Source organism: Paenibacillus sp. DP01 (assembly GCF_044784315.1).
In the GTDB taxonomy this organism is placed as follows: Bacteria; Bacillota; Bacilli; order Paenibacillales; family Paenibacillaceae; genus Paenibacillus; species Paenibacillus polymyxa.
This window is the reverse complement of sequence record NZ_CP173059.1, coordinates 3,186,374-3,244,044: the sequence shown is the minus strand read 5'-3', so window position 1 is coordinate 3,244,044 and position 57,671 is coordinate 3,186,374. Positions and strand designations below refer to the sequence as shown.

General features: G+C 45.3%; 51 protein-coding genes and 2 pseudogenes (1 of these 53 cut by a window edge). 40 read left to right on the top strand and 13 right to left on the bottom strand.

Annotation, left to right across the window (positions count from 1 at the left end; genetic code table 11):
* The 3 genes from ACH59B_RS14230 to ACH59B_RS14220 form a co-directional block, all read left to right on the top strand.
* A protein-coding gene (locus ACH59B_RS14230; RefSeq protein ID WP_016822123.1) for a MarR family winged helix-turn-helix transcriptional regulator crosses the window boundary here: on the top strand, window positions 1–220 show its final stretch. 251 nt of this gene lie to the left of the window's left edge; the window shows 220 of its 471 coding nt (coding positions 252–471); its start codon lies off the left edge, out of view; its stop codon occupies window positions 218–220.
* Window positions 221–480: 260 nt separating this feature from the next.
* A complete protein-coding gene (locus ACH59B_RS14225; RefSeq protein WP_404301875.1) occupies window positions 481–966 on the top strand; it encodes a MarR family winged helix-turn-helix transcriptional regulator in 486 nt (161 codons plus the stop codon).
* Window positions 950–2,452 carry a DHA2 family efflux MFS transporter permease subunit gene (locus ACH59B_RS14220; RefSeq protein WP_193191024.1) on the top strand — a complete coding sequence of 501 codons (1,503 nt, stop codon included), beginning with the start codon at window positions 950–952 and terminating at the stop codon, window positions 2,450–2,452. The genes ACH59B_RS14225 and ACH59B_RS14220 overlap by 17 nt, the downstream gene beginning before the upstream one ends.
* A gap of 94 nt (window positions 2,453–2,546) precedes the next feature.
* Here the strand turns inward: ACH59B_RS14220 and ACH59B_RS14215 are convergent, their stop codons facing one another.
* Window positions 2,547–3,293, bottom strand: a complete 747-nt coding sequence (locus ACH59B_RS14215) for an RluA family pseudouridine synthase (protein ID WP_016822120.1) — start codon at window positions 3,291–3,293, stop codon at window positions 2,547–2,549.
* 8 nt (window positions 3,294–3,301) lie between these two features.
* On the bottom strand, window positions 3,302–4,165 hold the full coding sequence (locus ACH59B_RS14210; protein WP_193191010.1) for a class I SAM-dependent methyltransferase: 864 nt from the start codon (window positions 4,163–4,165) through the stop codon (window positions 3,302–3,304).
* Window positions 4,166–4,613: 448 nt separating this feature from the next.
* Between ACH59B_RS14210 and ACH59B_RS14205 the strand changes: the two genes are divergently transcribed.
* The 10 genes from ACH59B_RS14205 (at window position 4,614) to ACH59B_RS14160 (ending at window position 15,601) form a co-directional block, all read left to right on the top strand.
* On the top strand, window positions 4,614–5,072 hold the full coding sequence (locus ACH59B_RS14205; RefSeq protein WP_016822119.1) for a flavodoxin: 459 nt from the start codon (window positions 4,614–4,616) through the stop codon (window positions 5,070–5,072).
* 20 nt (window positions 5,073–5,092) lie between these two features.
* Window positions 5,093–5,905 (top strand): hypothetical protein, encoded by an 813-nt coding sequence (locus tag ACH59B_RS14200; RefSeq protein ID WP_016822118.1) that lies wholly within the window; start codon window positions 5,093–5,095, stop codon window positions 5,903–5,905.
* A gap of 358 nt (window positions 5,906–6,263) precedes the next feature.
* On the top strand, window positions 6,264–6,917 hold the full coding sequence (locus ACH59B_RS14195; protein ID WP_013371571.1) for an HlyD family secretion protein: 654 nt from the start codon (window positions 6,264–6,266) through the stop codon (window positions 6,915–6,917).
* 15 nt (window positions 6,918–6,932) lie between these two features.
* Window positions 6,933–8,450, top strand: coding sequence for a DHA2 family efflux MFS transporter permease subunit (locus tag ACH59B_RS14190; RefSeq protein WP_016822117.1), 1,518 nt, complete (start codon window positions 6,933–6,935; stop codon window positions 8,448–8,450).
* A gap of 71 nt (window positions 8,451–8,521) precedes the next feature.
* A complete protein-coding gene (locus ACH59B_RS14185; RefSeq protein ID WP_016822116.1) occupies window positions 8,522–9,988 on the top strand; it encodes an efflux RND transporter periplasmic adaptor subunit in 1,467 nt (488 codons plus the stop codon).
* A 223-nt stretch (window positions 9,989–10,211) separates the two neighbouring features.
* Entirely contained in the window at window positions 10,212–11,054 is an 843-nt protein-coding gene (locus ACH59B_RS14180) for an STM4015 family protein (protein ID WP_017427601.1), read from the top strand.
* Window positions 11,055–11,121: 67 nt separating this feature from the next.
* Window positions 11,122–12,456, top strand: a complete 1,335-nt coding sequence (locus tag ACH59B_RS14175) for an STM4014 family protein (RefSeq protein WP_016822114.1) — start codon at window positions 11,122–11,124, stop codon at window positions 12,454–12,456.
* Entirely contained in the window at window positions 12,456–13,238 is a 783-nt protein-coding gene (locus tag ACH59B_RS14170; protein WP_017427603.1) for an STM4013/SEN3800 family hydrolase, read from the top strand. Before ACH59B_RS14175 ends, ACH59B_RS14170 begins: the two co-directional genes overlap by 1 nt.
* A gap of 69 nt (window positions 13,239–13,307) precedes the next feature.
* Window positions 13,308–14,735, top strand: a complete 1,428-nt coding sequence (locus tag ACH59B_RS14165) for an STM4012 family radical SAM protein (protein WP_016822112.1) — start codon at window positions 13,308–13,310, stop codon at window positions 14,733–14,735.
* Complete coding sequence (locus tag ACH59B_RS14160; protein ID WP_016822111.1) at window positions 14,732–15,601, top strand: STM4011 family radical SAM protein; 870 nt, start codon at window positions 14,732–14,734, stop codon at window positions 15,599–15,601. Before ACH59B_RS14165 ends, ACH59B_RS14160 begins: the two co-directional genes overlap by 4 nt.
* Before the next feature lie 95 nt (window positions 15,602–15,696).
* On the opposite strand, the gene ACH59B_RS14155 is transcribed toward ACH59B_RS14160, so the two are convergent.
* The 4 genes from ACH59B_RS14155 to ACH59B_RS14140 form a co-directional block, all read right to left on the bottom strand.
* Window positions 15,697–15,975: a YxcD family protein gene (locus tag ACH59B_RS14155; protein ID WP_016822110.1), complete on the bottom strand. Its 279-nt coding sequence runs from the start codon at window positions 15,973–15,975 to the stop codon at window positions 15,697–15,699.
* Between the two features lie 3 nt (window positions 15,976–15,978).
* On the bottom strand, window positions 15,979–16,434 hold the full coding sequence (locus tag ACH59B_RS14150; protein ID WP_016822109.1) for a hypothetical protein: 456 nt from the start codon (window positions 16,432–16,434) through the stop codon (window positions 15,979–15,981).
* Between the two features lie 160 nt (window positions 16,435–16,594).
* Window positions 16,595–17,161 carry a PadR family transcriptional regulator gene (locus tag ACH59B_RS14145; RefSeq protein WP_016822108.1) on the bottom strand — a complete coding sequence of 189 codons (567 nt, stop codon included), beginning with the start codon at window positions 17,159–17,161 and terminating at the stop codon, window positions 16,595–16,597.
* 242 nt (window positions 17,162–17,403) lie between these two features.
* Entirely contained in the window at window positions 17,404–17,967 is a 564-nt protein-coding gene (locus ACH59B_RS14140) for a carbonic anhydrase (protein WP_016822107.1), read from the bottom strand.
* Window positions 17,968–18,140: 173 nt separating this feature from the next.
* Here ACH59B_RS14140 and ACH59B_RS14135 point away from each other — a divergent pair, with 173 nt between their 5' ends.
* The 5 genes from ACH59B_RS14135 (at window position 18,141) to ACH59B_RS14115 (ending at window position 23,615) form a co-directional block, all read left to right on the top strand.
* A complete protein-coding gene (locus ACH59B_RS14135) occupies window positions 18,141–19,658 on the top strand; it encodes a carboxypeptidase M32 (RefSeq protein ID WP_017427606.1) in 1,518 nt (505 codons plus the stop codon).
* A gap of 143 nt (window positions 19,659–19,801) precedes the next feature.
* Window positions 19,802–20,890: an ABC transporter substrate-binding protein gene (locus ACH59B_RS14130; protein WP_017427607.1), complete on the top strand. Its 1,089-nt coding sequence runs from the start codon at window positions 19,802–19,804 to the stop codon at window positions 20,888–20,890.
* Complete coding sequence (locus ACH59B_RS14125) at window positions 20,887–21,699, top strand: ABC transporter ATP-binding protein (RefSeq protein WP_016822104.1); 813 nt, start codon at window positions 20,887–20,889, stop codon at window positions 21,697–21,699. The genes ACH59B_RS14130 and ACH59B_RS14125 overlap by 4 nt, the downstream gene beginning before the upstream one ends.
* Before the next feature lie 8 nt (window positions 21,700–21,707).
* Entirely contained in the window at window positions 21,708–22,541 is an 834-nt protein-coding gene (locus ACH59B_RS14120) for an ABC transporter permease (protein WP_016822103.1), read from the top strand.
* A 117-nt stretch (window positions 22,542–22,658) separates the two neighbouring features.
* Complete coding sequence (locus ACH59B_RS14115; protein WP_013371555.1) at window positions 22,659–23,615, top strand: aromatic acid exporter family protein; 957 nt, start codon at window positions 22,659–22,661, stop codon at window positions 23,613–23,615.
* A gap of 21 nt (window positions 23,616–23,636) precedes the next feature.
* Here ACH59B_RS14115 and ACH59B_RS14110 read toward each other — a convergent pair whose 3' ends face one another.
* Window positions 23,637–24,953, bottom strand: a complete 1,317-nt coding sequence (locus tag ACH59B_RS14110) for an amino acid permease (RefSeq protein WP_017427608.1) — start codon at window positions 24,951–24,953, stop codon at window positions 23,637–23,639.
* A gap of 115 nt (window positions 24,954–25,068) precedes the next feature.
* On the opposite strand from ACH59B_RS14110, the gene ACH59B_RS14105 reads away from it, so the two are divergent.
* The 16 genes from ACH59B_RS14105 (at window position 25,069) to glnA (ending at window position 45,348) form a co-directional block, all read left to right on the top strand.
* Complete coding sequence (locus ACH59B_RS14105) at window positions 25,069–25,965, top strand: LysR family transcriptional regulator (RefSeq protein ID WP_025365075.1); 897 nt, start codon at window positions 25,069–25,071, stop codon at window positions 25,963–25,965.
* A 126-nt stretch (window positions 25,966–26,091) separates the two neighbouring features.
* Window positions 26,092–26,649 carry an outer spore coat protein CotE gene (locus ACH59B_RS14100; RefSeq protein WP_013371552.1) on the top strand — a complete coding sequence of 186 codons (558 nt, stop codon included), beginning with the start codon at window positions 26,092–26,094 and terminating at the stop codon, window positions 26,647–26,649.
* A gap of 125 nt (window positions 26,650–26,774) precedes the next feature.
* On the top strand, window positions 26,775–28,010 hold the full coding sequence (locus ACH59B_RS14095; protein ID WP_026065464.1) for a putative amidoligase domain-containing protein: 1,236 nt from the start codon (window positions 26,775–26,777) through the stop codon (window positions 28,008–28,010).
* Window positions 28,011–28,119: 109 nt separating this feature from the next.
* Window positions 28,120–30,939: a DNA mismatch repair protein MutS gene (mutS, locus tag ACH59B_RS14090; RefSeq protein WP_031461622.1), complete on the top strand. Its 2,820-nt coding sequence runs from the start codon at window positions 28,120–28,122 to the stop codon at window positions 30,937–30,939.
* A gap of 70 nt (window positions 30,940–31,009) precedes the next feature.
* A complete protein-coding gene (gene mutL / locus ACH59B_RS14085; RefSeq protein WP_017427611.1) occupies window positions 31,010–33,178 on the top strand; it encodes a DNA mismatch repair endonuclease MutL in 2,169 nt (722 codons plus the stop codon).
* A gap of 12 nt (window positions 33,179–33,190) precedes the next feature.
* Entirely contained in the window at window positions 33,191–34,042 is an 852-nt protein-coding gene (locus ACH59B_RS14080) for a class I SAM-dependent methyltransferase (RefSeq protein WP_019687796.1), read from the top strand.
* Window positions 34,026–35,006: a tRNA (adenosine(37)-N6)-dimethylallyltransferase MiaA gene (gene miaA / locus ACH59B_RS14075; protein WP_016822097.1), complete on the top strand. Its 981-nt coding sequence runs from the start codon at window positions 34,026–34,028 to the stop codon at window positions 35,004–35,006. The genes ACH59B_RS14080 and miaA overlap by 17 nt, the downstream gene beginning before the upstream one ends.
* Before the next feature lie 20 nt (window positions 35,007–35,026).
* A complete protein-coding gene (gene hfq / locus ACH59B_RS14070) occupies window positions 35,027–35,269 on the top strand; it encodes an RNA chaperone Hfq (protein WP_013371546.1) in 243 nt (80 codons plus the stop codon).
* Between the two features lie 190 nt (window positions 35,270–35,459).
* Entirely contained in the window at window positions 35,460–38,120 is a 2,661-nt protein-coding gene (locus ACH59B_RS14065) for a PBP1A family penicillin-binding protein (RefSeq protein ID WP_016822096.1), read from the top strand.
* A 165-nt stretch (window positions 38,121–38,285) separates the two neighbouring features.
* Complete coding sequence (locus ACH59B_RS14060) at window positions 38,286–38,843, top strand: DUF402 domain-containing protein (RefSeq protein ID WP_013371544.1); 558 nt, start codon at window positions 38,286–38,288, stop codon at window positions 38,841–38,843.
* Window positions 38,840–39,535: a YdcF family protein gene (locus tag ACH59B_RS14055; protein ID WP_016822095.1), complete on the top strand. Its 696-nt coding sequence runs from the start codon at window positions 38,840–38,842 to the stop codon at window positions 39,533–39,535. Before ACH59B_RS14060 ends, ACH59B_RS14055 begins: the two co-directional genes overlap by 4 nt.
* 114 nt (window positions 39,536–39,649) lie before the next feature.
* Entirely contained in the window at window positions 39,650–40,633 is a 984-nt protein-coding gene (locus ACH59B_RS14050; protein ID WP_016822094.1) for an AAA family ATPase, read from the top strand.
* Window positions 40,634–40,745: 112 nt separating this feature from the next.
* Window positions 40,746–42,032, top strand: coding sequence for a GTPase HflX (gene hflX / locus ACH59B_RS14045; RefSeq protein WP_013371541.1), 1,287 nt, complete (start codon window positions 40,746–40,748; stop codon window positions 42,030–42,032).
* Window positions 42,033–42,143: 111 nt separating this feature from the next.
* Complete coding sequence (locus ACH59B_RS14040; protein WP_016822093.1) at window positions 42,144–43,397, top strand: methionine gamma-lyase family protein; 1,254 nt, start codon at window positions 42,144–42,146, stop codon at window positions 43,395–43,397.
* Window positions 43,398–43,480: 83 nt separating this feature from the next.
* Window positions 43,481–43,894, top strand: a complete 414-nt coding sequence (locus ACH59B_RS14035) for a MerR family transcriptional regulator (RefSeq protein WP_016822092.1) — start codon at window positions 43,481–43,483, stop codon at window positions 43,892–43,894.
* Window positions 43,895–44,019: 125 nt separating this feature from the next.
* Window positions 44,020–45,348, top strand: coding sequence for a type I glutamate--ammonia ligase (gene glnA, locus ACH59B_RS14030; RefSeq protein ID WP_016822091.1), 1,329 nt, complete (start codon window positions 44,020–44,022; stop codon window positions 45,346–45,348).
* Between the two features lie 239 nt (window positions 45,349–45,587).
* On the opposite strand, the gene ACH59B_RS14025 is transcribed toward glnA, so the two are convergent.
* Together ACH59B_RS14025 and ACH59B_RS14020 are read right to left on the bottom strand one after the other, a co-directional pair.
* On the bottom strand, window positions 45,588–45,809 hold the full coding sequence (locus tag ACH59B_RS14025; protein WP_016821990.1) for a DUF6199 family natural product biosynthesis protein: 222 nt from the start codon (window positions 45,807–45,809) through the stop codon (window positions 45,588–45,590).
* 117 nt (window positions 45,810–45,926) lie between these two features.
* Window positions 45,927–46,361 (bottom strand): hypothetical protein, encoded by a 435-nt coding sequence (locus tag ACH59B_RS14020; RefSeq protein WP_025365068.1) that lies wholly within the window; start codon window positions 46,359–46,361, stop codon window positions 45,927–45,929.
* A 320-nt stretch (window positions 46,362–46,681) separates the two neighbouring features.
* Here ACH59B_RS14020 and ACH59B_RS14015 point away from each other — a divergent pair, with 320 nt between their 5' ends.
* A complete protein-coding gene (locus ACH59B_RS14015) occupies window positions 46,682–46,906 on the top strand; it encodes a hypothetical protein (RefSeq protein ID WP_025365067.1) in 225 nt (74 codons plus the stop codon).
* Between the two features lie 352 nt (window positions 46,907–47,258).
* Here ACH59B_RS14015 and ACH59B_RS14010 read toward each other — a convergent pair whose 3' ends face one another.
* Window positions 47,259–47,585, bottom strand: coding sequence for a hypothetical protein (locus ACH59B_RS14010; RefSeq protein WP_025365066.1), 327 nt, complete (start codon window positions 47,583–47,585; stop codon window positions 47,259–47,261).
* A gap of 158 nt (window positions 47,586–47,743) precedes the next feature.
* Here ACH59B_RS14010 and ACH59B_RS14005 point away from each other — a divergent pair.
* Window positions 47,744–48,089 (top strand): annotated as a pseudogene (locus ACH59B_RS14005) (hypothetical protein); the annotation flags it as partial.
* Between the two features lie 228 nt (window positions 48,090–48,317).
* Here ACH59B_RS14005 and ACH59B_RS14000 read toward each other — a convergent pair.
* A pseudogene (locus ACH59B_RS14000) lies at window positions 48,318–49,526 on the bottom strand (IS110 family transposase).
* A gap of 361 nt (window positions 49,527–49,887) precedes the next feature.
* On the opposite strand from ACH59B_RS14000, the gene ACH59B_RS13995 reads away from it, so the two are divergent.
* The 3 genes from ACH59B_RS13995 (at window position 49,888) to ACH59B_RS13985 (ending at window position 53,935) form a co-directional block, all read left to right on the top strand.
* Window positions 49,888–50,805 carry a hypothetical protein gene (locus ACH59B_RS13995; RefSeq protein ID WP_025365063.1) on the top strand — a complete coding sequence of 306 codons (918 nt, stop codon included), beginning with the start codon at window positions 49,888–49,890 and terminating at the stop codon, window positions 50,803–50,805.
* Between the two features lie 339 nt (window positions 50,806–51,144).
* Window positions 51,145–52,107 (top strand): ABC transporter substrate-binding protein, encoded by a 963-nt coding sequence (locus ACH59B_RS13990; protein WP_025365062.1) that lies wholly within the window; start codon window positions 51,145–51,147, stop codon window positions 52,105–52,107.
* A 160-nt stretch (window positions 52,108–52,267) separates the two neighbouring features.
* The gene (locus tag ACH59B_RS13985; protein ID WP_016821982.1) at window positions 52,268–53,935 is read left to right on the top strand and encodes an AraC family transcriptional regulator; all 1,668 of its coding nucleotides are present in this window, start codon (window positions 52,268–52,270) and stop codon (window positions 53,933–53,935) included.
* 347 nt (window positions 53,936–54,282) lie between these two features.
* Here the strand turns inward: ACH59B_RS13985 and ACH59B_RS13980 are convergent, their stop codons facing one another.
* A complete protein-coding gene (locus ACH59B_RS13980; protein WP_225164764.1) occupies window positions 54,283–54,855 on the bottom strand; it encodes a TetR/AcrR family transcriptional regulator in 573 nt (190 codons plus the stop codon).
* Window positions 54,856–54,999: 144 nt separating this feature from the next.
* On the opposite strand from ACH59B_RS13980, the gene ACH59B_RS13975 reads away from it, so the two are divergent.
* Entirely contained in the window at window positions 55,000–55,680 is a 681-nt protein-coding gene (locus tag ACH59B_RS13975) for an SDR family NAD(P)-dependent oxidoreductase (RefSeq protein WP_404301857.1), read from the top strand.
* Between the two features lie 300 nt (window positions 55,681–55,980).
* Here the strand turns inward: ACH59B_RS13975 and abc-f are convergent, their stop codons facing one another.
* Window positions 55,981–57,468, bottom strand: a complete 1,488-nt coding sequence (gene abc-f, locus ACH59B_RS13970; protein ID WP_016821979.1) for a ribosomal protection-like ABC-F family protein — start codon at window positions 57,466–57,468, stop codon at window positions 55,981–55,983.
* Window positions 57,469–57,671 lie beyond the last annotated feature (203 nt).

Here is a 57,671-nt window from a genome sequence, read left to right as displayed (position 1 = left end):
TAGAATTGTATGGATTGTTATTTCAGATCAAGGCAGAGAAGAAGTGGAGCGCGGATTGCAAATTCGCGACGATTTTCTGGGTTCTGCGCTTAACCGAATATCTCAGCACAATCAGAATTTGCTGGTTTATTTGTTGGGGAAAATTACAACGAAGACGAAAGCGGCTGTATCAGCCAGTGAAGATGAGGGAATAAAGGAACAAATAGAGCGAGCAGAATAGCTAATTAGTGGATACATGGAATGTAGCTGTACACAGCAGATTAGCTTTCTAAGGGAATAGAAATGCGCGGATAGATGCCGATCCTGGTATCATTTCCGCGCTTTTTTGTGTCCCAAGTATAGGTAGTGTTTGGGGGAATGTTGACATTTACATAAGAGATGATAAAATAATAGTTATAAATAAATAACAATTCGTATACAAATAGTTACTAGTTTATGTATATGGGTAATGAATATGTATGGGGAAGAAGGATGGTTCTAGTGAGCGACAGAGAGGAAGACAGACTAGAGGTGTATCGGATTATTCAATCGGTAAGGGAGGTTAACAAGACGATATTTTATGCTTTCTGGAACGAGGAGCAGCATTTGGATCTAACGGCCATTCAGCACATGGCTTTGGCCATTCTGAATAAACGCCCCAATATTGGGTTATCCGAGCTGGCAGAGATAGCTCATGTGGGAAGCAGCTCTATGAGCGGGGTGGTTGACCGCTTGACCAAGGCGGGATATATCGCTCGCGGACGGCATGAGCATGATCGCAGATCTTTAGTACTGACGCTTACGCCAGAAGGAAAAGATATAATGCAAAAGGTATACTCCATGTGGATGGAGCGCGTCTTGCCAATTCTGGATATCCCGAAGGAGCAGCTAGAGTTGCTCTTGGATGTTCATAAACAAATGATCATGAAATTAACACCGAAGGGAATGAATCAACTTGAGCAGTCCTCAAATGACACTACCAGGTAATGTCCGCAGAGCACCCATTGTGGCCGCTCTGTTGATTGGCGCAATTGTTGCAATTTTAAACCAGACATTGATAAGTGTGGCTTTACCGAAAATGATGAGTGATCTGAATGTAGATGCCAATATAGCTCAGTGGCTTAGCACAGGCTTTGTGCTCGTGAACGGGGTATTGATCCCGGTGACCGCATTCCTGATTGCCCGTTTCTCTACTCGTAAATTGTTTATTAGTGCAATGACTATTTTTTCAATCGGCACGCTGTTATGTGCAATAGCGCCGAGTTTTAGTATATTGCTGATCGGTCGGCTTATTCAGGCTGCGGGTGCAGGGATTATGATGCCATTAATGATGGTCGTTATCTTGAACATCTACCCAATAGAGCGTCGTGGCCGTGCAATGGGAACGCTGGGACTTGCGATGGGGTTTGCTCCAGCCATTGGACCAACCTTATCTGGTTATATAGTCCAGCACTATGACTGGCGAGTATTGTTCTGGATCATCTTGCCGATTTCCGTGATTTCGATTGTGATCGGATTTATTTTTCTGAAAAATGTAACCGAGCAGTCCAAGCCTAAGCTGGACATTCTCAGTGTTATTTTGTCTACACTCGGTTTTGGTGGGCTGTTATACGGCTTTAGTGATGCTGGAACATCGGGTTGGGGGAGTATTCCAGTCCTGTCTACACTCATCGTCGGGACGATTGCGCTTATTTTATTTATTGTCCGACAACTGAAGGTAGATGAGCCTATGCTGGAGTTTCGTATCTTTAAATACGATGTGTACAGCTTGACGACAATCATTAATGTTATTGTGACGATGGCTCTGTACGCCGGTATGATATTGCTTCCAATTTATTTGCAAAATATTCGCGGATTTACACCGCTCCAGTCTGGTATGCTAATGTTACCAGGAGCGATTCTGATGGGGGTCATGTCTCCTGTGACGGGGGCTATTTTTGACCGAATTGGAGCGCGCTGGCTGTCTGTAATTGGGTTGTTGATCATGACTGTAACGACTTGGGAATTTACACGTTTAACCGAATCAACCACCTATATGACACTGTTAATCAATTATACGGTACGAATGTTCGGGATGTCATTGCTGATGATGCCGATCCAAACGGCCGGACTGAATCAGCTTCCACAACGATTAAATGCCCATGGTACGGCGATGGGCAATACGCTACGTATGATTTCGGGCTCGATTGGGACAGCAATTCTAGTGACGGTGATGTCTACTCAAACCAGCAATCGTTTGACCACGATGGTTGCATCCGAGGGACTGAACGTTACGGACAAAGCGGGAATGCTGGCTGCTAGCAATCAAGCTACGATCTACGGTATTAACTCGGCATTTATCATTGCAACACTATTGAGCGTGACAGCTTTGGTATTGGCGTTTTTTATCAAAAATACGAATGCACAAAACGCTCGTGCCCGTCAACAGCTGGTGAACAGCGAGAAGGGGAAGACCATGGCTTCCTCATCATAAGCATGGATACATTTTCATTTGATTTCTGTGCAAAAAGAGAACCCGCATTGCATGTTTGTTTACATGCAGTGCGGGTTCTTAGTGGTAAGTCTACTCAATTATCCGAAGTAATCATTGTATCATAAAGCGACAAGGGCCACTCACTCCAAGGAAATTGGACAGGAGGCAGTGAGTGGAAGCTCATTGCTTCCTTGCTGACCGGATGCGGTGCTCCAGCGAGCAAGGACCAGAGGGCCAGTTGTTGACCGGGGCGGCTCAGATTACCGCCATATTTTTGGTCCCCATAGAGGGGACAGCCGATTGCCTGCATCTGTACACGAATTTGGTGCGAGCGTCCGGTGTGCAGCTTAATTTTCACAAGACTGAGTCCAGCAGTTTGCCCGACAACCTGGTATTCCAAAATGGCTTCCTTGGCACCAGCCGTGCCGGGTCGAACCGTTTTGACCGTGTTGGTACGGCTGTCCTTAAGCAGGTAATGGGTTAGACGGCCTTGGAGAGCCTCAGGAACGCCATTCAGAACAGCTGTATACAGCTTGTAAAAATGACGGCTTCGAACCGATTCTGACAAACGAGAAGCTGCTTTGGACGTTTTAGCAAAAATCATGGCTCCACCTACAGGTCGATCCAGCCTGTGCACTAAACCCAAAAAGACGTTACCAGGCTTATTGTGTCTGATTTTCAGATCTTCCTTGAGTAAAGACAGCAGATCGGGATCGCCGCTGGCATCCTCCTGTGTCGGAACATTGACAGGCTTTACAACCGCCAGGACATGATTGTCCTCATATAGGACGGGAATATTCGGCTGTGCATGCTCTTGCCGAGTAAGTTCATCTTGATTCATAAGAGGAATTAAGCCTCCCAGCGTCCGAGAATACCACAAGGCAAATTCAATCCAGAGTGTGTGATCGGCAATCCGATTTCACCGGCGCTAATTTGTCCGCCATACTTTTGTTGCATCGTCATGCTCAGCATGTTACGCAATACAGTAGGTGAAATACCTGTCGTGTAGGAGTTGATCAGCATGAACAAGGGTTGGTCCGAAATGATGCTCATGCAGGATTCGAGAAACGGATACAAGCTTTCTTCCAGCTTCCAGGTTTCTCCGTTAGGTCCGCGTCCATAAGAAGGAGGGTCCATAATAATGGCATCATAACGGTTGCCCCGACGTTGTTCCCGTTGCACGAACTTGAACACGTCGTCTGTAATGAAGCGTACCGGTCGGTCAGCCAGACCGGACAATTGAACGTTTTCCTTTGCCCACTGCACCATACCTTTGGCTGCATCCACGTGAACTACACTGGCTCCGGCATACGCTGCGGCAGTAGTGGCTCCTCCCGTGTATGCAAACAGGTTCAATACGGAAATGGGTCTACCTGCGCCTTTAATTTTATCCATCATCCAGCTCCAGTTGGCGGCTTGCTCTGGGAAAAGACCAGTATGCTTAAAGCTGGTCGGTTTAATGTGGAATTTAAGCGGTCCATAGCTAATCGTCCAACGCTCGGGGATAGGCTTTTTCATATCCCATTGGCCGCCCCCGGAAGAGCTGCGGTGATAATGCCCATGAACATTACGCCATTCGGCTGTTTCCTGGGTCAAAGGCCATATGATTTGCGGATCGGGACGACGCAGGACAATATTACCCCAACGTTCCAGCTTTTCACCACCGCCTGTATCCATTACTTCATAGTCTTTCCACTCTTGTGCTACATACATGTACAATCCATCCTTCAGCAGTCAATTCGGGATTTAGGCAGCAAGCTGCGCAAATCCCCACATGGAGTCTATTGTACAACAAACCTTAGCAACAATCGAATGATTCCATGAATAAGTAAGTAGTTAGAAGGAGCAAAAATATTTTTTCGAATACACTTGTAATTAGAGCGCTTCCATATTAAAATGAAATCAATCCCACTTGTACGTACAACTCTCCCGATTTTCATTCTATTTATGAAAAGAAGAATTGGTTGTACGTACATAATATTTTACAACAATCCATAATTTTTTAATAGTGAACAGTCGCATATAATGCGACTTTTTTACGTATATGTTTAACAAAATACATTTCATGCTTAAAATTTTTATTTGACAATGAGAATCATTATCAAATATTATTTGATTAATAGGGAGTGAAAGCATCCCATATTTCAAATAAAGGTGAGGGATGAACTTGGGTAAAATCATGATTGCTTATGCTAGCATGACCGGTAATACAGAGGAAATCGCGGAATTGATCGCCGAGGGTGTTCGTCAGGCAGGGCATGAGGCAGAGTTGAAGGCTTCGTATGATTGCAGCGCGCAAGAATTGCTCGCATATGACGGATTCCTGTTGGGTGTATATACATGGGGAGATGGTGAGCTTCCTGATGAATTTTTAGATTTTTACGAGGAACTAGACGAGCTTGATCTGTCTGGTAAAAAGACTGCTGTATTTGGCAGTGGAGATACATCTTATACACAATTCTGTGGCGCAGTGGACTTGGTAGAGGAAAAAGTCAAAGAACGCGGCGCATCAGTCATTCAGGAGAGTTTGAAGATTGAATTCAATCCACTCGATGATGAGAAGGAGAATTGCCGAGCTTACGGAAGACAATTTGCGCAGGCTGGCATTGGAGTGTCCTGAGAAGAGAGTGAGGGATAGGTATGCGCAATAGCGATAGCTTAAGCGGCTTTCCTCTTCTGCACGACTATCAGCTTGAAGAGATGTGGAGAACTCCGCAGTCAATCCATCAATCACAGAGAAAACGAGGGCGTGAGGGTTGGAATTGGCGGCAAAGGGTTCAATATGCGATAGGGCATGCGCTGAACGAATACTTTGGAATGGAAGTAGAGGTACGGCGAGAAGTCCCTGTTCAGTATGTGTTGGAGAAGTGGTGGCCTAAGCAGTCGAACAGTTTTGAATCTTTGTTCCATTACTGGGATGTCAAAAATAAAGTGTCAGGCGAGTTGTCAAAAATATGTGCCTTAAATAATGACTTATTGGTGCCTGTGATGTTGTATGAACAATTTTGTACAGTGGTACCTGAGTTGGAGGTCGATATTTCGCTGATTGTTCAGGCAGCCTGGCAACAATCAGAACAAGCGGATTCATTGCTGATTCAAAAGTATATGGTGGACTACAACCCTAACGTTATTAGTACATTTCATCATTTAACAAATGTATTTTGTTATTATGCATTTGGAGCTCTTCCTCAGCTTATCGAAGTTTACTGTCTGCTAGAAGGGAAGAAGGTTCGTTTTCTTCCTGGTTTGGCTTCTTTACAGCAATCTTTGGATTACGTACGACTACTAAAAGACTCCAGAGAGGATATGCATGGTACGGCAGAACGCTGTCGCTGCAGGGGATGTATGGGGCAGCAAGCTTCTCAGCAGAACAGAGCGAATAAGGACAAGAAGGAAGAGCGGGAGGCGAAAAACTGTAGGGATCGGTCAGTTGGACCTACGCTTTTCTCTTAGGATTATTGTGTGAACCTTTAAATGTAAACTATCCCTTTTCATGAAAGAACCTTGGAAACAAGGTTCTTTTTTGTGAAAAAAAATTCTGAAAAAACTGAAAATTTATATTGCCTGAATAGATAAATATATCTATAATATTTCAATGTACAATAGTTATATGAAAATATTTAAATATAATGAAGACGGTTTGTGGACTATGGATCAACTTGTCTTACGTACATAAACAAGTCCTGTCTTGTGCATGGCTCGCTGCCATGTGTTTATTTATGCTCTACATTTGGTTTAATGGCCTAATATTTCAATTTTAAAATATTAGCGTTGAATAATAAAAATTTTTTGGACAACAGGGGTGGAACAAGTGAGTAAGAAAACTGTATTGCCGATTCTCATCGTGCTGCTCATTCTGAGTGGTGGAGCTATTGGCTACTATTATTGGTATCAGGCAACACACTTTGTTAAAAGTGACGATGCGCGCATTCAAGCCGATCAGTATAAGGTAATGCCGCAAATCTCCGGTGAGATTAGCCACATTGATGTTGAAGAAGGCGATGTGCTGCAACGCAATGAACCGATTGCCGAGCAAGATGTATCAGGACTGGATGCAAGCATGATCAGCAAGTCTGTACTGCGTGCGCCGATTAACGGAACTGTTATTAAGATTTATTCGAAAGAGCATGAAATTGGAACACCGGGTAGTGCTGTAGCGACTATGGTTGATATGAACAACCTGTATGTATCCACGAATATTGAAGAAACCGATATTAACCGTATTAAACCAGGACAGCTTGTTGACATTACGCTTGATGCAGCAGGCGATCAGGTCATTCAGGGTAAGGTTCGTAAAGTGGGCGAAGCTTCCAATGCAGTGTTTTCGCTCGTTCCTGCTGTGAACACAAGTGGTAACTTTAATAAGGTGACTCAACGTGTACCTGTAGAAATTGCTGTGAACAAGCCGAAGGACATGAAGCTTATCCCTGGGACGAACGTGGAAGTAAAAATTCATACATCTTAAAAAGGAGGGGTCCATGTGGCTGCCAATGAAACTGCTGCTGCTCCTTCGACAGATTCTTCCAAAGAACGCTGGCTTGCCTTTTTTGCTATCGTTTTAGGCGCCTTTGTCGCCATTCTGAACAACAGTCTGATCAACGTCGCCATTCCACGATTGACGACAGATTTAGGGTCAACGACGACACGTATTCAGTGGGTTATTACAGGTTACACGCTTGCATCCGGCGTAATCGTCCCGATTACCGGATATATGGAGCAGCGTATCGGGTACAAAAAGTTTTTGATTCTTGCGCTCAGCGTGTTCTCGTTGGGAACAGGAATATGTATTTTTGCATGGAGTGATTCTTCCCTGATTGCAGCGCGTGTACTGGCTGGTCTGGGCGGCGGTGTCATTATGCCGCTGAGTATGACGATTATTTACAAAATCATGCCGCGTGAACAAATCGGGATGTCCCTTGGTATATGGGGGATCGCCGCAATGGCCGCACCAGCTGTAGGGCCTACGCTGAGTGGCTACTTAATTGAATGGTTTAACTGGCGTTTCTTGTTTATTGTCAGTCTGCCGGTTGCTTTATTTGCCATTTTAATGGTCATCCTTCTCATCAAGGAGCCGCCTAAGGTTACGCCGAAACCGTTTGATCTGCCAGGATTTTTACTAGCGGCAACCTGTGCAGGAACACTCTTGTACGCACTGACAAACGGCCAGCGTGATGGCTGGACTTCTTTTGGGATTGTATCTCTGCTGTTTATTTCTTTCTGGGCACTTGTCTTTCTCATCTATGTAGAAAGCGGCAAGGATAATGCTGTAATTGAAATTTCATTATTCAAAAATTCAAAATATACGATTAGTGTTATCGCCTCCAGTCTGGTCATGATGGGGATGTATGGAGGAACGTTCCTTACACCGTTGTTTTTGCAAAATATTCAGCGCGTGTCACCGATTGATACTGGTATTATCCTCATTCCACAGGCCATTGCCATGGCGGCCATGATGCCTATCGCCGGGAAGCTGTTTGATAAGTTCGGCATTGTGCCTTTGGGACTTGTAGGCCTGACACTAACCAGCTTTATGACCTATCATCTTCATCAGCTTACGCCAGATACTTCGCATGCCTGGTTGGAAACCGTAATGGCATTACGAGGTCTGGGAATTGGTATTTGCATGATGCCATTGTCCACGGTCGGCATGAATGCTGTTCATCCGAGCAAGGTAGCCAATGCGTCTACAGCGTCCAATCTTGTACGTACTGTGGCTGCATCTATGGCGATTGCGGTACTGACCGCCATTATGCAAAGCCGTTCAGCTGCTCATGCCCAGCAAATTTCGGAGTCCATTACACAGGACTCAGCTCATACGCTACAGGCGACATTGGGTAGCTCATGGATGTCATCCATAAGTAGTTTAATCACACTGGATGCTACATCGAGAGGAATTGGGGATACGTTCCTCATTTCATCTATACCGCTGTTTTGCACGATTCCACTCATCTTTTTGTTTATTCAGAGGAAGAAAGCAAAGACACAGCCGGAAGCTTAATAAAGAGAAATACAAAAATATCGACTGGATGGCTTACATTATTTCCACGGACAGAAAGAAAGGGAATTATCATGAAAATATTGAGAGTAGAAAGTACATTAGCGGCTTTAGTCCTCGGCGGCGCAGTGCTGGCAGGCTGCTCCAGTAATAGTGGAGCGGCTCAGGACATGGTCGTTCCAGTTAAAATTAGTCAAGCACAGCAGGGGATTATCGGACAGGGAAATATTTATACAGGTACGGTAACACCTTCGGAAACCGTCAATATTGTGCCTAAAGTAGGCGGTAAAGTGGTTGAGCTGCCTGTGGATATTGGTTCTGAGGTTAAAAAGGGCCAAGTCCTCTTCAAGCTTGACGATAAGGATATGCGTAACAATGTTGCAAAAGCTCGCGCCGCAGCAGCAGCCGCAGCAGCTGGCGTAAGTACCGCTCAAGCATCCCATGAATCAACGATGGTTCAAGCAACTTCGGGCTTAGTGCAGTCCAAGAGCGGTGTGATTCAATCCCAAAGCGCAATCAATCAGGCTCAGGGGGCTATTAATCAAGCAACTACAGCCGTAGAACAAGCGACACATGGTGTTTCCTCGGCAGCCAATACGGTGAAACAAACACAGCAAGCTTTGGCAGATGCACAAAAGAATGTAACACGTACACAAAGTCTGTTTGATGCTGGTGCGAGCACCCAAGCACAATTAGAACAAGCAAAAACCGCAGTTGTGAATGCGGAAGCGGCTTATAATAATGCACAAAATGCGCAGGCTAATGCAAAAGACCAATTGATAGCTGCTCAAAAGGCTCTAACTACAGCCCGTAACAGCTATGATACAGCAAAAAATAGCTACAGTAATGCTAACAGCGGCTACAGCAATGCGCAGAATCAGCTTAAAGTATCTCAAAATACGGCTGGCATCGAGTCTAGCCAACAATCTCTTAAGCAGGCACAACTGAATGTAAACATTGCTCAGGATGCATTGGATGACACCGTTGTTACATCACCGATCAATGGTATTGTGGGTACGAAAAATGCAGAAGTGGGCGAAATGGTATCCGCTCAGTCTCCTGCGCTAGTCATTGCTAACCTGAGTACGGTCAATACATTGATTTATGTCCCTGCGGAACAGATCAACAATGTAAAAGCAGGTGACAAGGTACAGGTTCGTGTTGCAGCCTCCAACATTGTAACAACAGGTACAGTAAAAAATGTAAGCCCGTTGGATGCAAGCGGAAAAGGTTATCCTGTAAAAATCTCAGTAGCCAATCCAGACATGAAACTGAAATCCGGCATGTTGGCTGATATCAGCTTTGTCGCTGCCAATGCGCAAGAAGGCATTGTTGTTCCTACTGCGGCAGTTCAAAAGGATCAAGGTAAAGAATATGTATATGTAGTAAGCGGCGACCATGCGAAACGCAAGGAAGTGAAAACTGTTCAAACGACAGGCTCACAAACACTCATTACCAGTGGCTTGAGCAAGGAAGAGAATGTGATTGTGAATAATCTGGCATTGCTGTCCGATAACTCACCGATTACAATTACCCAATAACTTGGTTCTAAACTTGCGTTCTTTATAATAGTAGAAATTTATTATGGATACATTCCAAGGCAGCCCGCAATTGGGCTGTCTTGTTTTTATTTCATTTGCACATTTTACATAGGGTTAATGTCGATCTGGGACTTTTTTTGACGAACATTGGTAGAATAGGATAGACTAAATTGGAAATAGATAGTTTACGAGATCTCAGACAAGCGATCGGAGGAATTGTGAGATGGAAGTGAAATTGGTTGTAGATTATGAAGCTTATGAGAATGGCCAAACGATGGCTAAATCTATTGAGGAACTGGCAGCCAAGCCGGAGAGTGCCCAAGTTACGGATCTGATCATTGGAGATTGGGGCGGAGCCTATGAAAATTCACCAGATGATTTTATACCCGTGTTAGTGAAGCTAAAAGATCAATTTCCTAAGGTGCGCAAGCTGTTTATTGGTGATATGGAATATGATGAGTGTGAGGTATCATGGATTAACCAAACGAATCTGTCCCCGCTGTTAGAAGCGTTTCCAAAGCTTGAATCCTTACATATTAAAGGAAGCCAGGATCTGAGCTTGGAACCCCTTCGCCATAATCATCTTCAAGAATTGGTTATTATTTGTGGCGGTCTACCTGTGAGCGTCCTTCGACAAATCCGTAATGCCGAACTGCCTGAACTGCGCAAGCTGGAGCTGTATTTGGGTGTCGAGGATTATGGTTTTGACGGTAAACTGGAAGATATTTTACCGTTTTTGGACAGCAATCCTTTTCCCAAACTTACATACTTGGGACTCAAAGATAGTGAGATACAGGATGAAATTGCCGTTGCTGCTGCTAATGCCCCTGTGATTGGACAACTGGAAGTACTGGATCTCTCACAAGGTACTTTGTCTGATCAAGGTGCAGAAGCGTTGCTGGCTAGTGAAAGTATAAAAGGACTGAAACATCTGGATTTGAGCTATCATTATATGTCTAGTGAAATGATGGGGCGCTGGAAGAACTCTGGTTTATCTGTGAACGTAGAAGATCAACAAGAAGCAGATGAAGAAGATGATTGGCGCTATCCATCACTGACAGAGTAATTTGCTCCAATGGATTTCTAAAACGGATTGACTTTAAAATTAAAAAGAATAAAAGTGAGGCGGCTCTATGATGAAGATGTGGGATAGTAATGTCAACGAGCCGTTTATCTTGTTCGGTAATTCGGGGAATCGTCGAACTACGGGGCTGCAGGAAGCACGAAGCAGATTAATGCTTCCGTCAGCTCTGGAGGTCTCCTATACAGATGTGTTGGGGGCCATTCGAGAGAAACACAGTCTGAACGAACTGATGGTCAGGATAGCTGCACAAGCTGCGCAAGATAGCGTGAATGGCAGTGTCCAATTGCAAGAGAGCATTGATCAATTACTGAAAGGTCGGGTGGACAGAGGCCCGCTGCTACGTCTGGATGCACCGGGCGAAAACTTTGAGGTAGAGCGGGAGTTGATTGCTCTGGGCGCCCCGGATGCCGAGGGAGACGATTCTCTGTTGCCATGGCCGGAATGGGCACATGGCACAGGTATACTAGCGGCAGAAGCGCGCCGTTTGCAGGAACAGCGTGGTCGCATTTGGCACCCGGCACAATGGTTCCGGGGCTATTGCCGTCTGCTGGCTTGGCTGCGGCATGAAGTAGATCGGCTCTGGCCTTCGTCGCGCTGGATGAACGATCCTGCGGAAGTAGCCGTCATGTTTGACAAACGGCGTTGTAGCGCCGTATTAGACCAGGCAGACATCAGGGTCCCGCCTGTGCTTACAGCTTCAGGCGGTGCTTTTCGTGATGCTGTTGATCTGCATGCAGCTATGAAAGAGAGTGGGTTTCACCGCGTATTTGTGAAAATATTTTGCGGGTCAGGCGCTTCTGGTGTCATGGCTTATCAAGTACATCCCAAAACGCATGCAGAACTGGCGGTAACTACGATTGGAACAGAGATCATACACGGACAGCGTGTGTATTATAATGCCGGACGATTGCGTCGTTATACAGACAAGCAGGATATTCATGCCATCCTTAACTGGCTATGTTCGGAAGGGGTACATGTGGAACGCTGGATTCCCAAAGCGACCTTGAACGGACGTGTTTATGATGTGCGTCAACTCGTGTGTGAATCAGAAGCTTGTCATGCGGTTTTACGTTTGAGCCACAGCCCCATCACAAATCTACATTTGCGTAATGAGCGGCTCTTGCTGGAGGAAGCCGAACTACCACAAAGTACGGTGGAATCGGTTCAGCATACTGCAAAAGCCGCCATGAGGGTCTTTCCGGCGTCCATGGTTGCTGGACTGGATGTGCTTGTTCCGGCTCACGGTGGTCGTCCCTACGTATTGGATGTTAATCCGTTCGGTGATTTACTGTACCGGGTTGAACATCAGGGTTGGAATCCATATGAATGGGAAATGTTGCACCTTGCTAATAGGAGCGTAGTTTTGGAAAGGAAAGACAGATAATGACTGATATGAATCAAATTGTTGGCTCTCATGATATTGTCATGATTACGCTGGATACCCTGCGTTATGATGTAGCCAAGCTGGAGGAAGAAAACTGTCCGAATTTATGCGGCTCCGGGTCGTGGGAAAAGCGCCATACACCAGGGAGCTTTACATATGCTGCACACCATGCTTTTTTTGGCGGATTTTTACCGACTCCGGCCAATACGGATAAGGCTTCACATGTCAGGCTGTTTCACACAAAAGATACGGGACTGCGTACGCATCCACATACCTGGCTGTTCGATGCTCCGGACATTGTGTCCGGGCTGGAGAACGAGGGCTATCGGACCATCTGTATCGGCGGCGTTATATTTTTTACGAAGAAGAACAAGCTGGCCAAGGTACTGCCCGGATATTTTCAAGAGAGCTACTGGCGCATGAACTTTGGCGTTACCAACCCTCGTTCAACAGAGCATCAGGTGAATCATGCCTTGAAGCTGTTGGAAAAGGCAGACCCTGCACAGCGCTTGTTTTTGTTTATGAATGTATCAGCCATCCATGGGCCTAATCATTATTTTGTAAAGGGCTCTTCAAAAGATTCAGTAGAGTCTCAACGAGCAGCTTTGCGGTATGTGGATGGTGAACTTGGACGCTTGTTTGATGCTTTGCGGAAGCGTGGCAAGACGTTTTGCATGGCTTTTTCCGATCATGGTACAGCTTATGGGGAAGACGGCTACGAAGGGCATCGCCTGGCGCATGAGGTAGTGTGGAATGTGCCTTACCGCGAATTTATACTGTAGGACAAAAAGAAACGTAGTTTGCACTGGTAAATGATCAACAATCCAATCCAGCGCGAGGAAGGAGCAGAAATGAAAGCCATGAATCTGAATCACCTGCATCCAATGGGCCCAGCAACCCAGACTTCTCCGGGAATGGACACTAATTTAGTAACGTCTAGATTTCAGTGGCCGGATACTCCTGTAGAATGGGCACGTACGATCCGAGAAGCTCCCTATCGCTCCTATCTGTATTCTTACCCGCATAAAACGGCCTATCGTTCGTTCGATACACCGCTCCCATTGCAGGAATTGTGGGAGAAAGAAGAGTTGGAAAGCTATTTTTTGTATATGCATATACCGTTTTGCGCAGCTCGCTGTGGATTTTGTAACCTGTTCACTTTGCCAGACAAGCGTCAGGATGTGCATAAGGAGTATGTGGATGCGCTAGAAAGACAAGCTCGGCAATGGGCTCCAATTATGGGGGGTCGGCCTTTTTCGCGTTTTGCGATTGGCGGTGGTACACCGACCTTATTGGAGGCTCCTTTGGTGGGGCGTTTATTTGACATTGCGGAAAATATTATGGGATTGGACCCCAAGCGAGCTTCTATTTCAGTTGAAACCTCTCCAGACACTGTAACTGAGGATAGGCTGGAAGTGCTCAAGCGCCGCGGTACAGATCGTGTCAGCATGGGAATCCAGAGCTTTGTGGAATCAGAAAGTGCCGCCATATACCGACCTCAGAAGCCAAAGCTTGTTAGAGAAGCACTTGAGCGGCTGGTAGAATACAATTTTCCTTTGCTCAACGTGGATCTGATCTATGGTCTGCCTGGTCAAACGGTGGAAACCTGGCTGTATTCTCTGGAGGAAGCTCTGTCTTATTCGCCAGGAGAGATCTTTCTTTACCCGTTATATATTCGTGAAAATACGATTTTAAAGCCCGGCTATACCGGGCTGGATCACGATATTCGCCTTAGCTTGTATGAAGTAGCGCGTGAACGGCTCAAACAGGCAGGATATGTACAATATTCCATGCGCCGTTTTGCTAAAAATGAGGGTACATCCAGCAAAGAGCTTTTGCCCTACAGTTGCCAGGAGGAGGGCATGGCTGGATTGGGGTGCGGAGCACGCTCTTATACACGCGATGTACACTATGCCAGCCGGTATGGTGTCAGTACAGCAGCCACACGTAGTATTATCGCGGATTATGTGGCGGCGGAGCGTCATGATCTGGCTGACTACGGCTTTATTTTAAATGCGGATGAGCGTAAGCGGCGCTTTATCCTGAAGGCACTTCTTCATCGGGAAGGATTGGAACTATGCGCCTATGCAGAGCGCTTCGGTGTATCCCTGGAAGACGATTTTACAGGAATGTCACTGCTGCTAGAATCGGGTATGGCTGTGGTCGAGGAGGGCACGCTTCGACTTACGGAGGAAGGAATGGCCTATTCCGATGCGATTGGGGACTGGATGATTTCCACATCAGTACGTGAGCGTATGGAAGGATATGTAGGCGCATGAGAGCGACCTTATATTATCGTGGTTCGCTGACCTCATGCAACTATGCTTGCCCTTACTGCCCATTCAGTAAAAACGTCGATAGTCGGGAAACGTTGAACAAGGATCGGGCGCAGTTGGAACGTTTTGCTGATTGGGTACGAGAGCAGGGCGCTTTGGGGCACCAGCTCTCCATTTTTTTTAATCCATATGGAGAAGCCTTGATTCATTACTGGTATCGTAAGACCATGATTGAGTTCTCCCATATGGCGCATGTGGAAAAAGTGGCCGTACAGACGAACCTTTCGGCTAAGCTGGATTGGACAAAAGAACTAAATCCAGAGACAGCTGCGCTGTGGGCTACATATCATCCTGGAGAAACCAAAGAGCAAGCTTTTATATCGCAGGCTATGAAGCTATATGAACTTGGCATTTCCTATAGTGTCGGTACAGTTGGATTGAGACAGGCGTTCCCGGCTATTCGTTCTTTGCGGGCGCAACTTCCAAAAGAAGTATATATGTGGGTCAACGCCTACAAGGACCGCCCCCATTATTATACGGATGCTGAGGTTGCCGAATTAACTGCGATAGATCCCTATTTCCAATGGAATTTAAAGGATTATAGTAGCCAGGGGCGAGCATGTCGCGCGGGAGAAGATGTATTTTACGTCCAAGGTGACGGACGAGTAAAACACTGCTATCAGGATCGCCGTGTGATTGGACACCTGTACAGAGACGGTCTGGAGGGGCTGAGCGCCCAGCGTCCGTGCCGGATGAAAGAATGCGGTTGTTATATCGGTTATATCCATATGGAAGAGCAGCCATTTCGGGAAATGTACGGTAACGGCTTGCTCGAAAGGGTGCCGCATACAACCATGATGATCCATTAGACAAAAAAGAGAAAAAAAAGAACCGCCCTTGCCATCAGGCAAAGAGCGGTTCTTCTGTTTGGAAATAAGTTTGTACGATTGCCTATGCAATTTAATTAAATTTGGACAATAGCAGTAATTTCTTCATCCAGATCCAATCTGACCTGCTCGCGATAGGCACGAATATTGTATTCGGAATGAAGATATCTCAGAATCGCTTCTATCATATTAGCTTCCACTAGATATTGACTGCGTCCCTGGACATGAACTTCGGCTGTATAGCCTGTATCTTCATCCCAGCTTAGCTCCACAACCACATCGGTTGGTTGTACGCCCTTGCGTTCAGCCATATGCAGGCAAATGGCATTGACAATCTCATCCATGCTTAAAATCATAACTTAGTAACGTCCTCCACGAGAATCATCTGGTCTACGGCGATTTTTGATAGCTCGGTAGATACCTACACCAACCATAATCAGAACATAAATAGCTAGAACGTTAACGACCAGACCAAGCAAGCTACCCAATGCACCCATGTTGCCGAACAATCCGCCAAAGAGCATACCTGCCAAGCCGCCCAGCATCATACCTTTGAGGAACCCACCACCGCCACCAAGGAACCCACCGGTTCTGCTTGTGTTGCCCGTAGTAGCACTAGATTTAGTTCCACTATCAGACTTATTGATGCCGCTGCTGTCATTCGCTTTGCTTGGTGTAGATTGGTATGATTTTGGTCCGGATTTAAATCCGCCACCACGCCTTGCATCAGCTGTAGATGGTGCGATCATAGCAATGAGTAGGGTGAAAGCCATCATCAGCATCATCATATTTTTCAAAGTGAATGTCTTTTTCATGTAAATATAATCCCCCTTAGTAATTTGTGTTATAGGTCAAACAACCGCTTACCCGTAATACGATATAGCATGGAAAAGGGTTTCAAAGAATTTTAATTTTTAAAAAATTAAACGATAACGTACATAAATCCCATACACGGATTGATAAAAACGTTCAGCTTTAGGGTTTAAGTAAAAACGGATTCGTGTCTGCTCTGACATCACCGGCAAGCAGCATGCGCAGCACCATTTGGCACCATTCCAGGCCTGCTCTAGCATTTAAAAGCCCTTTTTGCACTAAAATATAGTCACCGAAATTCTTACTGCCAAAGTGTAAATTTTCTGCGGGAATGTCGTTCAGTATATCCTCTAGATGCTGGATTTTCTGAATAAAATAACGTTTACGTTCTTCCAGCATACGATTGGCACTCGTCTTGTCCGTCAACCAGAGACAGAATAATCGAAGGCTTAATTCGTCCCGTGTAACCGGAGCAGCTAACGTTTCCTGAGACCATTGCTGAAGCATATGGATTCCCTTGTCGGTAATGGTATACATTTTTTTATCAGGCTTGTCGGATTGCTGAATCCATCGGGAGGCTAGCAGTTCCTTGCTCTCCATACGGGCCAGTAGCGGATAGATCTGACTGTGCTTGGCCTGCCAAAAAGGCTGTATACGCAGCATCAGATCATAGCCGGAGGATTCCTCTCTGGCGAGTAGCCCCAACAGACCATACGATAGTAAATTCATATATCTTATCTCCTTCATCCATCTTAGTGACGGTTGTAACAGCTCTGCGGCAGATCATCTGCGGCTTCATAAAAAGTGTACACTGAAACTGTATGGTTTGACAACTTTCACACTGGTCGTTCACAGGTTAGCCAAAATTAGCTGGGGGCATTCTGTATGTATATGTGCTTTTTTTCATAGAAACAGGGTAGTTTAAGCACGTATGTACGCGCCTGAACTACCCCGGTAACTAGATATAGTGTTTACTGGTTATTCCCATCAACAACAAGTGTTAACGCTCCTGTATCTGGATGTATTACCATGCCATGAACGGGCGTATTCGGAGGGAGAAGGGGATGGTTTTTAATAAGCTTCACTGTAGTCTGTACCCCTTCTTCAATGTTGTCAAAACCTTTTAACCATTTATTCAGCTTAATACCTGAATTCTCCAATGTACTCAGCACTTCCTGCGAAATTCCGCGATCAAGCATTTCATTAACCATGTGATCAGCGTTTAATGCAGCCATGCCGCATTCATAATGACCTACAACGAGCACTTCGTCTGCTCCCAGCTCGTATAGAGCGACTAGCACACTGCGCATTACGCTTCCAAAAGGCTGTGAAATAATTGCACCCGCATTTTTGATGATTTTGACATCACCGTTACGCAGGTTCATGGCTTTGGGGAGCAACTCCGTTAGCCGCGTATCCATACAGGTTATGATAACCATTTTTTTATTAGGGAACTTGCCTGTTCTATAGGCCTCGTATTCTTTGTTTTCTACGAAAACACGATTGTACTCTAAAATTTCTTGGATGTGATCCACGATTGTTCCCTCCAGATTCTAATAAAGTTTAATATGTACCGCCCAACGTTTGATCCAGGTATTAGGAGCTGGTCGTACATGTTGTGTGTTGATTATACTTTTTAATATAATTATCATCAAGTATAGGTATCTAAAAATTTTAACCATTTTAAGTTAAAGAGGTGTCTCTAATTATGGAGCAACAAACATTGGATCAATGGACGGCTTTAAAGGAAATTGCACACAAAATCAGTGGTTACGGCGAAGCAGTCGGCTTGCTGCACTGGGATTTACGGACAGGCGCTCCACGTAAGGGCGTTGACATCCGGTCGGAGACGTTGGGCATGCTGTCCACGGAAATGTTCAAGCTGATGATCTCGGATGAAATGGGGCAGTTGCTGCAATTTTTTGCCGCAAAAGACAAGCTGGAGCAACTGGAAGACAATGATCGCAGACTGGTAGAGGAATGTCGCAAAAATTATGACCTAAATCGTTCGGTTCCGGCAGACCGCTACCGGGAGTATAGCATTTTAGCGGCTCAGGCGGAAAGCAAGTGGGAGGAAGCAAAGGAACATAGCGACTTTGCCGGATTCGAACCGTACTTGTCTAAAATCGTAGACATGAAGCGCGAGTTTATCGGTTACTGGGGGGTTAAGGATACAGAGTACGACACACTTTTGGATCAATATGAGCCAGGGATGACGGTTGAAAAGCTGGATGCGGTCTTTGATCGTCTCAAAAAGCGCCTTGTACCCCTATTGTCTAAAATTCAGGCTTCACCCAATCAGCCGGATAAAAGCTTTTTAGACGGTGTATTTGATGTAAAGCAGCAGGAAAAGTTCAGTCTGTTCATTTTAGGTCAGATGGGTTATGACTTTGACGCAGGTCGTTTGGATGAGAGTGTGCATCCCTTTGCGACAGGGTTAAATCCAGGTGATGTGCGTATAACAACACATTATTTGCAAGATGATGTAACCAGTGCTATTTTTAGCTCGCTGCATGAAGGAGGCCATGCACTGTACGAACAAAATATTGCTCCTGAGTTAGCAGGATCACTACTGTCCGGAGGAACCTCTATGGGGATACATGAATCCCAGTCCCGCTTGTGGGAAAATAAAATCGGACGCAGTCGTGCTTTCTGGGATCGGTATTACGATGATCTGCAAAAGCATTTTCCTGATCGTTTGGCGAAGGTCACGGCTGAGCAATTTTACCGGGCAGTCAACCGCGTGGAAAATTCATTGATTCGTATTGAAGCAGATGAGCTGACATATAATTTACATATTATTGTCCGCTATGAAATTGAGAAAATGCTGTTTAATGAAAAGCTGGATGTAAAGCGTCTCCCTGAGGTATGGAATGCAAAATATAAAGAATACCTGGGACTTCTTCCCCCGAGCGATGGGCTGGGCGTACTTCAAGACGTTCACTGGTCCGGTGGTGACTTTGGCTATTTTGCTTCGTACTCGCTTGGCAATATGTATGCAGCGCAAATTTTGGCGACTCTGCGCAAAGAGCTGCCGAACCTGGATGAGCTGATTGCTGCTGGTGAGCTGGAGCCGATTAAGCAATGGCTGACTGAACGGATTTACCGTTACGGCAAGAGTCGGACGCCGTCTGAGTTGATTGTAGCCATTACAGGTGAGGATCTGAATCCCGATTATCTCGCCGACTATCTGGAAGAGAAATATACATCCATATACAAGCTGTGATTTAGAAGTTGTTATATAATCACACACAAAAACCCCGCGTTCTTAGGCAAATGCGGGGTTTTTGTGTGCGATTAACCATTATATCGACAGCCGCATAACAATATATGAAGTCAACGATGCAAAAAGGTGGGGAGGGAACAAGGATGAAAAACGGCACTCGTTTCAAAGCAGTGGTGGCTGCGGCACTACTCGGATTACTGTTGCTCAGTGGGTGTGCCCCCAAAGGGGAACAAACGATTGAGATCAGACTTGGCGAGGTAGCCCGTACGGTCTTTTATGCGCCGCAGTATGTAGCCTTGAGCCAGGGGATGTTTGCTCAGGAGGGACTGGATGTTCAGCTGGCTACGATCCCTGGGGGAGACAAGGCGATGACGGCGTTGTTGTCCAATCAGGCAGATATCGCGCTGATCGGCGCAGAAACATCTATTTATGTGTATCAGCAAGGAGCAGAGGACCCTATCATTAATTTCGCCCAGCTGACACAGAAGGACGGAACCTTTTTGTTTGCACGGCAGACGCAGGATAGCTTTGACTGGGAAAAGCTGAAACAACAAAATTTTTTGGGACAACGCAAGGGCGGAATGCCACAAATGTCACTTGAATTTACGCTTCGCAAACACGGCATTGATCCTCATAAGGATCTGAAGCTGATTCAAAATATTGATTTTGCCAATGTCGCCTCTGCTTTTGGCTCAGGTACAGGGGATTACGTACAGCTGTTTGAGCCACAGGCATCTATTTTTGAAAAGGAAGGTCGGGGGAGGGTGGTTGCCTCCATCGGCGTAGAGAGTGGCGAGTTGCCATATACGGTATATATGGCGAAGCAAAGCTATCTAAGCACCAATAGCGAGGCCGCTCAGAAATTTACAAATGCCATATATCGGGCACAACAGTGGATTGCTGCGCATTCACCTGAACAGATCGCCGAAGCAATTACGCCTTATTTTAAAGATACAGAATTAGCTGTTTTGACGAGTAGTATCAAGCGCTACAAGGAACAGAGTACCTATGCTATGAACCCGATGATTGAGGAAAAGGAATGGAAGAATTTACAGGATGTCATGGCCTCGGCAGGTGAGCTGAAAAGCCCTGTTGCACTAGATAAGCTGGTCAACTCAAGCTTTGCAAAACAGGCGATCTCCTCCAACTCTATCGGGAATACTGAGACAGATGTGAAAAAGAGCGCAACTGAAGCTACGGATACAGCTGTCGATGCTGGAGGTTCACCATGATGGAAGAACAGAGTGGTCTCACTGCGGATGTGACGATCCCGATGGTGAGAATGGAGCAAGTGACCCATGTGTATGTAACAGATCGGGAAGCTTCACTTGCGGTTGAGAATATCGATTTTTCCGTAAATACAGGGGAGTTTGTCAGTTTAGTCGGTCCAAGCGGCTGTGGCAAAACGACGATCCTGTCTATGATCGCCGGGCTGCTGCGTCCAGCGGCAGGTCAAGTTATGCTGCAAGGTCAGCCGGTAAGTGGCCCGAGCCCTGAGGTCGGTTACATGTTGCAGCAGGATTATCTCTTCCCGTGGCGGACGATCATGGATAACGCATTGTTAGGTCTGGAACTAAGCAACAGAGTAGATGAAGCTGCGCGTGAGCGGACACGGTTATTGCTGGAAGGCATGGGTCTGGGAGGAAAGGAGCATTTGCATCCATCCCAGTTGTCTGGAGGAATGCGCCAGCGTGTGGCGCTGGTACGGACGCTGGCGACTAATCCGGGACTGCTGCTGCTGGATGAGCCGTTCTCCGCGCTGGATTATCAAACCAAGCTACAGCTGGAGGACCTTGTTGTGCAAACCTTGCGGGAGCGAGAGAAAACGGCGATTTTAGTCACGCACGATTTGGCCGAGGCGATTGCAGTCAGCGACCGGGTTATAGTGATGGGGCGAAATCCTGGTCATATTCGGCGTACCTTTGAAATTCCGGATTCCATCCGGGAAGCCCAGCCTTTTTATGCACGCGAGCAGCCGGGCTTTAATGAGCTTTTTCATGAAATATGGGGGGAACTGGAGGCTTCGGGAGCAAAGGAGTGAGTTAACGTATGAAGAACGAAGCTGATCAGCTTGAGCAACGATGGATTCAAGGACTGCATCAGACGTATTTGCGTAACAGGCGTTTGCAAAAGTGGTTAGTAACAGGTGTGCAGACAGCTATTTTGCTGCTTTTATTTGTATTGTGGGAAATTGCAGGTCGTTTGAAGTGGATTGATGTACTGTTGTTTAGCTACCCTAGCAAAATTCTCACACAGATTGGCAAGGATGCGGTCAGCGGTGAATTATGGGGGCATGTAGGTGTCACTGTTGGAGAAACAATGGCAGGTTTTTTGCTTGGCACACTGCTCGGTACACTGCTGGCGGTACTTATTTGGTGGTCGCCGTTTTTGTCGAGGGTGCTTGACCCGTATATGGTCGTGTTTAACAGTATGCCCAAGGTAGCGCTGGGCCCGATTTTTATCGTCATGTTTGGGGCAGGTTTTACCGCGATTCTGATGACGACCCTCTCCATTACGGTTATCATTACGACACTTGTGGTGTACAACAGCTTTCAGGAAGTCGATTCGAATTTGATCAAAGTGGTTCGCACGTTTGGGGGATCACGTCGTGATACGTTTCAAAAGGTAATTTTGCCCGCATCCTTTCCCGCAATTGTCTCTACGCTAAAAGTGAATGTCGGCATGGCGTGGGTTGGCGTGATTGTGGGTGAATTTTTGGTGGCTAAAAATGGCTTAGGCTATTTGATTATTTATGGTTTTCAGGTATTCAATTTCACGCTGGTCATGTCCAGTTTGTTGATCATTGCTGTCGTAGCTACACTGATGTATCAGGCAGTCGTGTATGTGGAGCACCGCCTGCTTTCGGGTCGCCCTCATCGGTAATTATTAAATTTCTGAATATTTGTGTAAAACGTGAAAATAAAGTACCATGAAAATGAAATACTTAATATTTATGAAAATGAGAAAACAGATTTCATCTAGAGAGGACAGAATTTTTTCATGGGCTTTCGTACGATTAAAACGGCTATTGCCGCATTAATGGCCGTACTTATTGCAGAGGGAGTAGGCATTCACGGAGCCACCTCGGCAGGGCTTTTAGCAATTTTGGGGGTGGATGTCACACGCAAGAGAAGTCTCCGTACCATTTCGGCTAGATTTTTTGCATCCGTCGTGGGACTTCTTTTTGCTTGTGTTTTGTTTGTGGTATTCGGATTCCATGATTGGGTACTTGCATTATATATTTTAACGGCGTTTCCGGTCATTGTACGGGTAGGCTTTAAGGAAGGCATTGTCACGGGTTCAGTCGTAGTTTTCCGAGTATTCAGCGGCGGTGTGATTGATATGGAGGTGCTGCTGACCCAGCTGGCTCTGCTGGTGATTGGACTGGGTTCTGCGATGGTTGTCAATTTAGCTTATATGCCGCGTTCTGATAATACAATGCAACAAATCCGGCAGGAGGTGGATCGGACATTTTCTGTTATTTTCAGAAATATGGCCAACACGCTGCGTAGTCCGGCATACATATGGGATGGCAAGGAAGTTATTGAAGCGGACAGCGTGATCACCAAAGGGGTCACTGAGGCGGGGCGTTCATTGGAGAATCAAATGCTTCGTCCCCAAGAGGGCTGGAATGTGTATTTTTATATGCGCAAAGAACAGCTGGATTCGATTCAAAACATGATGCAGTTGATCGCACAAATGTATCAGCACATGCCGCAGGCCAAGCTTCTGGCCGAGCTGTTCGACCAGCTTAGCAACGACGTTTTGGCTGGACATTATACGGGGCAGACCGAGAAGCTGTTGGAGCAGGTTCGTGAAGAATTTAAAGCCATGGAGCTTCCCGCAACTCGGGAGGAATTTGAGATTCGTTCGGCATTATTGCAGCTTACACATGAGCTTCATCAGTATTTGAAAATCGCTAAAAAGGACAAGGCCCCTACTCCAGTGAAAAATTAGAGTAAAGACCTTGAGCGGCTACTATCCATGATGGACAGTAGCCTCTTCTTGTTCGGTGATGGCAGAAGTCGGATGAGTAAAAGTTCTTTTATGCCGAATTCGATCTGTAATCCATAAAACAGCTGTGATCAGGCAAGGGTACAGCATAGCCCACCCAACAAAAGGAAAGACAACTGCCGTGGAGATGAAGGAAATCCAACTAATGGACACTCCCCAACGACTCCCGCGTAGGAGCTTAATCCCTGCTGCACAACCTCCTAGATAGGTCAGAATGAAGGTGGCGTTCGGGAATTGGATCAGGTTGGTGAGTGAAACTGCACCGCTACCGTACAACACCATAATGATCACGAAGCAGACACTAAGAAAAGCAATGCCCCCGATGGGTGTATGGAAACGTTGGGATAACATCCCCATCCAGCGAAAGGCCTGTCCTTGTCGGGATAAAGCATAAGCGACTCGTGAAGCGGCACCCACGTAAGCAATAATAGTAGCGGTGCAAATAAAGATACCCGTCAAGCCCGCAATGATCGCACCCCATGGACCGATAGCCCGACTAATCACCCATACGAGCGAAGCATCTGAACCCCCTGCAAGGTAACTTTGTGTGCCCACTGTAGCAAGCGCAGTAAGGAAATAAAGCAAACCGACAATGACAGCTGCAATGATCACACCTCTAACGGCAGACCGCTCGGGATTGGTAAATTCCTCTGACATATGAGACACGGCCTCCCAGCCGATAAAGCACCAGAACAGAATCGCAGCTGCTTGGCCGACAGAAAGCCAGCCATGTGGAACAAACGGCGTAAAGTGAACAGTTTTCATCTGAGGGAGTGCTGCGGCAATAGCGAATATCAGGACGGCAACGATGGCTATAACGACGGCAATCTGAATGCGTCCGGCAACCTTCATACCGATCCAGTTGATGATCAGGCCCACCGCCAGCATAGCAGCGGCCAACAGTATGCGACTTTCCTCTCCCCAGCCCATAGCTGTGGTCATATAGCCGGCTCCGGTAAGTGCGGCAACAGGCGCCCCAATTGGAACCGACATGAGAAAAAACCACCCGATATAAGCACCGGCACGTGGGGAAAAGGCCAACGTCACAAAATGCGATACCCCTCCGGCATTTGGAAATTTCGCAGATAGAAGCCCCATGGAAAGCGCCATTGGGAGAATAAGCAGGGTCATGAATCCCCATGCCAGCAACGATGCTGGGCCCGCCATTTGGGCGGCAAGGCCAGGCACAATCAATACCCCCGAACCCAGCACAGCTCCGATATAGAGCGCAATGGCCTGTGGAAGACCAATAGTGGATTGAAGTTTATTTTCATTCGTCATGCAGAAAAGCCTTCTTTCTCTTGTTATTTTCTCCAGCTTATCAGATAATCAATCTATCGGAAAAACGGAATATTACGATTGCTTGCATCGGAAAAATCGATTGAAGGAGCGGATTATGGAATCGCGGCATTTGTTTACTTTTTTAAATGTGGTGGAGGCAGGCAGTTTTACGCGAGCAGCGCGTATACTGGATTATGCACAGTCAAGTATTACTGCTCAAATTCAAACACTGGAAACGGAATTGGGTACGCCGCTGTTTGATCGCATTGGCAAGAAAATCATGCTGACCGATGCCGGGCGACGCCTGCTGCCCTATGCGCAGGAAATTTCCAAGATGCATGCTATGGCTAAGGATGCGCTTCGTTCAGAAACAGAATTAACAGGGACGCTAAAAATAGGAGCACCAGAGTCTCTGGCTGCTTTTCGTTTGCCGAGTTTGATCCGTGAGTACAGAGAGCGGTACCCAAAGGTCAAAATTGTACTTAAGCCCGGCGAATGCTGGGAATTACGTGATTTGATCCGTTCCGGTGAACTGGATTTGGCTTTTTTGCTTCAACCTGAGACAGAGGATAGAGAACTGAATATCACCACGCTTATTCATGAGCCGATGGCGCTGGTTGCGCCTCTGAAGCATTCACTGGTTGCCTGTACACAGGTAGAGCCTGCCGACTTGAAGGACGAAACCATTTTGCATACGGAGGCTGGATGTACGTACCGAATCCTTTTTGAGCAGTATTTAAACAAACACGGTATTTTTGCAGACCCTAGTCTGGAATTTTGGAGCATTGAAGCCATCAAGCAATGCGTCATGGCTGGACTGGGTATTGCGCTGCTTCCGCTAGTTACGGTACAAAATGAGTTGCGAGAAGGGAAAATGGCACGTCTAGCCTGGGATGACAGTGAACAGCAGGTGGCTACTCAGGTCGCTTATCATACGAAAAAGTGGAAATCGCCAGCTCTCAGCGAATTTTTACAGATCGTTGAGCAGCATGTAACACATTGGCGTGCATGAGTTCAAGCCATGGCGGCATATGCTTATACAAATAATATTTTTTCCTTTTCGCCTATTCACTCAACATTCGCCCACAACCTGCATACATATGTATGGAATGATTGATTGTATGGAGGAGGTTCAAGAATGGCATTAAGTCATAAAAATCGTAGAGAGATTATTACCAAAGCGATCTGTGGTAAAGGTCGCAGATTCTCTACCGTAACCCATACCGTAACTCCGCCGAATAATCCGACCAGTATTTTGGGAGCATGGATTATCAACCACCAGTATGAAGCTGTGGCGGCTGGAGACGGCATTGAGGTCATCGGGACGTATGATATCAATATTTGGTATTCATACGATAAAAACTCGCAGACCGATGTGGCAAAGGAAACGGTGTCGTACGTAGAAAATGTGCCGCTCTCGTATCTTGATCCGAAGCACCGGGCGTCTACAGTGGAAGTATCCGCCGAAGCTACACAGGAGCCAAGTTGCGTTGAGGCCAGTGTGTCTTCTGGAGGTGGCAGCGTAATGATCCGGGTCGAGCGGGAATTTGCGGTGGAGCTGGTGGCGGAAACGAAGATTGTTGTAGAAGTATTCCCGTATGGCAGCAGTGACGATTTTGACAAGGACTTTGATTTTGGAGCGGAAGAGGGGGACTATGAGGAGCTCGACCCCGACCTCATTGACGACGAGCTCTGACAGGAGTGACCAAAAAGAGGGCCACTTTACTCTTTGCGCCGGCTGATATTGCGCAGGGGGCAAAGGCCCTCCTTTTTTGTCGTTTTGGATCGTTAAATTCCGTACGTAGAACGGTAAGGGGGAGTATGATGCGGCAACCGGGACAGGCGCTCAAACGCTTCAGAGAGATGACGGATGATGAAAAAATGCGCAGACTGGAGCGTTCAGGTATATCGGTTCGTTGGCTGGATGAGAGTACAGCAGATTTTGCGATCGGCTACGCGGTGCAAATCCATCAACTGCGGGGACTGGAAATCCGTAGACGTGCCCTCGAAGGTTCTACCAAAGTTAGCACATATGATTTGTCTGAACTAGATTCTCAATCCCCGCTCTATGTCCGGATGGAGCGGCTGGCTGTACGTGCGTTGTATACACTCGGTTTGGACAGTGGTGAGGTAGTGCTGACGCCGCTGGGAGAGCGCAATTGTCAGGTTCGCCAAGTCTTGGCACAGCCCTGGCTGAACGATAGACGTTTGGCCACGCTATACGAAGTTGCTGCTCGTGAAGAGGATGCTCCGGGAGAGGAACTTTCAGCGAAACGGGGGAGCGCGCGACTATTAATCGGAATGGACCCCGAATTTGTGCTGGTTCGTATGCCAGAGGGGAGGGTTGTTCCGGCTTCTAGATTTTTGGGTCGACTAGGCATAGCTGGCTGCGATGCCGTTACCCGCCGAGGGCGAACGCTGTATCCGGTCGCTGAGCTTCGTCCTGCCCCGAGCGAAGATCCGGCTCGTCTGCTGAGGCATCTGCGCCAAGCTTTTGCAACAGCAGCTCGACGTATTGACGACCGCACGCTTATCTGGCAGGCGGGCGGAATGCCGCAGCCAGGTTTTCCCCTGGGCGGACACCTGCATTTCAGTGGTGTTCCGCTAAATGGTGCCCTACTTAGGGCACTAGATAACTATTTGGCGTTGCCTCTGGCGCTGCTAGAAGATAAGCGCTCGGCTCGGCGCAGACCGCATTATGGCAATTTGGGCGATTTTCGCTGTCAGTCTTACGGAGGCTTTGAATATCGTACACTGCCTAGTTTTCTAATCTCGCCACAGCTGGCGAAAGGTGTGATTGGGATGGCGTTTCTGATCGCTTCCCAATATTCACGTTTGCAGCGTAGGCCGCTGGGAGAAGAAGAGGCTCACAGAGCTTTTTATGAAGGAAACCAGGTTGTACTTAGAGAGTATATGGAGCCGGTTATTTTAGATATGGTTTCACTAGAGATCTATTCTCAATATGAAGCTTATATAGCGCCGCTGCTGGATAGCCTTCGCCAAGGAAAACAATGGGATGAAACACGGGATTTGCGCCCGTACTGGAAGCTTTCGTAAAATCAGGTGTCAACACCCGAGAGGGTTTCATGTTATCGACTGTCATTTTTGATATAATGAAAGATAATTATAAGATTAACGGAACAAAGTGTGGGGGTTAGGTAACGGTATGTCTAAATATACACCGATGATCGAGCAATATTTATCTATAAAAGAGCAGGCTAAAGATGCATTTTTGTTTTTCCGCCTAGGGGATTTTTACGAGATGTTTTTTGATGATGCGATTCTTGCATCCAAGGAGCTGGAAATTACACTGACTGGTCGTGAGGGTGGCGTCGCGGAGAAAATTCCAATGTGCGGCGTGCCTTATCATTCAGCAGAAAATTACATACAACGCCTTATTGAGAAGGGTTATAAGGTGGCCATCTGTGAGCAAATGGAGGAAGCCTCAGCTACGAAGGGAATGGTGCGGCGGGATATCGTCCGTGTTGTGACCCCGGGTACGGTCATGGAGGGCAAAGTGCTGGGTGATAAATCCAACAACTACATGGTATGTGTCACAGAGACGGACGGGATGCTGGCGCTGGCGGCATGCGACTTGTCGACAGGTGAACTCTATGTGACTTCCGTACCTGATTCGAAAGAATGGCTATTAGATGAAATTAATATTTATGAGCCGTCCGAAATGTTGGGGGATGGTCATTTGCTCGATTTCGTGACCTCTCGTATGTCGCCTGTTGGACGGCGTGTTGTGTATACGGCCTGGGACAAATCCAAAGATGATCTGGTACGGGATCAATTTGGTGAAGCCACATGGGCAAGGCTTACGGAGGAACGCAGACGTTGCGTATCGCGCCTGATTGCCTACTTAAATGAAACGCAAAAAAGATCGTTAGGTCAACTGACCCAAATCTCGGTCTATGAGCCCAATCATTTTATGATTCTGGATCCATTTACCCGCCGGAATCTGGAACTGGTGGAGACGGTGCGTGAACGCTCCAAGAAAGGCTCGCTGCTGTGGCTGTTGGATCGGACAGAGACATCCATGGGCGCACGTTTGTTGCGTCGTTGGATCGACAAACCGCTGTTGAGCAGCAATTTAATTGAGGAACGATTAGAAGCGGTAGACAAGCTGTACCACCAGTTTATTTTCCGCGAGGATGTACGTGCTCAGCTTAAAGAGATTTACGACCTGGAGCGTTTGGTAGGACGGATCGCTTTTGGTAGTGCTAATGCACGAGATTTGATCGCTCTCAAGCTGTCTCTGGCTCAAATTCCGTCTTTACGCGAGCTGTGCGCTGAATCTCCATCGAATACGCTGAGACGGATTGCACAAACATTGGACAGCTGTACAGACCTGTGTACGCTAATTGAGGAAGCAGTTGCCGATGAACCCCCGATTTCCGTAAGAGATGGAGGGCTTATAAAGGAAGGTTACCATCAGCATCTGGACGAACTGCGTGAAGCGAGTGTGAACGGTAAGCGCTGGATCGCTGAGCTGGAGGCCAAGGAACGTGTAGCAACCGGCATTCGGTCGCTCAAAATCGGATACAACAAAGTGTTTGGTTATTACATCGAGGTGACCAAATCCAATTTGGCTTCATTACCGGAAGGTCGATATGAACGCAAACAGACGTTGGCGAATGCAGAACGGTATATCACACCGGAATTGAAGGAAAAGGAATCGCTGATTCTGGAAGCTGAGGATAAAATGGTGGATCTGGAGTACACGCTTTTCTCCGAGCTTCGTGGTAAACTGAACGCTGAAATTCCCCGTTTGCAAAAGCTGGCAGAGCAAGTTGCTGAAATCGACGTGTATCAGTCGCTGGCAACGGTTAGCGCGGAACGTGGATTCGTGAAACCTGAGCTGACAACAGGATATGATTTTGTAGTGGAACAGGGACGGCACCCCGTAGTGGAGGCCGTAATGAAAGATGGTGGCTTTATCGCCAACAACACAGTGTTGGAAGAAGCCGATGCGCATATTCTACTCATCACCGGTCCGAATATGGCTGGGAAAAGTACGTATATGCGTCAGGTTGCTCTCATTGCGATTATGGCTCAAATTGGCTGCTTTGTCCCGGCTGCACGTGCTAAAGTGCCGATGCTGGATCGCATTTTCACACGGATCGGTGCTGCGGATGATCTCATCGGCGGGCAGAGTACGTTTATGGTCGAAATGGCGGATATTCAAGTCATGACGGACAAGGCAACTCCGCGAAGCTTGATTATTATTGATGAACTGGGACGAGGGACGTCCACCAGCGAAGGGATGGCAATTGCACAAGCGGTCATCGAATTTGTGCATGATACGATTGGTTGTAAGGCGCTGGTATCTACGCATTTCCATGAGCTGGCCCATTTGGAGCAAGGTCTGTCTTCGCTGCGAAATTACTCCATGGCTGTGCAGGAAAGCGGCGATAAGGTGAATTTCCTGCGCAAGCTCATACCAGGCGCGGCTAGCAGTAGCTATGGTATTTATTGTGCCCGGCTTGCAGGTTTGCCTAATAACATTATTGAGCGAGCGAATGGTCTGCTATATGGTTTTGAACAGGCGGCAGCTCAAGTAACGGCGGGCACGGAGGCAGTAGGGGGAGCGAAGGAAGGGACTGATCTTCGTACAGCGTCAGGGACAGAAGAGATTTCTCCAATGTCCGCAAAATATGTAGGCCAGACATTGTCAGCGAACGGAGATACAGCACCACAAGTCCAGTCTGGATCACAGCAAGCCACCCTGGTAAAAGAAGATACCTTACAGATTGTGGAAGATTCAGGTGAGTTGGAGCGATCAGCTTCTGACGTGGTACAGCTGTCCATTTTCGGAGAGCAGGATCTTGCTCCCTCCAAGCCACACCCAGAGACGGTAGAAGCTAATCCGATCGTGCGGCAAATTTTGCGGAAAGTGAAAAATGCTGATGTCATGAACATGACACCCTTACAGGCAATGCAATTGTTAAATGAATTAAAAAATAAAGCCAATGGTCTGTAATTAAAAATATTAGGCATTATTATTTTGCTTATTTTTCATCACACTTTGAAGTCAGGAGGAGGTTAAAAGGATGTCTAAAATTCGAGTGCTAGATGAGCATATTGCGAACCAGATTGCTGCCGGTGAGGTCGTGGAACGTCCAGCCTCCGTCGTGAAGGAACTGGTGGAAAATGCGATTGATGCGGGCGGTACACGAGTAGACGTATGGGTAGAAGAGGGCGGCCTGCAAAGTATTCGGGTGACGGATAATGGCAGTGGGATAGAGCCTGAAGACGTGGAAACGGCATTTTATCGGCACGCGACAAGCAAAATCGGACATGGCCGCGACCTATTCCAAATCACAAGCCTCGGCTTCCGGGGAGAGGCATTGCCCAGTATAGCGGCTGTATCGAAAGTAGAGCTGCTCACAGCAGCAGGAGATGACGGCCGTGCCCGTAAACTGGTGATTGAGGGCGGTAAACTGGTACTTCACGAGGATGCTGCTGGTAGGCAGGGGACGGATTTTACCGTACGCGATCTGTTTTATAATACACCTGCACGGCTAAAATATATGAAAACAATCCAGACGGAGTTGGGGCACATTTCGGATGTATTGTACCGAATGGCGCTTTCGCACCCGGAAGTGGCCTTCACATTGCGGCATAACGGCAATACATTGCTGCAAACGCTGGGAAATGGCGATTTGCTCCAAGTGATAGCTGCTATTTACGGAACTTCTGCGGCAAAATCAATGTTGATGGTGGAAGGAGAGAGCCTTGATTACCGAATTAGCGGCTATGTCAGTCGCCCGGAGTGGACCCGATCGAATCGCAATGCAATTTCGACAGTAGTGAATGGACGATTTGTGCGAAGCTATGGGCTCAATCAGGCACTGCTCAAGGCGTATCATACTTTGTTGCCGATCAATCGTTATCCGCTGGCTGTGATCCAACTGGACATGCATCCTTCTTTGGTGGATGTTAACGTCCATCCAGCCAAGCTGGAGGTGAGGTTCAGTAAAGAAGCTGAACTGTTTCAGTTGGTTGAAGATTCGGTAAAAGCTGTTTTAGGGCAGCAAGTGCTGATTCCGAAGGCAGTTAAACGCGAAATTGGCGGTAAGGATAGTGGCTCGTTTGTGCAGGAGCAGTTTCATTTCTCGAAAGGAAATGGTGCAGAAGTAGATGCTTCTTCGGATAATGGTCATAATCGAACGCTACCTCTTTCTATGGCTTCGCCGCAGGTCCAGGAATCGACACAATCCAATCACTTGACCAGTAATGAAGAGAAGAAGAAGATTAGCCAGGAGCGTGAGCAACATCCGAGTAGGGAGAGGAGCCATTCAGTCAATGGACAGGCAAACACTCTCGCTCGTCAAAGTATCAGTGATGACGAACTGGATGCAGATTTTGTGGAAGAAAACAACGGGAGTGATGATAGAGGGAGCGTGTCACTTCCTGATGGGATGACTACACGGATATCCACAGGAGATCATGCCGAAACAGATGTCTCTTCCTCGTACAGCGAAGGGATACAGGAAACGGCTGCTTCTGCCGCTTACCGTTCTTCTGTTTCCCCCCTTGCAGACAACACTACTAAATTCACGGATCAGAAGACGCACCAGGAACGTCTGAAGACAGAGCAATTGGCAGCGTTGTCGGGGGCAGCTCCTGAGGTGCCTACTTTTCCTGAGCTGAATTTAATCGGTCAGCACCATGGAACCTATCTGATTGCACAGAACGACCAGGGCTTGTATTTAATTGATCAGCATGCCGCCCATGAACGGGTCAATTACGAATTTTATTACGAAAAATTTGGCAATCCTGAATCAGTATCACAGGAGTTGTTACTGCCAATTACATTGGAATTTACGCCTTCCGAAACGGAAAAATTGAAAACAAGGTTGCATTGGTTTGAACAGGCGGGGGTGTATTTGGAACATTTTGGCGGGCAAACCTTCCGTGTCAGCTCATATCCGTACTGGCTCCCCAAAGGAGAAGAAGCGGATGTCATTGAGGAAATGGCTGGATGGGTGCTGGAGGAAAAAGCCATTGATCTAGCTAAACTGCGGGAGGCAGCCTCAATCATGTGCTCCTGCCGGGCTTCGATTAAAGCAAATCAGAAGCTGACTGACCGACAGGCCGTCGTGCTGTTAGAACGTTTGGCAGCCTGCAAACAACCCTATACCTGCCCCCATGGGCGCCCCATCGTTGTTTCCTTTTCCACATATGATTTGGAGAAGCTGTTTAAAAGAGTAATGTAAGGGAGTATAAATATGTTGCAGGATTGGGAAAAACGTGAAGAAGAAAAGCAGATGATGCTTCGTGAGAAACAAGCTGAATTACTGGTCACGACAGGAGATTCTCCCTCGGACGAGGTTGTGGAGCGTGCGAAGCTGCTTGCAGCCGAGCTTGGGGTGCTGTACGCCCCACGTCGTGGCATATCAGTAGCTAAGCTAATCGCTGCTCACAGAGTCCGTCAGGCTCTGGTGCTGGTGCAGGGCGGGGTGAGGCTGATTAGTCCGGAACAACCACCGATGGTTTTTCATCCAAGTATGGGATTCATTCGAGCCAAAAGGGTATTAAAGGGCGAGGCTGATCCGATGTTGACGGCTGCCCGACTTACCCCGGGTGATACCGTGCTGGATTGCACGGCCGGGCTAGGTACGGATTCACTTTTATTTTCCATTGGAACGGGAAGTTCTGGACAAGTCACAGCTGTGGAGAGTTCCTTCCCTGTCTATGCATTAATCAAGGATGGGATGAGACATTACCGTTCCGGTAATGCTGCAGTAGATAGAGCCTTTTCCGACATTGACGTTCGTTTTGGTCATCATCTGGACTATTTGCGTAGCTTGCCGAACCGCAGTGTAGATATTATTTATTTTGACCCGATGTTCCGTGATCCGTTGCTTGATTCCAGTGCAATCGGTCCATTGAGAGGATTGGCCAATCCAGATGCATTGAATGAAGAAAGTATTGCTCATGCGAAAAGGGTTGCAAGAAAAACAATTGTATTGAAAGAAAAAAGGGGTAGCGGAGAGTTTGCCCGCCTCGGCTTCCGTGTGGAGCAACGGGGCACAACGAAAACAGTGTACGGAGTGATTGATATTGACAGTGGCATCTAAGCCTAAACTACTTGTTCTTGTTGGCCCGACTGCGGTTGGCAAGACGAAACTAAGCATCGAAATGGCTCGACAATTTGACGCGGAAATTATTTCCGGGGATTCCATGCAGGTATACCGTCATATGGACATTGGAACTGCCAAAATTTCCGAACAGGAAATGAAAGGAATCAAGCACCATTTAATCGATATTCATGAGCCTGAATACCCATATTCAGTAGCCCAATTTCAGGAAGACTGTCGTCGTCTCATACCTGATATTCAATCTAGAGGAAAGCTACCTTTCATCGTAGGCGGGACAGGTTTGTATGTAGAATCGGTTTGCTATGAATACCAGTTTTCTGAGGTAGGGGCAGATGAAGCTTTTCGTCAGGAACAGCTTGACTATGCCGATCAGTATGGAGCCGACGCGCTTCATGCGCGACTACAGGCAGTTGATCCCGAAAGTGCACTTCGTCTGCACCCAAATGATCGTCGTCGAGTCGTGAGAGCGCTGGAAATTTACCATGTTAGCGGAACAACACTTAGCTCTCAACTTGCCAGTCAAAAAAAGGAATCTCCCTACCAACTCTGCATCGTAGGTTTGACAATGGATAGGCAAATGCTATATAAACGTATTGAAGACCGAATTGACGGGATGCTCGATCAAGGGCTTGTTGCTGAGGTAACCTCCTTAATGGAACGGGGAGTGCGAAGCGATGCCATCTCCATGCAAGGTCTAGGCTATAAAGAGATATCCTCCTACCTGCGGGGAGAGGTGTCTTTGGAGGAGGCGGTGACTTGGCTAAAACGGGATACGCGTCATTTTGCGAAGCGACAGCTCTCGTGGTTTCGCCATATGAAGGATATCCAGTGGGTAGATGTCACTGATTTCGAAAATTTTTCTGCTCATGCAGCCCGAATACACGAAATTATAGCAGGAAAGTTCCGGACAGACCTTGAATATACTTCAAAACAATCCAAATGATTATTGGGGGTACGGCTAAAATGAACAAGTCTATTAATATCCAAGATACGTTTCTGAACCAATTGCGCAAGGATTCTATACCTGTGACGGTATACCTCATCAATGGATTTCAGGTGCGAGGAACGATTAAAGCATTTGACAATTTTACAATCGTTATTGATTCGGATGGGAAGCAACAGCTGATCTACAAGCATGCCATCTCCACCTTCACACCGCAACGCAACGTATCGCTTGTACAACAAGATAACGCTAGCGATAACTGATTACGGCTGGACGGCCGCCCGGGTAATGAAACTTTTCAGGCGTCCGTCTCGTCTAACTGTATAGGAATGTGACCGGGAGCAACCTGATCAGGGTTGTTCTTTTCATTCCGTTTACTTTCATGCTGCCGACAGCTAGCTTTAAGCTTACGCTCGGCGACATTATGATTATTCGCGAAAGGGAGTCAGGGGAATGCCAAACGATTCATTGTCCAGATCCGGCAATCGCAATAGAAACACATCTAAAGAGAAGCCGAAGGGCAAGAAAAAGAAAATAACAGGTAAGCGAGTTGGGTGGACGCTGTTTATTACAGCAGCATTAGCCATATTTTGCGCACTTGGTGGTTATTTATTTGTCATGGTTAATGGCGAAAAAATCTACAAAGCCAACAAGGACAAAATTACTGTGAACGAGACATCAAAGGTTTATGACCGCAACGGTGTGCTCATGGGTGAGCTGTCTGTGCAAAAAAGTGATCCTGTGAAAAGTGAAGAAATTCCGCCGTTGCTCAAAAAAGCTTTTATCGCAACCGAGGATAAGCGTTTTATGGAGCATCAAGGAGTTGATATTTGGTCTATCGGTCGGGCGGCAGTGAAGGATATCGTTGCTCGTTCTGCAGTGGAGGGCGGCAGTACGCTGACTCAGCAGTTGGCCAAAAACTTGTTTTTGACACGTGACAAAACCTTTTTCCGTAAAGCAACAGAGGTATCCATCGCAATGGCGCTGGAGCGGAATTTGACTAAAGATGAAATTATTACGCTATATCTGAATCGGATATGGTTTGGACGCTCATATTCTGGAATAAAGGCAGCGTCGGAAGGCTATTTTGGAGAGTCAGACTTAAATAAATTAAAGTTGTGGCAAGTCGCTACACTGGCGGCTATTCCGAAAGGACCCTCCAAGTATAACCCGATCAGTAACCCGGAAAACTCAAAGGCCCGGCGTGCTGTGGTTCTCCAGCTGATGTTTGAGCAGGGAATGATTGGAAAGCAGGAAATGGAAGAAGCCAAAGCTATAAATTACGATTACAAACAACCGGAAAAAGTACAAAAATATCAAAATTTTATGGAATATGTCATGGATGAGGCAGAGGATGCCTTGCCAGGAGTCAGCGGCAATGATCTGATTATTGGCGGTTATAAAATTCATACGACAATGGATGCTCAGGCTCAAAATGCGTTGGATCAAGCGATGGCGGATGATGATATGTTCGAAAAAAGTCCCGACGATCAGCCTGTCCAAGCCTCAATGGTTATTATCAATAACCAGACAGGTGGTATTGCCGCGATGGCACCCGGACGGGATTATAAAAAGGGAACCTTTAATCGTGCGACGCAGAGCCGCAGACAGCCAGGATCGGCCTTTAAGCCGATTGTAGCCTATGCGCCAGCTCTTGAATCCGGTAAATTTACGATAGATACTCCTTTGAGTAACGAACGGCAGAGTTTTAACGGATACAGTCCGAAAAACTTACATGGTTACTCTTCCACCATCAGCATGATGGATGCCATTACGAAGTCTGAAAATATACCACCTGTATGGTTGTTGAACCAAATCGGTGTGGAAAAAGGCGTTCAATTCGCCGAGAGCGTAGGCATACCGATGGACAAAAATGATCACTCGCTTGCTATCGCATTGGGGGGATTAAGCAAAGGAACAAATACTCTTGAAATGGCGCAGGCTTATAGCGCTTTTGCCAATAAAGGACAATTCCAAAAAGCTTACTCCATTAAGCAAATTAACAATAGCGATGATCAAGTGGTTTATACTCATAATGAGGAATCCAAATCTGTTATGAGTGAGAAAACGGCTTATGAAATGACAAAAATGATGCAAAATGTGGTCAATAGCGGTACAGGTCGTAAAGCACGTATCGACTGGCCTGTAGCTGGTAAAACGGGTACGACCCAAAGTGGAATCAGCGGCAACAGTGGTAACCGGGACATCTGGTTTGTCGGTTATACGCCGGAATATACCGGAGCGGTATGGATGGGGTATGACAAGCCAGATAGCAAGCATATGTTGAGAAACTCTAGCGGACAGTCGGCAGCCTTCTTCGGAAGGGTTATGGGTGAAGCACTCAAGGGACACCCAGTGACGCAATTTAGCGAGCCGAAGGGATATGAACCACCGGTTGAGGAGAAGCCAGAAGAGCCGGTTCAGGCCACCGCTCCAAGCGGACTGAGCGGGTCGTATAGTCAGGATACCCAAATTGTATCGTTGTCTTGGAATGCGGCAGAGGGAGACAATGTACAATACCGTGTTTATCGTAAAGAGTCTTCCGAAGGAAGCTTCCGGACGATTATGGAGGCGATGAGAGGCACGAGTGGTGAAGATACGTCTCCTGTAGCTGGAAAGACGTATCAATACTATGTCGTAGCTTATGGAGCGGATGGTAAAGAATCCGCAGCTTCCAACACGATTAGCGTAGAAATTCCAGCAGAAACTACTCCGATAGATCCGCAGCCAGGAAACGATCCTAATCAGGATGGAACCGTACCGGATAATGGCGAGAATATAGACGGTCAGAATGGCACGGACCAGGGGAATACACTTCCTGGAGGCACCGATAACGGTACTGGTTCTGAACAAGTTCCAACGTCTCCTGGAGTTAACAATGGAAATGGTACTGGAGGTACAGGAAACAGTAACGACAATTTTGGTAACGGAAACGATACAAATCAGGGGAATGGTCAGACGACTACACCGGATTCAGGTATAACTGATGAAAATACTATGACCAATCCAGAAAATACAGATGCATCTACCACAGGTGCTATAGTGGATGGAAATCAGGAAGGCAAATCCAACGGTCATTCCAACTCCAATCGTGGACGTCACAACCGGGATTAGCAAATATGTTTTAAATAAGATGATATTGGTTTTAAATCAAAGGTATTTTCGGACTGTTTTGACAGTCTGAAAATACCTTTTTTGCTGTAATACAAGGGTTATTTTTGAGTGTATAGTTTAAATATGGTAAGCTGGTTTTACCAATGTTGGAGAGGAACATCATTTATGAAGCGCAAATTCGGAGACCGGGCCAACTGGCGAAGAATCACCAATCGCAAGTTTGCTTGCCGGTATGTAGAAAGTGATGCGTTTACAGGATATGTGACCCTGTATACTATTTTGAGTCTCAAGGAGCCATTATGGAAAAGTTATGGTGGTCATACGTTTTGCATAGCCGATAAAGGTTATTCCTGGTTGCAATATTATCCCAAAGGTAAGCATTATGTGGTGACTGCTATGTTTGACAATCGAGAGCAAATCGTCGAATGGTACATTGATACCTGCCGAAATCAAGGAGTAACCGATCAAGGAGTTCCTTGGTTTGATGATTTGTATTTGGATGTGGTCGTGCTTAAAAACGGTGAAATCTTTCTGGTGGATGAGGATGAACTGGAGGAGGCGCTACAACGGGGGCATATTTCTACGCAAGAAGCAGAATTGGCTAACCGAACAGCGGCTGACCTGCTACATCAGATCGATGCTCACATGTTCCCCTATTTTAAAATGTCGCTGAAACACCGGGCAGAATGGTTTCATAACGGTGATTTCAAGAGAGAACGGTGAAATTTTTGCAGTGGATTAAAAGCACTAGGCCCCAACGCCATGAGCCAAAAAGCAGGCAAAGTCGCAATGGGAAAATATTTATGGTATCAAAGCGTCTCATAATTGGTTTGATGATTTTCATTTTGGTCGGATTGGTATGGGCAGGTATCCGAGTATGGAATATGAATACAGCTGCCTCTACCACTCCGCTTCAGCATGCACAAATTGGTATCGTACTAGGTGCCTCTATGTGGGGAGCTGAGCCCAGTCCTGGTTTAAAAGAAAGATTAGAAGAAGCCTTGCGGTTATATCGTAACGGGATGGTGCAGCGACTAATTGTAAGTGGAGGACTGGATCAACCTGATTTTCCGTATACGGAGGCCGAGGGGATGCAACGCTACTTGGTAGATAAAGGAGTCCCTGTGCAGCATATTGTGTTAGAAAACCAGGCAACCAGTACTTACGAAAATTTGCTCTACAGCCAGCGTATCATGAAGGAATATGGCTGGAACTCCACCGTAATCATCACACATAGCTATCACGGTCCTCGCGCGTTGGAGATTGCTCAATTTTTGAGTTTCGATCATCCCCAGCTGGCTCTGACCGAATCCAAAGTGCTGAATATGCCAATTCATCAATCAAGAGAAGTATTGGCTTACGCAAAATGGACGCTACAACGGTGGTGGATCAGTGCTCAAATTTGGATTGCCTGAATTGAGGGAAGGCTTTGTACGCGTTCTCGTTGCTTTTATGCTAATAAGGACATGCTGGACCGAATACATTAATAGGGTAAGCTGTGCCTGAAGAAATGTTGAGGTGATGGATGCATGAACGGACGGGGAATCGCCGCGGGCAAGCGGTCGGAGGAGAGACCTTCCAGACAAATCAATGTCGTGCTGCGTAGCCCGGAGCCGATCGCTTCGGTGACTGTGGACGAGACGGAAGCAGTGGCTTCGACCAAGTCGCAGGCGCTACCGCAGTATCTCAGTCTTTATCAGGAAATTCAGAAAGAACTCGATCATCTCGTCGGCTTGGATAACATCAAAGAACTGGTATTTGAGGTATATGCCTTTTTGCAAATCGCTCATATGCGCACTGATGCGGGTCTGTTGAGCAACGCACACGTATATCACATGATTTTTAAAGGAAATCCAGGTACGGGGAAAACGACAGTAGCCCGCATTATCGCTAAAATGTTGCAAAAAATGGGGGTACTGAGCAAGGGCCATCTGATTGAGGTGGAGAGAGCTGATCTGGTAGGTGAGTATATCGGCCACACCGCACAAAAAACGCGGGACCTGGTAAAGAAGTCTCTTGGCGGCGTGTTGTTCATTGATGAGGCTTACAGTTTAGCACGTGGAGGGGAAAAGGATTTCGGAAAAGAAGCGATTGATACCTTGGTGAAGGCCATGGAAGACCAAAAAAATCAATTTATTTTGATCCTCGCAGGGTATTCGGGAGAAATGGACTTTTTTTTACGGACAAATCCTGGTCTTCCTTCTCGTTTTCCAATTCAATTGGATTTTCCTGACTACACTGTGGATCAACTCATTCAAATTTCGGAGATGATGGCTAAGGAACGGGATTATATTCTCATGCCTCAGTCTATACTCAAAATGAAGGAGCATTTGCTAAATGAGCGGAATGACAGTCTCCATGCATTTAGTAATGCACGTTATGTTCGTAATGTGATCGAAAAAGCGATTCGGCACCAAGCCGTCAGGCTGCTTAATCAGTACAGGAGCGGGCAACCCGGCAAGCAGGAATTGATGACGTTGCGACCAGAGGATTTGAAAATGGACAAAAGATAGGCGATAATAGGAATCTGAATCATATCGAATTGTATGACATCGAACGAGGGCCGGCCTGACATCAGGTCGGTTTCTGTTCGAGAGTTGACATGAAAATAAAGGAGCAAACAATATGGCGAACTCCACTCATGATACACAAACCGAAATGCAGGATAAGGCGGTACTGGTCAGTCTAATTACAGATGAAGTCAAACGATCTGGCATCAATACGGAATATTCGTTGGAAGAACTGGTGAAGCTGGCTGAAACAGCGGGAGTTGAAGTGCTGAGCGTCCTCACACAAAATAGGGAATCCAAGGACTCAAAATGGTTTATTGGCAAAGGAAAAGTAGATGAATTGCGTGCAGTTGCTGAAGAATTGGGAGCGAATACAGCTATTTTTGACCAGGAGCTCTCGGGAGCTCAAGTACGAAATCTTGAAGAGAGCCTGGATCTCAAAATAATTGACCGGACACAGTTAATTCTGGATATTTTTGCTCAGCGTGCAAAGACACGGGAAGGTATTATCCAGGTTGAACTGGCGCAGTTGTCATACTTACTCCCTCGACTGTCTGGACATGGTAAAAATCTTTCGCGGCTCGGTGGCGGAATCGGAACACGTGGTCCTGGTGAAAGCAAGCTAGAGACGGACCGTCGTCACATTCGTGACCGAATCAGTGATCTGAAACGCCAACTTGAGGAAGTGACGCGTCATCGGTATTTACACAGGGAGCGTAGACAAAAGGCCGGCATCGTCCAGGTGGCACTCGTTGGCTATACAAATGCCGGCAAATCAACACTGTTGAAGCAACTGACAGCTGCCGATGTATATATTGAGAACCAACTATTTGCGACGCTTGATCCTACCTCTAGAACAATGGAACTGCCGAGTGGCAAAGAAGTTATTCTCACAGATACAGTAGGATTTATTCAAAATCTGCCTCATGATTTGGTTGCCTCTTTCCGGGCCACTTTGGAGGAGGCCAATGAGGCTCATCTCATTTTACATGTCGTGGACGCCTCCTCAGACATGCGTGACGAACAAATGAAAGTTGTAGAGTCAATCCTGCAACAGCTTGGGGCTGCGGACAAGCCTCAGATCGTATTGTTTAACAAAAAAGATGCTTGCACCCCTGAGCAATTGGAAATGCTCCCTTCTGGGGAAGGCTATTTGAAAATCAGTGCTTTTGATGAAGCAGATTTGCTACGCATTCGCGAACTGGTTCAGGAGCATCTGAGCGGTGACACACTGAGATTTCGTATTCCTGCGGAACGTGGGGATTTAACATCGGTGCTTTATCGAATTGGAGATGTACTGCTGACAGAGTATGATGGCAATGATGTCATTTATGAGGTAGAAATTCAAAGAGGAGAATACGAAAAGTATGGTCATGCGCTTAGTGAGTTCACAGAAAGTTAACATCTAATGATGTTTTTGGGTCCATAAGATGATAATGCTCATCGTTCGAATTGAATAACAATATAACATGATTAGCCTAAGGCTGCGGAAGAGAGAGGGTCAAGAAGGTAAATGGTAGTTTTTAGTCCGGAAATTCAGCAAATTCAGGAATTAGTAGAACTTAAAATACAAGAACGTATCCAGCACATAGATCATATTGTGGATGCAAATCAGTGGAAGGTCATTCAGGCCTTCCAGCGCAAGCAAGTGAGCGATTTTCATTTTGCAGGTTCAACGGGATATGCTTACAATGACCGGGGGCGTGAAGTGCTGGAAGAGGTCTATGCAGATGTGTTCGGTGCGGAGGCAGCGTTGGTGCGTCCGCATTTTGCCTCGGGAACGCATACCATCGCTACGGCTTTATTTGGTCTGCTGCGTCCAGGGGATGAGTTGTTATACATTACAGGGCGACCTTATGATACCTTACACAAAGTGATTGGTAAGCCTGGCGATGGAACAGGATCATTGCAGGACTTTGGTGTTACTTATGGAGAGACAGCGCTGACAGCAGAAGGTAAGGTGGACTGGAAAGCGGTGGAGTCCGCAATCCATGCGAACACCAAAGTGATCGGTATCCAGCGCTCACGCGGCTATGATTGGAGAGCTTCCTTTAGTGTGGCAGATATTGAAGAAATGACGGCACGGGTGAAGAAGATAAAGCCTGATGTTATTGTCTTTGTGGACAATTGCTACGGGGAATTTACTGAGAAGCTGGAACCTACCCAGGTCGGTGTCGATTTGATGGCAGGTTCGTTGATTAAAAATCCTGGTGGAGGTATTGCAGAAACGGGTGGATATATCTGCGGTAAACATCAATATGTAGAGCTGGCATCCTACCGATTAACAGCACCTGGTATTGGTGGAGAAGTAGGAGCCATGCTAGGCACTACACGGGGCATATACCAGGGGCTATTCCTTGCTCCTACATTGGTGGGGCAAGCGGTTAAAGGAAGCATATTCGCTGCTGCAGTCTTTGAAGAAATGGGGTTTGAGACCAAACCTGCTTGGCATGAAGAGCGTACGGATTTGATTCAGGCCATTTCTTTTAGCGGACCAGAACATCTAATTGCTTTTGTACAGGGCATTCAGCGCGCAGCCGCCGTGGATAGCCATGTGGTGCCAGAGCCGTGGGATATGCCGGGTTATGAGCATCCGGTTATTATGGCCGCAGGTACGTTTATACAAGGTGGAAGCTTGGAACTATCCGCAGATGCTCCGATTCGGGAGCCTTATATTGGTTACATGCAAGGGGGCTTAACCTACTCTCATGTCAAATATGGAGTACTTATGGCTCTGCAAACGATGAAAGAACGTAAATTATTGTGAGTTTTTCTAACATATCATTGACACTTTGCATCAGCTAAATGTACAATAAGGTGAATAATAGATCACTGGAAGGTTGATGACAAATGGGCGACGAAATTCGCAGAAATATGGCCTTATTTCCAATAGGTATTGTCATGAAGCTAACGGACTTGTCAGCACGTCAGATTCGTTATTATGAGCAGCATAATTTGATAGTTCCTGCCCGTACATCAGGTAACCAACGTCTTTTTTCATTCAATGACGTAGAGCGTCTGCTTGAAATTAAGGCGTTGATCGAAAAGGGTGTTAACATTGCAGGAATTAAACAAGTCATGAATCCGGTTACCAAGGAATCGGAGGAAGCTACAGTTATTACTGCAGATACGGAAGTCAAACGCCGTGAAATGTCCGATACTCAGCTTCATCGTTTGTTGAAACAACAACTTGTTGCAGGCAAAAGACCAGGACAGGTATCTTTGATCCAAGGCGAATTATCACGATTTTTCAACAATAGATAATGCTTGGACTTACCTTTTGGCATAAGGTTATTTTACTTAAAAAACGGTCTCATCATTTAAGTCTTTTATGTCATTTATGATACAGCCGATTTGCATATAGTCGTTACAGAAAGGGAGAGGTTAGTGTGAGTTATACCAGAGAAGATATCATTAGGATTGCGGAAGAAGAAAATGTTCGTTTTATTCGTTTGCAGTTCACAGATTTGCTGGGCACCATTAAGAACGTTGAAATTCCGGTTAGCCAGTTGGAAAAAGCATTGGATAACAAAATGATGTTTGACGGTTCTTCCATAGAAGGCTATGTACGTATCGAAGAATCTGACATGTACTTATATCCAGATTTGGACACTTGGGTTGTATTTCCTTGGGTAACCTCAGATCGTGTAGCTCGTTTGATCTGCGATATTTACAAGCCAGACGGCTCTCCATTTGCAGGTGACCCGCGGGGAATCTTGAAACGTGTACTTAAAGAAGCCGAAGAACTGGGCTACACTTCGATGAATGTCGGACCAGAACCTGAATTCTTCTTGTTCAAAACCGATGAAAAAGGCGACCCGACCACAGAACTGAATGACCAAGGTGGATATTTTGACCTGGCTCCAATGGATCTGGGTGAGAACTGCCGTCGTGAAATTGTTCTTAAGCTTGAAGAAATGGGCTTCGAAATTGAAGCATCCCACCATGAGGTTGCACCTGGTCAGCATGAGATTGACTTTAAATATGCAGATGCAGTTAAGGCTGCCGATCAGATTCAAACATTCAAGCTTGTTGTTAAGACAATTGCTCGTCAGCATGGTTTGCATGCAACCTTTATGCCAAAACCTTTGTTCGGCGTGAATGGTTCCGGTATGCACTGCAACCAATCGTTGTTTAAGGACAATGAAAACGTATTTTATGATGAGACGGATGAACTCGGATTAAGCCAGACAGCTCGCCACTATATGGCAGGCATTCTTAAACATGCACGTGCAATGGCAGCGATCACGAATCCAACAGTAAATTCCTACAAACGCCTCGTACCAGGTTATGAAGCGCCTTGTTATGTCGCTTGGTCTGCAAGCAATCGGAGTCCGATGATTCGGATCCCCGCATCTCGTGGCCTGAGCACTCGCGTTGAAGTTCGGAACCCTGACCCGGCAGCGAATCCTTATCTAGCCCTGGCCGTAATGCTGAGAGCAGGTTTGGATGGTATTAAACGTCAGATGGCTCTGCCAGCCCCAATTGATCGCAACATCTACGTGATGTCCGAGGAAGAGCGAATTGAAGAAGGCATTCCAAGTCTGCCTGCAGACCTGAAAGAAGCTTTGTCTGAGCTTATTCGGAGCGAGGTTATCTCTGATGCACTGGGTGATCATGCTCTGGCTTACTTCTATGAGCTTAAGGAAATTGAATGGGATATGTATCGCACCCAAGTACATCAATGGGAACGTGATCAATATCTGACGCTTTACTAAAATGAGGAATCCCTTGGCGCTCTAAGCGTTGAGGGATTTTTTGTTTTGTGGGTAATGCATCATTTTCTTGGACTACGTAGTACTCCCCACAATACAACGTAGACTGGGAAGAATACAAACGCGAGCAGGGCGCAAAGAAGTGTTTAGAAACAAAAAAAGAAAAGTGTGAAATCTATGAAGCCAGTTATGGAACTGTTACTACATTCACTGGTCGAGCTCTGAAGTTTAAGGAAGTGCGATTACAGTAAGATAACCAAAAGTCCACATGCTAAGAAGAAGAACCCAAAGAGAATAGATACAGAGCCCCTAAATTTCATGTCATCAATGTAAGCATCGCTTGGTTCTGAGTCACCTTTGATCTTCCAGGCTTCGTTTGCACGCCATCCCCAAGTGGGATTCCGTTTACTTAAAATACCAAGCGAGAAAAAAATAATAGCAATAAGAATAAGCATGATCCCCATTTGATCACCCCCTTTAAGTAAATTATACCAAAAATGAACGACAGATAGAAAGCATTGTCCCCAAGAGCAGATGAAACAAAAATAAGAGGGCTTTGCCCTCCATGTTACGGTAGTATTTTAATCTGAATAAGCAACAGCATTAAAGCTTTCCATTCCTATTCGGGTAGCATCTGCTGTGCAAAATATATATAAGGTATATACCAATTCATTGGATGGTGGTAGAGGGATATTGTAATCGGATGCATTGATGGTGACAACTTGTACAGCGTTTGGGTTTACTTCGGAGACACTCACGGAGTAAAGGGCGTAAGCAACGAGCGAATCGACATCGCCTCTAACAATGGAAAAAGAAATTACGGAGTCAAATGGTGGAGTGGTAGGAAATGCAAGCTCGGCTATCCCTGTTAATTGTACACGCATGTTTTCCCCTGCACCCGTTACTTCTAAACCAAGCTCCGCGATGGCAACAGCAGTATTGGCTGGCAAGGGAATTGAGATCGTATTACCGTAACTTGCGTTTTGAGATGTTCGAGCATCTAACAATCTAGTCATGTTCTCATCTCCTTTTTGATAGTTTATGCAGAACATATTCATTGTTGAGGGCAGTGAGAATAAACATATTTTAGCCTATAGGGAGTAAAGAAGGAGAAAACAGCCTTATACAATGTTCATTGAAACAATCGTTGTAATGCTGCCGGATGCAAAGGTTTCGTCCTCTGTGAAAATTTGATTTCGATTTTAAAAATACTCCACGGATAAAAAAAAGGCGGGTACGCTTTCGGACACCCTACTTACAGTAGTGCGAAAAGGAATTTTTAATTGTATACGACTGTAAAATGTTCTTTAATGCTGCAAAGAGGGATGGAGCCAAGATGGCGGATGAGTGTGGAAAAACATGTGAATTAAGATGGGGAGCAACGACCATTCAATATGCTACAGGATTGGACGGAATTACAATGCTACTGAAAATCTGGAGCAAGCCTATTACGAGCATTTGGAAAATGAGATTGATTACGAAACTGTACCGTGCTGTTAAGATGGATGCGATGAGTGCGAGTAGCTGGATGACCATGTCTATAAAACATACCGTGAGTTAATCAACGATGGCAGAGAATTTCCTAAGCTTCTGGTTTTTGATCTCTAAGGAGGAACATCAATGACAGAACAGAGTTTCCGTTTTTATGAAAGTTAATCATATTGAGATTCATCGTGTTGGTAGAGTTGCCGTGCTTGCTATAGTGACGAGACTTATAAAATGTACGTAAATCAACTCCAAAAGATAGCGAAGGGCACCCCATGGTAAGAGCCTATACTTCTATACTATGCGCTGTACCGTTATATGTGGGTGTAGTAAGTATAGATAGGTGAGGATTAAATATGGTAGATAACAACGATAAAAAAAGTAAGCACCTATGAAAAAAAGTGCTTACTTTAGAGTTAATTTTAATATTAAGGGAACATTTTGTAAATGTAGCCTTGATATAATGGGCATACTTTATTGTTGCCTTTTTGTTGCCATTTATATAAAGAAATATTCCCTCCAAAGCCTCCTGTCATGTAAAATTTTTGAGTTGGAACTGTTGATTTTATATCCTCTTTAACCGTTGCACCTCTGATGCCACTTACCCATTTTTTGTTCCCTTGAGGCGGAGTATATGGTGACTCAGAAGAAATATTTGCTGAAGTTGGGACTGGTTCTGCAAAACTTAAAGACGGTACAGACAATGCCCCAAGAAGAACGGTGCCAGCAGCCAAAGCGATAATAGATTTTTTCAAAAGTAAAGCCTCCTTAGTTTGTTTATCTTCGTATGCAAACTATGGTGTAAGGTAATTATAGTGCTTAGATTTACATTCATCTACCAAAAATAACGATTTCAACAAATAATCACATTATATAAAGGAATGATAAATGATAAATGATGAATGATGAATGACAGTATACTGACTTAATTGGTGTAATAAAAAATTACGAATACTCACTTCAACAGTTGGAAAACCGAATGACTGCATATGATTTGCTTTCGGCGGAAGGATCGGTTGTCAAACGAGTTTCTGGTCAAGAACTGACAGCAGATGTGACAGCCAACACCGCTCTAGTTAAAGACCAGCGCTAAAGACATACCGGGTATTTAAGCTACTACATTCGCGGATAAGCGGCGCAGAGCAATTGCGAACATAGCAAACAGTTTGAAGATCAATTGCACCTTAGATTTTGTCACGACCGACTATGGACGGGGACGAAACGAGGAAGGTGAAATTGGACTAAAAATGCAGAAGTAAATAAGATCGTAAAGGCTTAAGCCTTTGCGGTCATATTTGTATTGTCTAAAGTTCTAGACTGTAAAACAAAGTAATAGTCTGACGATGCTTCATTAAGCTATACCAGCTAATAGCTTGTCAAGATTACCAGTAAAGTGATTCTAAATCATGTGGTATAGTTAAAATGAGCATGCCAAATAACCCTCCAATTTCCGTTGTGTCTTGGAAGGTTATGCCAATGATAATCTTTTAAATTGGACGAAATTCCTTCTTGTTTTTCAAGATTGCATAAAGCCAATGGATGAGCTTATTTGCACATGCGATTAGAGCTACTTTATGTGGTTTTCCTTCTGCTCTCTTGCGATCATAGAACGCTTTGAGTCGCATATTTCGGGAGCGTATAAGCCCACACTGGACAGCCATTACCAGTGCGTAATGCAACTGCCTGGAACCACGTTTCGTGATTCGGTTTCGAGTTGCTGTAAATTTACCGGAAGCAAAGATACTCGGGTCAATGCCTGCAAAAGCCACTAGCTTTTTAGGATGATCAAATCGGTCGACTTCTCCAATTTCAGATAAAATTGTTGCAGCAATTTTATGCCCAATACCGGGAATCGACTGAATTAATTCATACTCTTCAATTTCTTCAGCCAGAGCATCTATGTTCTGTTCCAGTTCAGCAAGATGCTCTTAGTACTGAAGAATAAGGGTAATAAGAACTTTCAAATTGATTAAGTGGCTTGCATACATGGTTTGCTGAAATGGGTTTTGCTTTGCCGCGTCTAGCAGTCGCTGAACCCGTTGGTTAATCCAGCCCTCTGAACGCCCCCGTTTCGAAGAAAGTAGTTCTTTCATCTTAGCTTTGAGTGTAATTTCATCCGTCTGCAAAACTGAATATGAGGTTGGAAATTTACTTAAAAACCGTAGTGAAATACGGGAATACATAGCTCCAAAGACGCCTTTGTAAGCTGGGAAAACCTGATCTAAAACGGCTTGGAATTGCAGCTTCGTCTGTACACACATCTTTGAAAGGGACTCATACTGTCTTGTAAGATAGCGCAGATTGAGAAGTTGCACACCTCTTTTTTTAAAAGGTTCAAACTCTTCCTTGTAGTACAACTCTCCCAATAGGTAAGCGTCCGCAGCATCCGTCTTTACTTTACGAAGTTGAGACTTTCTAAGCCGATTTGAGATGAGCGGATTAATGATAATGTAAATGTAGTGATGTTCTTCTAGGAACTGAACAACGGGACTTTGGTAATGGCCGGTTGCTTCTAGAATAAGCAGAGGACGTAGTTTGGATGCAGTCTCAACATCCTTCAAAACTTGATGTAAATTTGCTAGGCCATCACGAGTGTGCTCGAAGTGGAATGTCCCTCTGAAGGGCTTTCCGCGCGCTAAAAAGGCTTGTCCATGACTTTCTTCTTTTGAAATATCTAGACCGACAACTGGATTCATTTCATCTCTCCCTGTAAGTTTAGGTTCCCCGGCATCCCTAAGGTTCTTCTTGTCGCTCCATAGCATCGCTTGTTATACGGGATCTTACGTTCCAACCAGCCTCAATCATGGTCATGACAAGTAGGGCGAACACTATAGCGCTCGGGATCAAGTCCCACGGGCAGGTACGTTCGACCAGGCTACCTTAATCCTCTATGCAAATGAAAAAAGGATCAACCAGAAAGAACTGGTTGATCTCATAATACGAACGGGCAGGATAGTTTAATAACATATCGAATTTTTTAAAAGTGGATGGTTATACGAAGTAAGGCGTTGCTTAACTGAAGCGTGAAGTAGAGATAATCAAAAAGGAGGTGCCCAGATGGAAACAAATCAAAATATTCGTTTAGCAATCGAAGAATCTATACAGTTCCTTGAATCTACTTCGCATTTGGGGATGACTCACGGCGAGTGCAGCCGTCGAAAATGGGATGGAGCTTGGTGGCATATGGCTGCTCTTTATGAAATGGGAGAGGTGAAACTAATTCCCGAGTCTGCTATTGTCGGAGCAAAATATTTACTCGAAACTCAGGTCTGGCCGACCTTCATCATAACCGCCGATGACCATCCAACAAGTGAAAGTGATAAGATGAAGTTGGATTGCTGCCATTGTGAACTTGCCGTATACTATATGATTCTAATGGCGTATGGCTGTGATTTGGACAAGGAACTGCCTTGGATTCGCGAATGGCTCTTAAAGCATCAGTTACCTGATGGCGGGCTGAACTGTGACCCTGAAGCTTATACTCATTCTAAAAAGAGCTCTATTGTTTCAACACTTCCTCCGCTTGAAGCTATCTTATGGCATACAGATCGTGAATTTACTGAACAGGAAGCCGTTTTCTTAGATGAAGGAGCACGTTATTTAATTGAGCATCGTCTTGTATGTTCTAAACAAAATAGAAGCGTCATTGATATGGAATGGCTGAAGCCTTGCTTTCCGAGGTTTTTTGAATATGATATATTACGCGGTATGTCCTTCTTGGCAGAATGGTCCCGACGTAGGAACAAAACGCTGCCGGTCGGGCTGCTTATTGAAGGATTGGAACGATTGAACATCTTCAAGGAAACAGGAGGCTTGCGAATCGGTAGACAAGTCTTTGATCCACAAGGCCCGTGGGGTGGACAACCCTTTCCCTTGTTAGAAGCAGTAGCTGGCATTGGTGACGTTTCGCCTTATTTAACCAGACAGTTGGATCGAGTTATCGAACGATTGGGATCGGAGTATACCTATGCATAAAGACTTCCTTTAGAAAGGATCTCATGTTGGAAGAGGAACGGACCATGATGAGGAAGGCTTAGAGGGGAAAGTTACCGTAAAACGGGAAGCAAAAGAAGAGGCTTTGTTGAGGTAGCTCAATAAACTAAACCATGAGGATTTGTTAAAATATATCTCATTCGTATCTGTTTAGTTATAAATGAAATAAAAGAACAGATGTTTTGTGTGGGACGATCATTGACATTTTTCCAAATAAACCGTTGCGTTTTTTTCATTGATTCCCCTTTTCACACAACCTATAATAATGCCTTAAATGATAATCATTTTCAATTATTAGAGAGAAGGAAAGGGGCAACAAGTGTGAAGAAACAACGTGGAAAGCAAATTATACTCTGGGTAGGGAGTTTCCTCCTGTTGTTGATAATATCGGCATGCAGTACTTCTAATGCTAATAGCAGCGTGTCTGATGAACAGAAAGAGGAAAGTGAGAAAACTGTTCAATATACAACGATAACAGGTAAACAGGTTGAAATACCTGCAGATCCCAAACGAGTGGTTTATATTGGCCAGACAATTGGTGATTTCTTGGCGATGGGCATCCCGGTTGTTGGTAATAACCTTCCCCAAGATATTCCTAGTTACTATGAAGGTAGACTTGAAGGAATCGTTGATGTTGGAAACCCGGGTGACTTAGAGACGATTCTGAGTTTAAAACCCGATCTGATTATTAATGGTTATTACAAAGCAGAAGCAGATCATAATGAGGCATTGTCGAAAATTGCTACTACTATCCCCTTTAACCCGGCTCTTCCTTATACAGAACGTGTAAAGGAGATGGGAAATATCTTTGGCAAACAGGAAGAGGCAGCTCAATTGATTGCTAAGTATAAAGAACAGTCGAAAGAAATGTTTGATAAATTTCAATTAGCAGACGGGGAGACAGCAACAATTTTCTACCAGTTGGGTAAAACTCTTTATGTTATGGGCGATCGTAGCCTGGGTGCTATTATTTATGGGGAGAACGGTTTTGCCGTCCCACCAGCTGTAAAGAAGAATATTCTTGATAAAGAAGGCGTGTCTTTCGTTAATATTTCAGAAGAAGTGCTTTCAGAATTTGCTGGTGATCATTTGTTTGTAGTTGTACAAGATGATGGTGAAAGTAAAACAGAAGCTGACCGACTGCTCCAAAGACCGATATGGGCAACTTTGCCTGCAGTTCAAAAGGGAAATGTTCATGTTATTCCCAGTGAATGGAATACAGATAATTTGTTAGCTTTGGAGCAATTGTTTAAACAGATGCCACAATGGATGGAACAACAGTAAGTAATTATTTTGGCACATTCAGTTCTTTATATCGCTAGTTTTCTAAAATAGCACATACTCCAACTATTAAAAGCTGAACTATAGTTTATAGTTGAAAGCAGGTCATTATATGTTACAATAACGATAATGATTCTCATTTTCAATTGTTGGAGAGTTGCTTATGAATCTAACACCCCTGTATATTAGGCTGCAACACTATGATAGGTTTCAAGTTGACCAGATAATTCTAGCGAACAGCCACAATGAGGGAATGAATGACAATGAAACAAATTTATGCACATTATTGATAGCACTCAGTCACGGCATACGGCTGTATGTAGACAACATTGCAATCGATCTGCGACAAGGAAGCTGCATTCTGGTTTTGCCTGTACAGCGCTACACTATGGAATCAAGCAACAAAGAGGCACAGCTTGTACGCTTTATCTTTGAAACCTTTGAAGTAGAAGGAATGACTTTGAATCCGGTTGCTCATCCACCTTTGCTTTGTGGTTCTCCCTATAATCTGTTAATTTCTCAAGTCAATCGAGTATTAGGGAAAGAAGCATGGATAAGTAACCAATGCTGTTCCTCTCCATCCACATCAGAAATGGCTATGATGCAAGGTAGACTTCAGCTCATTCTGGGGTTGATGGCTCAGCTCGATGAGCAAGTTTCCCAGTTGCAGAACAATGATAAGATAAACTTGGTTCAACAAACCGTACAGTATATGGAACAGCATTATGATGAGGACTTGACCGTTGAAAAACTTGCTTCCATGGCTGGAATGGTCAGATGGCAATATAGTCAGAAGTTTAAAATAATGACTGGCAAAAAACCAAATGAATATTTGGTCCAATTACGTATAAACCGTGCCAAAGAACTTCTGCGTAATTCGACCGAGACATTGGGCAAAATATCTCGACAAATTGGGTTTAAGGATGAATACTATTTCAGTCGGCGCTTTCATAAATTAACTGGACACACTCCGCGTGAGTATTCTAATATTCATTTTCGTGCTGGGCAGAGAACCATTATCGATTCATTTGGCAGAAAAATTCAAGTTCCTAAAGATACAACACGTATCGTGACTGATGGCAAATTTACGCTTGGAGAATTACTCGTTTTAGCCATGCCCCCTATAGGGGCGGCCATCTCGATCATGAAAGATAACGTGATTTATCACAATAAGTTGCGAAATATTCATAATATTGGGCATTGGGCAGATCCAGATAAAATTGCACAACTACAGCCGGAGTTATTATTGCTTAGCTATGTTCATCCTGAACAAGATTTGCAGAAACTAGATGCGATCGCTCCTACTGTTATACTTAACAGTAAGTTTAGACTATTTGAGCGGTTACGGTATATTGCTAAACTAGTTGAACGTAGTAACGCTGCGGAGAAATGGATTACCAGATATGAGGACAAAGTAAGATGGTTACGTAGGCAATTAGCAGATGCTTATGTTGCTGGAGAGACGGCTGCTGTTTATCTCAAGTTTGGTACAAAACTTTATATTATGGGCCAGAGCGGATTGGCTGCCACCTTGTATGAATCTCTTGCCTTTCGTCCTTCTGCCAATGTGATGCACCTAATCGAGCAAGGGCAAGCATGGATAGAAATTCAGCAGCATCAAATAAATCACTATGCTGGCGATCGCAATTTCGTCTTGGCTCCTCGCCAGGAATTGCAAACGGTTGCTCACTGTTCACATATCGCGGCTTTAGCCGATTTAAGTAACGGTAACACTCATTTTGTGGATACTACATGGAATTATGATGATCCCATTACGCGAGGACGGTTGCTAGAGGTGCTACCGTATATATTTAATAAGAAAATTAAGTGATTAGAGGAGGCTTAAACCCTAATCACTATTAATTCAACTTTCGTCACAGGCTACGCACACCATTCAAAGGCGTTTTCGCCTGATCGCGGACAGCGGTTAACCAGCATAACTCGATTAACGAGGAATGTACTCAATTTTAGCGCAGGGAGCTCGCATAAAACAACAGTGGATGAAGAGCACAGTTTAAAAACCACTTTTGACGAATTGATGAAAATTGCTACGAAAATTCGAGAGTAATCTGATATGGGCTGCATCAAAAAACACAAGCGCAGTGCTTGTGTTTTTTATTGCTTCTTATTGTTGGGAGGGAGGGTGAACAATATCAAGAAAATGAGCAAAAACTAGCTTTAAAGAGAGTTCTGCCCACCTAATACGAATAACGAAATTTTCTTAGCAATTTCTTCTTTGTTCAATTTTGCTTTTCCAGAAGCCCATAAAAAACCAGCTTCATGGATTACATTCGCATAAATAGATACGAATAGATCTTTTTCCATATCTGTATATAAGTTTTCTATGCTCTTAAGCAAATACAATTTCAATTCACTCAATATTTTTTCTTTTAATTGGGGTATTACTAAACTTATATTACTTTGGCGACATTGTAATCTCGGTTGTTGGTAAAAATCACAAACAGCTAAAACAAGTTGGCTTATACTTTCTTGATCCAATTTTATTGATCCTGTTGTCCGTTTTGCAATAGCATTTGAAGCGGAATTTCCCATAATGTAATTCAATAAATCGTACTTATCGTTAAAATGTGCGTAGAAAGTAGCTCGATTTACTTGCGCTCCCTCTGTTAAATCTGCCACTGTTATTTTTTCAAAATCCTTCTTAGTTGCTAAATTAAAAAAAGCGTTAACTAAAGATTCCTTAGTATAAGTTGTTCGTAAATTTCTTACTTTTGTCCCCAATTGATTCACTCCTAACCCAATAATTCTTTAATATTGTTGCTATAGCAACATTGGTAACTATATTGTTGGTTGTTCGTTTTGTGTATTAAATTTAAGATGTTAAAACAACACGTGTTGTTATATGTATACCACAAAAAAAGGAGTTTGTATAAAATGAAGACTATAGCAATTATCGGTGCAGGACCTGGATTGGGGTTGTCCCTTGCAAAAAAATTTGGGGAGAAAGGATTTAGGGTTGCTGTCATTTCGCGTAACCCTAAAAAATTAGCCTTAATCGTGAACGAACTAAAGAAGCTAAATATTGAAGCGAAATCTTATGTAGCGGATGTCAGGGATTTGTCAGCACTAAAACAAGCATTAGATGCTGTTAAACAAGACTTTGGTCATATTGATGTTTTGGAATTCAGCCCCTATGCAGGACCTACGCATTTCAAGCATGTGTTAGAAACAACAGCAGAAGATGTGTTAGAACAGATAAAAGGTTACTTACTCCCTGCCGTTCTTTCTGTGAATGAAGTAATACCAGATATGATAAATAATGCTTCGGGTGCAATTCTATTGACCACCGGAATATCTGCAATGGTTTCCTACCCGTCTGTTGGAAATGTTGGTATGGTAATGAGTGGTGTTCGTAATTATGCTACAAATTTGCATTTTGAGTTGAAAGAAAAAGGCATATATGTCGGTCATCTTTCAATTGGCACTGTCATACAAGCAGGTACGGCTGGAGATCCAGATCTTATTGCTGAGGCTTGGTACAATTTATATGAGAAAAAGGATTGTTTTGAAGATACTTTCCCACAAGAGATTAACCCAACCAAATTGTCAAACTAATATAATAAAAGAGATAAGTGGATGTCTTAAAAATCTTATAGGATTGACAGGGAGAGTAGAGCAGAAGAAGCGAGCCCGCTGTAGAATAATATAAGCCTCTCAGTCTTAGTAAGATAACTATTAAACTGTCTTCAATAAAAACATCGGCAGCCGTGGACGAAAAAATAAAATCCTAGACTGCCGATGTTTGATTTAACTATTGCGTGCCTTTAGTTCAATCTTTTTTCTTTTTATAAAAGTTATGGTGCTAAGCTTTCTGCCATTAAAATTATGTCTTACTCCAAGTCACTTTGTAAAATTCTAATCCCCACCGAGTTCAATCGTTTTCGTGGCGACACGGTCATGAAATTCCCGATCATGCTCCACGAATACAATGGTCGGTGTGTACTCAAGCAGCAGCTCCTCAATTTGCATCCGGGAAATCACGTCGACAAAGTTGAGCGGTTCGTCCCAAATATGCAGATGAGCCTCCTCACATAGGCTTCTCGCGATCAGAACCTTCTTTTTCTGCCCGCCGCTAAACGCCGATATATCCTTCTCGAACTGGATGCGGGCGAAATCTAGCTTACGCAACACGGCTTTAAATAAGCTTTCGTCAATTCTGTGCTCTGCTGCATAATCGGAAAGCGTACCTCGCAAATGAGATGTATTCTGGGATACATAGGAAACACGAAGCTGCGGATCCCGTTGAAACGTACCTGTATAGTGCAACTCCTCAGCGTTGAGCAGTTGAAGCAAGCTAGACTTACCTGAACCATTTGGACCTGAAATTGCAATCCGATCTCCTGGTTCAATCGTCAGACTAACGTTCTTGCAAACTGCTCTTTCCCCGTAGTAAATCGTGACGTGATCCAGCATCGCCAGTTCCGATTTGGGATACACGAGCTGAGAGATCGCAAGGCTTTCTGACTGTTCGATATTTCGGAGCAGTTTTGATTTTTCCTCTAAAGCAGTGTGTTGCCGCTGTTCAATGGATTTTGAGCGTTTCATCATTTTGGCTGCCTTATGCCCGACGTACCCCTTGTCAAGTTTGGAACCGGAATTTCGTGTGCCGTTTTTCGATTTTTCGGTCTCGAAAGACCAGCTACTAGTACGTTTAGCGGAAGCTGATAAACGCTGTATGTCTTTGTACAACTTTTCGTTTTGTGCCATTTCGAATGTATCTTGGCGAGTTTTGTTCGTCCACCAGCTGGAGAAGTTGCCTTTTTGGATTTCGATATTCGTTTTGTTGATCGCTAGAATATGATCCACACAGCGGTCGAGAAAAGCCCGGTCGTGTGAAACAAGAATGAAACCGCGCTTCGTATTCAGATAATCGGCAACAAGCTTGCGTGCGTGCAAGTCGAGATGATTGGTCGGCTCGTCGATGAGCAGAAATCGATTGTCTTGGATGAAGAGCACGGCTAGTAATACCTTCGTCTGTTCTCCTTGGGACAGCGATTCGAATGGTCGGTACAACACGTCTTCTGAAACCTTAAGCAGGTTCAGTTCACGCATCAGCTTCCAGTTCTCAAAGCTTGGTACGATCTCTTCGACGACATCTAAGGTCAAATACTCCGGGTGTTCGACGGGAAATGGAAAATAATCAAAGGCAACTGGTGTGGAGATCGTACCGTTGTATTCGTACTTCCCCTGCAGCAGGTTTAAGAACGTCGTTTTACCTCGACCGTTTCGCCCCGTAAAGCCCAGCTTCCAGTCTGTATCAATTTGAAAATGAACATTTTCGAATATAGGGTCATAGCTGCCTGGATAGGCAAAAGTAAGATTGGTTACCTGAATGGCGGGCATGGCAATCATCCTTTCGTTTGGAAATAAAAAGAGCCGCAAGAAAGGTGCTTTCTTGCGGCTCTAATCCATACGAGGAAATAAGACCCTATTCTAAAGGGCCGTATGACTGTCCGGAGAGGGAGCGCAAACGAAATGCAGACCTTTCTTGCAGAGATGAAATAAAACGACCACAGCCAATCGCTGCGTCCGTTCTCTTCGTGATC

Bases quoted from the DNA above. Each gene is read 5' to 3' on its own strand.
- ACH59B_RS14020 (WP_025365068.1), bottom strand. From the start codon at position 46,361: ATGACTAGATTGTTAGATGCTCGAACATCTCAAAACGCAAGTTACGGT.
- ACH59B_RS14165 (WP_016822112.1), top strand. From the start codon at position 13,308: ATGAAAGCCATGAATCTGAATCACCTGCATCCAATGGGCCCAGCAACC.
- hflX (WP_013371541.1), top strand. From the start codon at position 40,746: ATGGCGAACTCCACTCATGATACACAAACCGAAATGCAGGATAAGGCG.
- ACH59B_RS14175 (WP_016822114.1), top strand. From the start codon at position 11,122: ATGATGAAGATGTGGGATAGTAATGTCAACGAGCCGTTTATCTTGTTC.
- ACH59B_RS14180 (WP_017427601.1), top strand. From the start codon at position 10,212: ATGGAAGTGAAATTGGTTGTAGATTATGAAGCTTATGAGAATGGCCAA.
- ACH59B_RS14035 (WP_016822092.1), top strand. From the start codon at position 43,481: ATGGGCGACGAAATTCGCAGAAATATGGCCTTATTTCCAATAGGTATT.
- mutL (WP_017427611.1), top strand. From the start codon at position 31,010: ATGTCTAAAATTCGAGTGCTAGATGAGCATATTGCGAACCAGATTGCT.
- ACH59B_RS14205 (WP_016822119.1), top strand. From the start codon at position 4,614: ATGAACTTGGGTAAAATCATGATTGCTTATGCTAGCATGACCGGTAAT.
- ACH59B_RS14110 (WP_017427608.1), bottom strand. From the start codon at position 24,953: ATGACGAATGAAAATAAACTTCAATCCACTATTGGTCTTCCACAGGCC.
- ACH59B_RS13975 (WP_404301857.1), top strand. From the start codon at position 55,000: ATGAAGACTATAGCAATTATCGGTGCAGGACCTGGATTGGGGTTGTCC.
- ACH59B_RS13985 (WP_016821982.1), top strand. From the start codon at position 52,268: ATGAATCTAACACCCCTGTATATTAGGCTGCAACACTATGATAGGTTT.
- ACH59B_RS14095 (WP_026065464.1), top strand. From the start codon at position 26,775: ATGATGCGGCAACCGGGACAGGCGCTCAAACGCTTCAGAGAGATGACG.
- ACH59B_RS14215 (WP_016822120.1), bottom strand. From the start codon at position 3,293: ATGAATCAAGATGAACTTACTCGGCAAGAGCATGCACAGCCGAATATT.
- ACH59B_RS14060 (WP_013371544.1), top strand. From the start codon at position 38,286: ATGAAGCGCAAATTCGGAGACCGGGCCAACTGGCGAAGAATCACCAAT.
- ACH59B_RS14170 (WP_017427603.1), top strand. From the start codon at position 12,456: ATGACTGATATGAATCAAATTGTTGGCTCTCATGATATTGTCATGATT.
- ACH59B_RS14025 (WP_016821990.1), bottom strand. From the start codon at position 45,809: ATGGGGATCATGCTTATTCTTATTGCTATTATTTTTTTCTCGCTTGGT.
- mutS (WP_031461622.1), top strand. From the start codon at position 28,120: ATGTCTAAATATACACCGATGATCGAGCAATATTTATCTATAAAAGAG.
- ACH59B_RS14100 (WP_013371552.1), top strand. From the start codon at position 26,092: ATGGCATTAAGTCATAAAAATCGTAGAGAGATTATTACCAAAGCGATC.
- ACH59B_RS14065 (WP_016822096.1), top strand. From the start codon at position 35,460: ATGCCAAACGATTCATTGTCCAGATCCGGCAATCGCAATAGAAACACA.
- ACH59B_RS14200 (WP_016822118.1), top strand. From the start codon at position 5,093: ATGCGCAATAGCGATAGCTTAAGCGGCTTTCCTCTTCTGCACGACTAT.
- ACH59B_RS14150 (WP_016822109.1), bottom strand. From the start codon at position 16,434: ATGAAAAAGACATTCACTTTGAAAAATATGATGATGCTGATGATGGCT.
- hfq (WP_013371546.1), top strand. From the start codon at position 35,027: ATGAACAAGTCTATTAATATCCAAGATACGTTTCTGAACCAATTGCGC.
- ACH59B_RS13995 (WP_025365063.1), top strand. From the start codon at position 49,888: ATGGAAACAAATCAAAATATTCGTTTAGCAATCGAAGAATCTATACAG.
- ACH59B_RS14040 (WP_016822093.1), top strand. From the start codon at position 42,144: ATGGTAGTTTTTAGTCCGGAAATTCAGCAAATTCAGGAATTAGTAGAA.
- ACH59B_RS14155 (WP_016822110.1), bottom strand. From the start codon at position 15,975: ATGATTTTAAGCATGGATGAGATTGTCAATGCCATTTGCCTGCATATG.
- ACH59B_RS14120 (WP_016822103.1), top strand. From the start codon at position 21,708: ATGAAGAACGAAGCTGATCAGCTTGAGCAACGATGGATTCAAGGACTG.
- ACH59B_RS14210 (WP_193191010.1), bottom strand. From the start codon at position 4,165: ATGTATGTAGCACAAGAGTGGAAAGACTATGAAGTAATGGATACAGGC.
- ACH59B_RS14135 (WP_017427606.1), top strand. From the start codon at position 18,141: ATGGAGCAACAAACATTGGATCAATGGACGGCTTTAAAGGAAATTGCA.
- ACH59B_RS14220 (WP_193191024.1), top strand. From the start codon at position 950: ATGACACTACCAGGTAATGTCCGCAGAGCACCCATTGTGGCCGCTCTG.
- ACH59B_RS14050 (WP_016822094.1), top strand. From the start codon at position 39,650: ATGAACGGACGGGGAATCGCCGCGGGCAAGCGGTCGGAGGAGAGACCT.
- ACH59B_RS14115 (WP_013371555.1), top strand. From the start codon at position 22,659: ATGGGCTTTCGTACGATTAAAACGGCTATTGCCGCATTAATGGCCGTA.
- ACH59B_RS14160 (WP_016822111.1), top strand. From the start codon at position 14,732: ATGAGAGCGACCTTATATTATCGTGGTTCGCTGACCTCATGCAACTAT.
- abc-f (WP_016821979.1), bottom strand. From the start codon at position 57,468: ATGCCCGCCATTCAGGTAACCAATCTTACTTTTGCCTATCCAGGCAGC.
- ACH59B_RS14130 (WP_017427607.1), top strand. From the start codon at position 19,802: ATGAAAAACGGCACTCGTTTCAAAGCAGTGGTGGCTGCGGCACTACTC.
- ACH59B_RS14015 (WP_025365067.1), top strand. From the start codon at position 46,682: ATGGCGGATGAGTGTGGAAAAACATGTGAATTAAGATGGGGAGCAACG.
- ACH59B_RS14080 (WP_019687796.1), top strand. From the start codon at position 33,191: ATGTTGCAGGATTGGGAAAAACGTGAAGAAGAAAAGCAGATGATGCTT.
- ACH59B_RS14105 (WP_025365075.1), top strand. From the start codon at position 25,069: ATGGAATCGCGGCATTTGTTTACTTTTTTAAATGTGGTGGAGGCAGGC.
- ACH59B_RS14185 (WP_016822116.1), top strand. From the start codon at position 8,522: ATGAAAATATTGAGAGTAGAAAGTACATTAGCGGCTTTAGTCCTCGGC.
- ACH59B_RS14145 (WP_016822108.1), bottom strand. From the start codon at position 17,161: ATGAATTTACTATCGTATGGTCTGTTGGGGCTACTCGCCAGAGAGGAA.
- ACH59B_RS14125 (WP_016822104.1), top strand. From the start codon at position 20,887: ATGATGGAAGAACAGAGTGGTCTCACTGCGGATGTGACGATCCCGATG.